This window comes from Pseudomonas sp. (assembly GCF_035497915.1).
GTDB lineage: Bacteria > Pseudomonadota > Gammaproteobacteria > Pseudomonadales > Pseudomonadaceae > Serpens.
Genome location: NZ_DATJCS010000009.1, coordinates 1 through 55,851, shown reverse-complemented (window position 1 = coordinate 55,851; position 55,851 = coordinate 1). Strand labels below are relative to the sequence as shown.

56 protein-coding genes (1 of these 56 only partly in view) are annotated in these 55,851 nt (G+C 65.3%); 15 read left to right on the top strand and 41 right to left on the bottom strand.

Features of this window, described 5'->3' with window-relative positions; translation table 11 throughout:
* Positions 1–973, top strand: the 3' portion of a protein-coding gene (locus VL129_RS02840; protein ID WP_325409853.1) for a DUF2955 domain-containing protein. 62 nt of this gene lie to the left of the window's left edge; only the last 973 of its 1,035 coding nucleotides appear in the window; its start codon lies beyond the left edge, outside the window; it ends in the stop codon at positions 971–973.
* Between the two features lie 72 nt (positions 974–1,045).
* Here the strand turns inward: VL129_RS02840 and VL129_RS02835 are convergent, their stop codons facing one another.
* The 25 genes from VL129_RS02835 to rpmH form a co-directional block, all read right to left on the bottom strand.
* Complete coding sequence (locus VL129_RS02835) at positions 1,046–1,636, bottom strand: PqiC family protein (protein ID WP_325409873.1); 591 nt, start codon at positions 1,634–1,636, stop codon at positions 1,046–1,048.
* A gap of 16 nt (positions 1,637–1,652) precedes the next feature.
* A complete protein-coding gene (locus VL129_RS02830; RefSeq protein WP_325409851.1) occupies positions 1,653–3,263 on the bottom strand; it encodes a PqiB family protein in 1,611 nt (536 codons plus the stop codon).
* Positions 3,263–3,889 (bottom strand): paraquat-inducible protein A, encoded by a 627-nt coding sequence (locus VL129_RS02825; protein ID WP_325409849.1) that lies wholly within the window; start codon positions 3,887–3,889, stop codon positions 3,263–3,265. The genes VL129_RS02830 and VL129_RS02825 overlap by 1 nt, the downstream gene beginning before the upstream one ends.
* Positions 3,886–4,482: a paraquat-inducible protein A gene (locus VL129_RS02820; RefSeq protein ID WP_325409847.1), complete on the bottom strand. Its 597-nt coding sequence runs from the start codon at positions 4,480–4,482 to the stop codon at positions 3,886–3,888. The genes VL129_RS02825 and VL129_RS02820 overlap by 4 nt, the downstream gene beginning before the upstream one ends.
* Before the next feature lie 276 nt (positions 4,483–4,758).
* Positions 4,759–6,594 carry a glutamine--fructose-6-phosphate transaminase (isomerizing) gene (gene glmS, locus VL129_RS02815; protein ID WP_325409845.1) on the bottom strand — a complete coding sequence of 612 codons (1,836 nt, stop codon included), beginning with the start codon at positions 6,592–6,594 and terminating at the stop codon, positions 4,759–4,761.
* 12 nt (positions 6,595–6,606) lie between these two features.
* Complete coding sequence (locus VL129_RS02810) at positions 6,607–7,392, bottom strand: DeoR/GlpR family DNA-binding transcription regulator (RefSeq protein WP_325409843.1); 786 nt, start codon at positions 7,390–7,392, stop codon at positions 6,607–6,609.
* Positions 7,393–7,583: 191 nt separating this feature from the next.
* Positions 7,584–8,954 (bottom strand): bifunctional UDP-N-acetylglucosamine diphosphorylase/glucosamine-1-phosphate N-acetyltransferase GlmU, encoded by a 1,371-nt coding sequence (gene glmU, locus VL129_RS02805; protein WP_325409841.1) that lies wholly within the window; start codon positions 8,952–8,954, stop codon positions 7,584–7,586.
* A 136-nt stretch (positions 8,955–9,090) separates the two neighbouring features.
* Complete coding sequence (locus VL129_RS02800; RefSeq protein ID WP_325409839.1) at positions 9,091–9,519, bottom strand: F0F1 ATP synthase subunit epsilon; 429 nt, start codon at positions 9,517–9,519, stop codon at positions 9,091–9,093.
* 74 nt (positions 9,520–9,593) lie between these two features.
* Entirely contained in the window at positions 9,594–10,970 is a 1,377-nt protein-coding gene (gene atpD, locus VL129_RS02795; protein WP_325409837.1) for a F0F1 ATP synthase subunit beta, read from the bottom strand.
* 30 nt (positions 10,971–11,000) lie between these two features.
* A complete protein-coding gene (gene atpG / locus VL129_RS02790) occupies positions 11,001–11,867 on the bottom strand; it encodes a F0F1 ATP synthase subunit gamma (protein WP_325409835.1) in 867 nt (288 codons plus the stop codon).
* Between the two features lie 50 nt (positions 11,868–11,917).
* The gene (gene atpA, locus VL129_RS02785) at positions 11,918–13,462 is read right to left on the bottom strand and encodes a F0F1 ATP synthase subunit alpha (protein ID WP_325409833.1); all 1,545 of its coding nucleotides are present in this window, start codon (positions 13,460–13,462) and stop codon (positions 11,918–11,920) included.
* Positions 13,463–13,477: 15 nt separating this feature from the next.
* Positions 13,478–14,014, bottom strand: coding sequence for a F0F1 ATP synthase subunit delta (locus VL129_RS02780; RefSeq protein WP_325409830.1), 537 nt, complete (start codon positions 14,012–14,014; stop codon positions 13,478–13,480).
* A gap of 12 nt (positions 14,015–14,026) precedes the next feature.
* Positions 14,027–14,497, bottom strand: a complete 471-nt coding sequence (locus VL129_RS02775; RefSeq protein WP_325409828.1) for a F0F1 ATP synthase subunit B — start codon at positions 14,495–14,497, stop codon at positions 14,027–14,029.
* A gap of 87 nt (positions 14,498–14,584) precedes the next feature.
* Positions 14,585–14,824 carry a F0F1 ATP synthase subunit C gene (gene atpE, locus VL129_RS02770; protein ID WP_027588919.1) on the bottom strand — a complete coding sequence of 80 codons (240 nt, stop codon included), beginning with the start codon at positions 14,822–14,824 and terminating at the stop codon, positions 14,585–14,587.
* A 51-nt stretch (positions 14,825–14,875) separates the two neighbouring features.
* Entirely contained in the window at positions 14,876–15,730 is an 855-nt protein-coding gene (atpB, locus tag VL129_RS02765) for a F0F1 ATP synthase subunit A (protein ID WP_325409825.1), read from the bottom strand.
* A 16-nt stretch (positions 15,731–15,746) separates the two neighbouring features.
* Complete coding sequence (locus VL129_RS02760; RefSeq protein ID WP_414705118.1) at positions 15,747–16,145, bottom strand: F0F1 ATP synthase subunit I; 399 nt, start codon at positions 16,143–16,145, stop codon at positions 15,747–15,749.
* 121 nt (positions 16,146–16,266) lie between these two features.
* Positions 16,267–17,139 (bottom strand): ParB/RepB/Spo0J family partition protein, encoded by an 873-nt coding sequence (locus VL129_RS02755; RefSeq protein WP_325409821.1) that lies wholly within the window; start codon positions 17,137–17,139, stop codon positions 16,267–16,269.
* A gap of 14 nt (positions 17,140–17,153) precedes the next feature.
* The gene (locus VL129_RS02750; RefSeq protein ID WP_325409819.1) at positions 17,154–17,930 is read right to left on the bottom strand and encodes a ParA family protein; all 777 of its coding nucleotides are present in this window, start codon (positions 17,928–17,930) and stop codon (positions 17,154–17,156) included.
* A 19-nt stretch (positions 17,931–17,949) separates the two neighbouring features.
* Complete coding sequence (gene rsmG, locus VL129_RS02745) at positions 17,950–18,597, bottom strand: 16S rRNA (guanine(527)-N(7))-methyltransferase RsmG (RefSeq protein ID WP_325409817.1); 648 nt, start codon at positions 18,595–18,597, stop codon at positions 17,950–17,952.
* Positions 18,597–20,489 carry a tRNA uridine-5-carboxymethylaminomethyl(34) synthesis enzyme MnmG gene (gene mnmG / locus VL129_RS02740; protein WP_325409815.1) on the bottom strand — a complete coding sequence of 631 codons (1,893 nt, stop codon included), beginning with the start codon at positions 20,487–20,489 and terminating at the stop codon, positions 18,597–18,599. Before mnmG ends, rsmG begins: the two co-directional genes overlap by 1 nt.
* Before the next feature lie 385 nt (positions 20,490–20,874).
* Positions 20,875–22,239 carry a tRNA uridine-5-carboxymethylaminomethyl(34) synthesis GTPase MnmE gene (gene mnmE, locus VL129_RS02735; RefSeq protein WP_325409813.1) on the bottom strand — a complete coding sequence of 455 codons (1,365 nt, stop codon included), beginning with the start codon at positions 22,237–22,239 and terminating at the stop codon, positions 20,875–20,877.
* Between the two features lie 70 nt (positions 22,240–22,309).
* The gene (gene yidC / locus VL129_RS02730) at positions 22,310–23,971 is read right to left on the bottom strand and encodes a membrane protein insertase YidC (RefSeq protein WP_325409811.1); all 1,662 of its coding nucleotides are present in this window, start codon (positions 23,969–23,971) and stop codon (positions 22,310–22,312) included.
* Between the two features lie 2 nt (positions 23,972–23,973).
* Positions 23,974–24,219, bottom strand: coding sequence for a membrane protein insertion efficiency factor YidD (yidD, locus tag VL129_RS02725; protein WP_325409809.1), 246 nt, complete (start codon positions 24,217–24,219; stop codon positions 23,974–23,976).
* Entirely contained in the window at positions 24,212–24,604 is a 393-nt protein-coding gene (gene rnpA / locus VL129_RS02720) for a ribonuclease P protein component (protein WP_325409807.1), read from the bottom strand. Before rnpA ends, yidD begins: the two co-directional genes overlap by 8 nt.
* A gap of 17 nt (positions 24,605–24,621) precedes the next feature.
* Positions 24,622–24,756 (bottom strand): 50S ribosomal protein L34, encoded by a 135-nt coding sequence (gene rpmH / locus VL129_RS02715; protein ID WP_021702523.1) that lies wholly within the window; start codon positions 24,754–24,756, stop codon positions 24,622–24,624.
* Positions 24,757–25,273: 517 nt separating this feature from the next.
* Here rpmH and dnaA point away from each other — a divergent pair.
* The 4 genes from dnaA to gyrB are packed head-to-tail and all read left to right on the top strand — an operon-like array spanning position 25,274 to position 31,388.
* Complete coding sequence (dnaA, locus tag VL129_RS02710) at positions 25,274–26,713, top strand: chromosomal replication initiator protein DnaA (protein ID WP_325409804.1); 1,440 nt, start codon at positions 25,274–25,276, stop codon at positions 26,711–26,713.
* A gap of 26 nt (positions 26,714–26,739) precedes the next feature.
* Positions 26,740–27,843 (top strand): DNA polymerase III subunit beta, encoded by a 1,104-nt coding sequence (dnaN, locus tag VL129_RS02705; RefSeq protein WP_325409802.1) that lies wholly within the window; start codon positions 26,740–26,742, stop codon positions 27,841–27,843.
* A gap of 21 nt (positions 27,844–27,864) precedes the next feature.
* Positions 27,865–28,968 carry a DNA replication/repair protein RecF gene (recF, locus tag VL129_RS02700; protein WP_325409800.1) on the top strand — a complete coding sequence of 368 codons (1,104 nt, stop codon included), beginning with the start codon at positions 27,865–27,867 and terminating at the stop codon, positions 28,966–28,968.
* Positions 28,965–31,388: a DNA topoisomerase (ATP-hydrolyzing) subunit B gene (gyrB, locus tag VL129_RS02695; protein WP_325409798.1), complete on the top strand. Its 2,424-nt coding sequence runs from the start codon at positions 28,965–28,967 to the stop codon at positions 31,386–31,388. Before recF ends, gyrB begins: the two co-directional genes overlap by 4 nt.
* Before the next feature lie 45 nt (positions 31,389–31,433).
* Here gyrB and VL129_RS02690 read toward each other — a convergent pair whose 3' ends face one another.
* The 7 genes from VL129_RS02690 to glyQ form a co-directional block, all read right to left on the bottom strand.
* Positions 31,434–31,892 carry a YqaA family protein gene (locus tag VL129_RS02690; RefSeq protein WP_325409796.1) on the bottom strand — a complete coding sequence of 153 codons (459 nt, stop codon included), beginning with the start codon at positions 31,890–31,892 and terminating at the stop codon, positions 31,434–31,436.
* A 442-nt stretch (positions 31,893–32,334) separates the two neighbouring features.
* On the bottom strand, positions 32,335–32,949 hold the full coding sequence (gstA, locus tag VL129_RS02685) for a glutathione transferase GstA (RefSeq protein ID WP_325409794.1): 615 nt from the start codon (positions 32,947–32,949) through the stop codon (positions 32,335–32,337).
* A gap of 68 nt (positions 32,950–33,017) precedes the next feature.
* Positions 33,018–34,382: a GGDEF domain-containing protein gene (locus VL129_RS02680; RefSeq protein ID WP_325409792.1), complete on the bottom strand. Its 1,365-nt coding sequence runs from the start codon at positions 34,380–34,382 to the stop codon at positions 33,018–33,020.
* A 60-nt stretch (positions 34,383–34,442) separates the two neighbouring features.
* On the bottom strand, positions 34,443–35,207 hold the full coding sequence (locus tag VL129_RS02675) for a lysophospholipid acyltransferase family protein (RefSeq protein WP_325409790.1): 765 nt from the start codon (positions 35,205–35,207) through the stop codon (positions 34,443–34,445).
* On the bottom strand, positions 35,204–35,746 hold the full coding sequence (gene gmhB, locus VL129_RS02670) for a D-glycero-beta-D-manno-heptose 1,7-bisphosphate 7-phosphatase (protein ID WP_325409788.1): 543 nt from the start codon (positions 35,744–35,746) through the stop codon (positions 35,204–35,206). Before gmhB ends, VL129_RS02675 begins: the two co-directional genes overlap by 4 nt.
* 50 nt (positions 35,747–35,796) lie before the next feature.
* The gene (gene glyS, locus VL129_RS02665) at positions 35,797–37,851 is read right to left on the bottom strand and encodes a glycine--tRNA ligase subunit beta (RefSeq protein ID WP_325409786.1); all 2,055 of its coding nucleotides are present in this window, start codon (positions 37,849–37,851) and stop codon (positions 35,797–35,799) included.
* On the bottom strand, positions 37,851–38,798 hold the full coding sequence (gene glyQ / locus VL129_RS02660) for a glycine--tRNA ligase subunit alpha (RefSeq protein WP_325409785.1): 948 nt from the start codon (positions 38,796–38,798) through the stop codon (positions 37,851–37,853). Before glyQ ends, glyS begins: the two co-directional genes overlap by 1 nt.
* 113 nt (positions 38,799–38,911) lie before the next feature.
* Here glyQ and VL129_RS02655 point away from each other — a divergent pair, with 113 nt between their 5' ends.
* The 4 genes from VL129_RS02655 (at position 38,912) to VL129_RS02640 (ending at position 41,526) form a co-directional block, all read left to right on the top strand.
* Positions 38,912–39,472: a DNA-3-methyladenine glycosylase I gene (locus tag VL129_RS02655; RefSeq protein ID WP_325409783.1), complete on the top strand. Its 561-nt coding sequence runs from the start codon at positions 38,912–38,914 to the stop codon at positions 39,470–39,472.
* 139 nt (positions 39,473–39,611) lie between these two features.
* Complete coding sequence (locus VL129_RS02650; RefSeq protein WP_325409781.1) at positions 39,612–40,499, top strand: lysophospholipid acyltransferase; 888 nt, start codon at positions 39,612–39,614, stop codon at positions 40,497–40,499.
* Entirely contained in the window at positions 40,490–40,771 is a 282-nt protein-coding gene (locus VL129_RS02645; RefSeq protein ID WP_325409779.1) for a PilZ domain-containing protein, read from the top strand. Before VL129_RS02650 ends, VL129_RS02645 begins: the two co-directional genes overlap by 10 nt.
* A gap of 101 nt (positions 40,772–40,872) precedes the next feature.
* Entirely contained in the window at positions 40,873–41,526 is a 654-nt protein-coding gene (locus tag VL129_RS02640; protein ID WP_325409778.1) for a 7-cyano-7-deazaguanine/7-aminomethyl-7-deazaguanine transporter, read from the top strand.
* 73 nt (positions 41,527–41,599) lie between these two features.
* Here VL129_RS02640 and VL129_RS02635 read toward each other — a convergent pair whose 3' ends face one another.
* The 5 genes from VL129_RS02635 to def are packed head-to-tail and all read right to left on the bottom strand — an operon-like array spanning position 41,600 to position 46,166.
* Entirely contained in the window at positions 41,600–41,917 is a 318-nt protein-coding gene (locus tag VL129_RS02635; RefSeq protein WP_325409776.1) for a tetratricopeptide repeat protein, read from the bottom strand.
* 30 nt (positions 41,918–41,947) lie between these two features.
* Positions 41,948–43,321: a Trk system potassium transporter TrkA gene (gene trkA / locus VL129_RS02630; RefSeq protein WP_325409774.1), complete on the bottom strand. Its 1,374-nt coding sequence runs from the start codon at positions 43,319–43,321 to the stop codon at positions 41,948–41,950.
* A gap of 45 nt (positions 43,322–43,366) precedes the next feature.
* Complete coding sequence (gene rsmB, locus VL129_RS02625) at positions 43,367–44,680, bottom strand: 16S rRNA (cytosine(967)-C(5))-methyltransferase RsmB (protein WP_325409772.1); 1,314 nt, start codon at positions 44,678–44,680, stop codon at positions 43,367–43,369.
* Entirely contained in the window at positions 44,677–45,609 is a 933-nt protein-coding gene (gene fmt, locus VL129_RS02620; protein WP_325409770.1) for a methionyl-tRNA formyltransferase, read from the bottom strand. The genes rsmB and fmt overlap by 4 nt, the downstream gene beginning before the upstream one ends.
* Before the next feature lie 50 nt (positions 45,610–45,659).
* Positions 45,660–46,166, bottom strand: coding sequence for a peptide deformylase (def, locus tag VL129_RS02615; protein WP_325409768.1), 507 nt, complete (start codon positions 46,164–46,166; stop codon positions 45,660–45,662).
* Positions 46,167–46,316: 150 nt separating this feature from the next.
* Between def and VL129_RS02610 the strand changes: the two genes are divergently transcribed.
* The 3 genes from VL129_RS02610 (at position 46,317) to tsaC (ending at position 49,343) form a co-directional block, all read left to right on the top strand.
* A complete protein-coding gene (locus VL129_RS02610) occupies positions 46,317–47,342 on the top strand; it encodes a LysM peptidoglycan-binding domain-containing protein (RefSeq protein ID WP_325409767.1) in 1,026 nt (341 codons plus the stop codon).
* A 260-nt stretch (positions 47,343–47,602) separates the two neighbouring features.
* Positions 47,603–48,703: a DNA-processing protein DprA gene (dprA, locus tag VL129_RS02605; RefSeq protein WP_325409765.1), complete on the top strand. Its 1,101-nt coding sequence runs from the start codon at positions 47,603–47,605 to the stop codon at positions 48,701–48,703.
* Positions 48,704–48,785: 82 nt separating this feature from the next.
* Positions 48,786–49,343 carry an L-threonylcarbamoyladenylate synthase type 1 TsaC gene (gene tsaC / locus VL129_RS02600; RefSeq protein ID WP_325409763.1) on the top strand — a complete coding sequence of 186 codons (558 nt, stop codon included), beginning with the start codon at positions 48,786–48,788 and terminating at the stop codon, positions 49,341–49,343.
* 178 nt (positions 49,344–49,521) lie between these two features.
* On the opposite strand, the gene VL129_RS02595 is transcribed toward tsaC, so the two are convergent.
* Positions 49,522–50,499: an NADPH:quinone reductase gene (locus tag VL129_RS02595; RefSeq protein ID WP_325409761.1), complete on the bottom strand. Its 978-nt coding sequence runs from the start codon at positions 50,497–50,499 to the stop codon at positions 49,522–49,524.
* Between the two features lie 119 nt (positions 50,500–50,618).
* Between VL129_RS02595 and hemF the strand changes: the two genes are divergently transcribed.
* Positions 50,619–51,530: an oxygen-dependent coproporphyrinogen oxidase gene (hemF, locus tag VL129_RS02590; protein ID WP_325409759.1), complete on the top strand. Its 912-nt coding sequence runs from the start codon at positions 50,619–50,621 to the stop codon at positions 51,528–51,530.
* Between the two features lie 21 nt (positions 51,531–51,551).
* Complete coding sequence (gene aroE, locus VL129_RS02585; protein ID WP_325409757.1) at positions 51,552–52,367, top strand: shikimate dehydrogenase; 816 nt, start codon at positions 51,552–51,554, stop codon at positions 52,365–52,367.
* On the opposite strand, the gene VL129_RS02580 is transcribed toward aroE, so the two are convergent.
* From VL129_RS02580 to VL129_RS02570, 3 genes are all read right to left on the bottom strand, one after another.
* Entirely contained in the window at positions 52,340–52,681 is a 342-nt protein-coding gene (locus VL129_RS02580; RefSeq protein WP_325409755.1) for a DUF883 domain-containing protein, read from the bottom strand. The genes aroE and VL129_RS02580 overlap by 28 nt on opposite strands.
* A gap of 75 nt (positions 52,682–52,756) precedes the next feature.
* A complete protein-coding gene (locus tag VL129_RS02575; RefSeq protein WP_475491195.1) occupies positions 52,757–52,888 on the bottom strand; it encodes an RcnB family protein in 132 nt (43 codons plus the stop codon).
* Positions 52,885–53,229 (bottom strand): hypothetical protein, encoded by a 345-nt coding sequence (locus tag VL129_RS02570; protein ID WP_325409877.1) that lies wholly within the window; start codon positions 53,227–53,229, stop codon positions 52,885–52,887. Before VL129_RS02570 ends, VL129_RS02575 begins: the two co-directional genes overlap by 4 nt.
* A gap of 254 nt (positions 53,230–53,483) precedes the next feature.
* Here VL129_RS02570 and VL129_RS02565 point away from each other — a divergent pair.
* Positions 53,484–55,851, top strand: a 2,368-nt coding sequence (locus tag VL129_RS02565; RefSeq protein WP_325409752.1) for an autotransporter family protein, incomplete at its 3' end; no start/stop codon positions are given.

Here is a 55,851-nt window from a genome sequence, read left to right as displayed (position 1 = left end):
GGCGGCCAGCTTCGGTCTCGGCCTGCCGCTGCCGTTCATTGCCCCGCTGCTGGCCACGTTCCTGCTCGCCCGACTCAAGCAGCCACTGCCGCTCAAGGCGTGCCTGGGACTGATCGTGCTGGTGGTGCTTACCACCAGCGGCGGGCTGCTGCTGATTCCGCTCCTGCAGCACACCCCGCTAGCCGCCCTGCTGCTGGTGGCCGTGGCGCTGTTCCTGGCCTTTCGTCGTGGTTTGCGGGGCAGCGGCAGCACGCTGGTCACTACCTTTCTGGTGATCGGGCTGACGATGATTTCCGCGCTGGGCAGCGTCGAGTTCGACCTGGCGCTCGCGGTGATCGGCGCGCTGGTCCAGGGGCTGCTGCTCGCCGTGCTGGCGCTGTGGATCGGCCATGTGCTGTTTCCCGAACCGCCCGGCGTAACGCCCGCGCCGGCGGTGACGCCGCTGTCCGAGGATGCCGACTGGATCGCCTTGCAGGCCACGCTGGTGGTGATGCCGACCTACCTACTGGCGCTGATCGACCCGTCCGCTTACCTGGCGATCATTCTCAAGGCGGTCAGCCTTGGCCAGCAGAGCGGTGGGACCCCGGTGCGCACGGCCGTCCGGGAACTGCTCGGCTCGACCCTGCTCGGCGGCCTGCTGGCCATGCTGTTCTGGTGGGCGCTGGGCCTGTTCGTGCACCTGTGGATGTTTTTCCTGTGGATGCTGCTGGTCGGTCTGCTGCTGGCGCGCAAGCTCTACGGCCTGCGGCCGAGCCGGCAAAGCCCGGGATTCTGGCTGAACACCCAGGCGACCATGCTCATCCTGCTCGGCCTGTCGGTGCAGGACAGCGCCAATGGGCAGGATGTCTACCATGCCTTCGCGGTGCGCATGAGCCTTTTCATCGCCATCAGCCTGTACGCCAGCCTGATGGTGCTTCTGCTCGACCCGCTGCGCCTGCGGCGGCGTGGGCGCCGATCCGTCGGCTCGATGTGATCTCTGGGTAGGTTGTTCATCCGGGGCATTCCCGGTGCGCCCCCCCAACCCTTCCAGGCGGTGGTCCCGAACTTATCCACCGCCGCCCGCGCAGCTGCGCAACCGGCCGCGACTCGCCTCGACGACCAACGCCGCCAGGGTGATCAGATTGGTCTGGTGCGCATTCACCAACGTCTCCAGGGCGTCGCCGGCCGGGGTTTTCAGGACCGTATGGCAATGGGTCTCGGCGCCCGAACCCAGCGGCTTGAGCCGCCATTTCACGTCCAGCAGGGCGTACTCCCCGAGCACCGAATCGAAGCGTTGCACGTCGACCCATAGCGAAGCCTTGGGTTGGGTCGGCGGCGAACCTGGCGGTGGATTCAGCTGGTACTGCAATGCGCTGTGGATTTCGTCGACCAGTGGAGCGCCCCACCACTCGGTTTCGAGGACCCACAGGCCACTGCGTCCCTGGCGAATGACGATTTGCGTACGGTCCACCTGAGCCGGCACCGCCACCGGCTCGAGGCGGATATCCATGCCCGGTGTCTGAGCAGCGGCCGGCGCCCCGTAAGAGGGAACCAGGGTGTGAAAGTTGACCGGCTCACTCGCGCAGGCGGCGAGGATCAGCGCCAGACCGATCGCCAGGGCCGGCGCCAGGCGACTCGACAGGTATTCGGGCAGCATCGACATGGGCTCCCCCTCAGGGTTCGGAGGCTTTCGGGCGGCCCCGGATCAGCGATTCGGGATGCCGGCCCAGATAGTCGGTCAGCTCGCGCAGCGAACGGGACATGCGCCGCAGCTCATTGAGGGCCTGGTTGAGTTGCTGTCGCTGCGGGGAATCGTCGGCAAGCGTGCGATTGGCCGACTCCAGCGTTTTTTGTAGCTCTTCAAGGGTCGTCTGCAGACCCGGCAGGGTCTGCCGATTGAAGAAGCGGAGCCCCTGGCGCAGCTCGTTCAGGTTGCCATCCAGATTGGTGACGATGCGTTCGAACGGCAGCTGACTGAGCTTGTCGACCAGTTGCTGCAGTTGCTCCTGAACCCTTTCCAGGTTGCCGGGCATGGTGGGAATGCGGATCGGCCGCTCCGACAGATCGAATTCTACGGGCGGCTCGTGCGGATAGAAGTCCAGGGACACGTACAGCTGACCGGTCAGCAGGCTGCCGCTGCGCGCCTGGGCGCGCAGGCCATGCTCCACGAAATTGCCGATCAGCCGCGCGGTGGCCGTTTCGTCGTCGGGTGAGTGCTTCAGCGCCTTGAGCATCTTGGCATGGGCCGGCCCGAGACGATCCGGATAGATCACCGCATCGACCATGACCGGGAACGTCCGCTTCTCTTCATCGAAGTCCAGTTGCACCGCAATGACCTTGCCGAACTCGACCCCCATGAACTCAACCGGTGCGCCCACCGCCAGCCCGCGCATCGCCTGATCGAAGCGCAGGCGAATGAACTTCTCTTCACCGGTGGGTGGCGCCAGCGCGCTCTGCTCGTCGGCAAACAGCTGGAAGCGCTGTCCTTGTGCCGCGGGCTGGCCGACCGGGGCAAACGCCGGGGAACGGAAGGCCAGCCCACCGGCCAGCATCGATGCCAGCGACGCGGTATCGACCCGGATGCCCTTGGCGTCCAGGGTCACATCGATGCCGCTGGCATTCCAGAAGCGGGTACTCGCGGTGACATACGCATCGTGTGGGGCACGAATGAAAATCTCGATGGTGACGCTTCTGCCATCGGCATCCAGCGCGTAGGAAATCACCTGGCCCACCGGAATCCTGCGGTAATAGATGGGGGAGCCAATGTCCAGCGAGCCAAGGTCCGGCGCCGAGAGGAGAAAGCGCTTGCCCTCCTCCCCGTAGGTGATGGGCGGTGGAGATTCGAGCCCGATGAAATGTTCGGCGCGCCGCGTCGACTGACCGGCGTCGGCGCCGATGAAGCTGCCCGACACCAGGGTATCCAGCCCGGTGACGCCGCTGGCGCCGATGCGCGGACGCACCACCCAGAACTGGGAATCCTCGCTGGCGAACGACTCCGCCTCCTTGGACAGGCGCACGGTGGCCTTCACGCTTTTCTTGTCCTCGGCCAGCTTGATCGCGGTCACCTGACCGATGGCCAGATTGCGGTACCTGACCTCCGTCTTGTTGGCCACCAGTCCTTCCCCGGTCCTGAAGGTAATGGTGAGGGTCGGACCTTCCTGCATCCAGTTGCGCACCACCAGCGAGGCGCCCAGCAGCAGGGCCACGATCGGCACGATCCACACCAGCGACACGTTCCAGCGCCGGGTCTTGATGGGGGCCGGTTGCGGCGGCGTCTGCTGCATCAGCCGTCTCCCCGGGACGTCGCGCCGTCCCAGATCAGGCGGGGATCGAAACTCATGGCCGAGAGCATGGTGAAAACCACCACCAGGCCGAAGAACAGGATGCCCGGGCGGGGCTCGATGGTGCCCAGCTCCTGCATCTGCACCAGCGCGGCGACCAGCGCCACGACCAGCACATCCAGCATCGACCAGTAGCCGATCAGCTCGATGAAGCGATAGAGCTGGGCGCGCTGGCGCAGCGCCCAGTCGCTGTGCCGCTGGGTGGTGATCAGCAGCAGGGACAGGCCCAGGAACTTGATGCAGGGGACGCCGATGCTGGCGATGAAGATGATCAGCGCGATATCCCAGGCGCCGCCTTTCCAGAATTCCACGACGCCGCCGATGATGGTGCTGCCGCCACCGCTGCCAAACATGCTGGTATGCATGACCGGCACCACATTGGCGGGTATGTAGAACACCAGGGCCGCCAGCAGGTAGGCCCAGGTGCGGGCAATGGCATCGCTCTTGCGCCAGTGCAGCGGTGCGCCACAGCGGCTGCAACGCTGCGGACTCTCCTGCATGTCGCAGGCCAGGCCGCAACCATGGCACAGGCACAGGTTCAGGGTGGTGGCCAGCGGAGGCTCGTTCATAGCCTGTCCCAGAGATCGCGCACATCGCGCCCAGCGATGTAAATCAACACCACGCTCAGGGCGGCCAGGGCAATCAGCCCTACACCCGGTATCACATCGAGCATTCCGGCCAGTTTGATCACCGCCACCAGCGCGCCGAGCAGGCACACCTCGAGCATGTTCCACGGCCGCAGACTTTCCAGCCCGCGCATGCACAGCGCGAACGCCGGTGAGCGCCGGTGGCCCATGGCGAACACCAACACCCAGATCAGCAGCAACACCTGCAGGATGGGCGCGATGATGATGGTCAGGGCGGCTACCAGCGCCATGAAGGTGATGGAGCCCTCGCTGAGGATCCGAACCGAGTCCCACAGCGTCGCGGAGTTGCTCACGCCCTGCAGCCTGATGCTCATCACCGGGTAGAAGTGGGCGTAAACCATCAGGATGGCGGCCGTCACGCTCAAGGCCAGACGCTGCTGTACGGAAAGTCCGACATGGCGCTGGAGGACGCCCCCGCAACGCACGCAGACCGAGCGCTGGTGACGCGCCAGCGGCGACTTGCGATAGACCGCGTCGCAGTATTCGCAAACGATCAGCTCGCTGGTCTTCGTCATGGCGCATGCAACCTGGCCAAGCTCATCCACCGAATGCGACCCCCGCTGAGCCTCCTTACGGGCGGTCACGCCTTTGTGGGTCGGCCACACCGCACCCACGGTCCCGGCAGGCGTGGCGAAGCACGTTCACCTGTAGAACAGGGGACACCCGGATAAGTTCAGACCGATACGGGGATGACGAGGCGAGCCCGCGGTGGCGGCGCGGGTCACGCCAGTACGACAAACACGGCGCCGCAGAGGATGCCGCGCGGGGTTTCCAACCAGAAGTGCTGCGTATTACTCCACCGTCACCGACTTGGCCAGGTTGCGCGGCTGGTCGACGTCGGTGCCGCGCAGCACGGCGACGTAGTAGGACAACAGCTGCAGCGGCAGGGTGTAGTAGATCGGCGCCAGCACCTCGTGCACGTGCGGCATGGTGATGACCTGCACGCCGTCCTCCTTGTCCATGCCGGCCTGTTCGTCGGCGAAGACGATCAGTTGGCCGCCGCGCGCGCGCACTTCCTGCAGGTTGGACTTGAGCTTCTCCAGCAGCTCGTCGCTGGGCGCCACGGTGACCACCGGCATGTCGCTGTCCACCAGGGCCAGCGGACCGTGCTTGAGCTCGCCGGCCGGGTAGGCCTCGGCGTGGATGTAGGAGATTTCCTTGAGCTTGAGCGCCCCTTCCATGGCCACCGGGTACTGGACCCCGCGGCCGAGGAATAGGGTGTGATGCTTCTCGGCGAACAGCTCGGCGACCTTTTCCACAGCCTTTTCCATGCCCAGCACCTCACCCAGGCGGCTGGGCAGGCGGCGCAGCTCGCCGACCAGCTCGGCTTCCAGTCCGGGGGCCAGGCGCTGCTGGCTGCGGCCCAGGGCCAGGGTGAGCAGTAGCAGGCCGACCAACTGGGTGGTGAAGGCCTTGGTAGAGGCCACGCCGATTTCCGGGCCGGCGTTGGTCAGCAGGCACAGGTCGGACTCGCGCACCAGCGAGCTGGTGGCCACGTTGCAGATGGTCAGGCTGGCCAGGTAGCCGGCGCTCTTGGCGTTGCGCAGCGCGGCCAGGGTGTCGGCGGTTTCTCCGGACTGGGAGATGGTCACGAACAGGCTGTCCGGCTGCACCGCCACCTTGCGGTAACGGAACTCGCTGGCCACTTCCACCTGGCAGGGAATGCCGGTCAGGCCTTCCAGCCAGTAGCGAGCCACCATGCCGGCGTGGAAGCTGGTGCCGCAGGCGATGATCTGCACGTTGCGCACCTTGGCGAACAGCTCGGCGGCCTGCGGGCCGAACGCCTGCACCAGCACCTGATCGTCAGCCAGACGGCCTTCCAGGGTGCGTTGCACCACCTTGGGCTGCTCGTGGATTTCCTTGAGCATGAAGTGGCGGTATTCGCCCTTGTCGGCGGCTTCGGCGCCGTCCTGCAACTGCAGGGTCTCGCGCTGCACCTCGCGGCCTTCCACGTCCCAGATGCGCACGCTGTCGCGGCGGATCTCGGCGATGTCGCCCTCCTCCAGGTACAGGAAACGGTCGGTCACCTGGCGCAGGGCCAACTGGTCGGAGGCCAGGAAGTTTTCGCCCAGGCCGAGACCGATCACCAGCGGGCTGCCGCTGCGCGCGGCAAGGATGCGGTCCGGCTGGCTGGCGGCGACCACCGCCAGGCCGTAGGCGCCGTGCAGTTCCTGCACGGCCGCCTTGAGCGCTGCGGCCAGGTCGCCCATCTCGTGCAGCTTGTAGTGCAGCAGGTGGACGATGACCTCGGTGTCGGTATCCGAAGTAAACAGGTAGCCCAGGCCCTTGAGCTGCTCGCGCAGGGCCTGGTGATTCTCGATGATGCCGTTGTGTACCACGGCAATTTCGTTGCTGGAGAAATGCGGGTGGGCGTTGCGTTCGCACGGTGCGCCATGGGTGGCCCAGCGGGTGTGGGCGATGCCGAGGCGGCCGCTCAGGGGCTCCTGCTGCTGGGCCTGTTCCAGCTCGGCGACCTTGCCGGAGCGGCGCAGGCGCATCAGCTGGCCATCGCTGTCGATGACCGCGATGCCGGCGCTGTCATAGCCTCGGTATTCCAGGCGCTTGAGGCCTTCGAGCAGGATCGGCGTGATGTTGCGTTCGGCGACGGCGCCTACGATGCCACACATGGTTGTTTCTCCTTAGGGGTGCTCGGCCATGGCGGTACAGATGAGCCTCACGCCATGGGCCTCGATGCGTTTGCGCGCGTCGTCTTCGAGGCGCGTATCGGTGATCAGGGTATGGATCTGCGCCCAGGGCAGCTCCAGGTTGGGAATGCGCCGGCCGATCTTGTCGCTCTCCACCAGCACGATGACTTCACGGGCCACCTCGGCCATCACCCGCGACAGGCCGAGCAGTTCGTTGAACGTGGTGGTGCCGCGCTCCAGGTCGATGCCGTCGGCACCGATGAACAACTGGTCGAAATCGTAGGAACGCAGCACCTGCTCGGCCACCTGGCCCTGGAAGGATTCCGAATGGGGGTCCCAGGTGCCGCCGGTCATCAACAGCGCCGGCTCATGCTCCAGCTCGCGCAGCGCGTTGGCCACGTTCAGCGAGTTGGTCATCACCACCAGACCGGGCTTGCGCCCCAGTTGGGGAATCATCGCGGCGGTGGTGCTGCCGCTGTCGATGATCACCCGCGCATGCTCGCGAATCAGCCCCACGGCGGCACGCGCGATGGCCTGCTTCCAGGGCGAAGCGCTCTGCGTCGGCTCGTCGGCGATCAGCTCTTGCGGCATCGGCACGGCGCCACCGTAGCGACGCAGCAACAGCCCGTTCTTTTCCAGCGCCGCCAGGTCCTTGCGGATGGTGACTTCGGAAGTGGCAAAACGCTTGGCCAAGGCATCGACACTCACCTCGCCCTGCTCGGCGAGCAAGGCCAGGAGGGCGTGTCGACGCTGCAGCGTATTGCGTTTGGGAAGCGGCATGTTTCGATCCGAAACTTTCAGGGCGCGAATCAAAACATAGCAGCGGTTCGGCTGCAAGGAGAAAGCGGAGGGAACACGGACCTGCAGGAGCGGCTTCGCCCGCGAGCTTTTGAGCGTGAACATACCCAAAAGCCGAACAGCATCGCGGCTGAAGCCGCTCCTACAAAAGCCCATTAAAGGCCGGCGTTCCGTCAGGCCTGCGGCTTGTTCTTAACCGGACGCTTCCATCCCTCGATGTTGCGCTGCTTGCCGCGCCCGACCGCCAGGCTGTCGGCCGGCACGTCCTGGGTGATGGTCGAGCCGGCGCCGGTGGTCGAGCCGGCGCCCAGGTTGAGCGGCGCCACCAGCGAGCTGTTCGAACCGATGAACACGTCCTCGCCCATCACCGTGCGGTGCTTGTTGGCGCCGTCGTAGTTGCAGGTGATGGTGCCGGCGCCGATGTTGGTACGCGCGCCGATCTCGGCGTCGCCCAGGTAGCTGAGGTGACCGGCCTTGGCGCCTTCGCCGAGCACCGCGTTCTTCAGCTCGACGAAGTTGCCGACGTGGGCCTTCTTGCCCAGCACCGCGCCGGGACGCAGGCGGGCGAACGGGCCGCAATCGGCGCCCTCGCCCAGCTCCGCGCCTTCCAGGTGCGAGTTGGCCTTGACGATGGCGCCGGCGCGCAGCACGGAATCCCTGATCACGCAGTTCGGACCGATCTGCACGTTGTCCTCGATCACCACCTGGCCTTCGAGAATCACGTTGACGTCGATCAGCACGTCGCGGCCCACGGTGGCCTCGCCGCGCAGGTCGAAACGCGCCGGATCGATCAGCGTCACGCCCTGGGCCATCAGGCGGCGCGCGGCGCGGCTCTGGTAATGGCGTTCCAGCTGGGCGAGCTGGATGCGGTCGTTGGCGCCCAGCACTTCCATCTCGTCGGCGGCCTGCACGGTGGCGATGCGCAGGCCGTCGGCCACCGCCATGGCGATCACGTCGGTCAGGTAGTACTCGCCCTGCGCGTTGCTGTTGGACAGCCGGCCCAGCCAATCGCCCAGGCAGCGGCCGGGTACGGCGAGGATGCCGGTGTTGCCTTCACGAATGGCGCGCTGCGCCTCGCTGGCGTCCTTGTGCTCGACGATCGCCTGCACCTCGCCGGCGGCATCGCGCAGGATGCGCCCGTAGCCGGTGGGGTCGGCCAGCTGCACGGTGAGCAGCCCCAACTGGCGGGGGGTCACCTGCTCCAGCAGACGCTGCAGGGTCGCCGGCTCGATCAGCGGCACATCGCCGTAGAGGATCAGCACGCGCTCGGCGCTCAGGTGCGGCTGTGCCTGGGCCACGGCATGGCCGGTGCCCAGCTGCTGCTCCTGCACCACGAAGGCGAGATCATCGGCCGCCAGGCGCTCGCGCACCTTTTCCGCGCCATGGCCGATCACCACCTGGATGCTTTGCGGCGAGAGCTGGCGGGCGGTGTCGATGACATGGCCGAGCATGGGCTTGCCGGCCACCGGGTGAAGAACCTTGGCCAGGGCCGAGCGCATGCGGGTGCCCTGGCCGGCGGCGAGAATGACGATATCGAGAGACATGGATGCATCCTGAACGAGGCGCCGGCGCTCGGCCGCGCGCGATGGGCTTCATGCGGGGCCGGGCGGCCCTGCCAAAAATGAAAAAAGGGTAGCCGAAGCTACCCTTTTTCGTCTTGCGGAAATGCGGTGCGCCGAATCAGCCGCGACCGTACTTCTTGCGCAGTGCCTCGATGGTCCGCAGCTGCGCAGCAGCTTCGGCCAGACGGGCGGCTGCCGAGCCGTAATCGAACTCGGCACCCTGCTCGTTGAGGGCCTTCTCGGCGGCCTTGACGGCCTCCTGGGCGGCGGCCTCGTCGAGGTCCTTGGCGCGGGTAGCCGTGTCGGCGAGAACCTTCACCATGTTCGGCTGCACTTCGATGAAGCCGCCGGAGATGTAGAAGATTTCTTCCTCGCCGCCCTGCTTGATCACGCGCACCGGGCCCGGCTTGAGGTCGCTGAGCAGGGGCGCGTGGTTGGGCAGGATCCCCAGGTCACCGAGGTGACCATGGGCGATGACCATTTCCACCAACCCGGAGAACAGCTGCTCTTCCGCACTGACGATGTCGCAATGGACTGTCATAGCCATACAAATGCCTCAGTAGTCAGGTCAGGCGGGGTCGCCCCCGCCCTGGTACAGCGCCCGTCGCCGGGCGCGACCCATTACAGTTTCTTGGCTTTCTCGATGGCTTCGTCGATGGTGCCAACCATGTAGAACGCCTGCTCCGGCAGGTGATCGTAGTCACCGTTCAGGATGCCGGCGAAACCACGGATGGTTTCCTTCAGCGACACGTACTTGCCCGGGGCACCGGTGAACACTTCGGCCACGTGGAACGGCTGGGACAGGAAGCGCTGGATCTTACGCGCGCGGGCCACCAGCTGCTTGTCCTGTTCGGACAGTTCGTCCATACCCAGGATGGCGATGATGTCCTTCAGTTCCTTGTAGCGCTGCAGCACGTACTGCACACCGCGGGCGGTGTCGTAGTGCTCCTGGCCAACGACCAGCGGATCCAGCGAACGGCTGGTGGAGTCCAGCGGGTCCACGGCCGGGTAGATACCCAGGGAGGCGATGTCACGGGACAGTACGACGGTGGCGTCGAGGTGGGCGAAGGTGGTCGCCGGGCTCGGGTCGGTCAGGTCGTCCGCGGGAACGTAAACGGCCTGCACGGAGGTGATCGAGCCTACCTTGGTGGAGGTGATGCGCTCTTGCAGAACGCCCATTTCCTCGGCCAGGGTCGGCTGGTAACCCACTGCGGACGGCATACGACCCAGCAGCGCGGACACTTCGGTACCGGCCAGGGTGTAACGGTAGATGTTGTCGACGAACAGCAGAACGTCACGGCCTTCGTCACGGAACTTCTCGGCCATGGTCAGACCGGTCAGGGCGACGCGCAGACGGTTGCCCGGCGGCTCGTTCATCTGGCCGTACACCATCGCCACCTTGTCGAGGACGTTGGAGTCCTTCATTTCGTGGTAGAAGTCGTTCCCTTCACGGGTACGCTCGCCCACGCCGGCGAACACGGACAGACCGCTGTGCGCCTTGGCGATGTTGTTGATCAGTTCCATCATGTTCACGGTCTTGCCGACACCGGCGCCACCGAACAGACCGACCTTGCCGCCCTTGGCAAACGGGCAAACCAGGTCGATAACCTTGATGCCGGTTTCCAGCAGGTCGTTGCCGCCCGCCTGATCGGCGTAGCTCGGCGCGGCGCGGTGGATGCCCCACAGCTCGTCGCTGGCGATCGGACCGGCTTCGTCGATGGGCTCGCCCAGGACGTTCATGATGCGACCCAGGGTACCCGCGCCCACCGGAACGGCGATGGCGGCGCCGGTGTTGTTCACATCCAGGCCACGCTTGAGGCCTTCGGTGGAACCCATGGCGATGGTACGGACGATGCCGTCGCCCAGCTGCTGCTGGACTTCCAGGGTGGTTTGCGCGCCAACGACCTTCAGCGCGTCATAGACGTTCGGCACCTGATCGCGCGGAAATTCCACGTCGATGACGGCGCCGATGATTTGAACGATACGTCCACTACTCATGTTTGGTTCCTCTGAATATTTGAACCGTTCTTAAACCGCGGCAGCGCCGCCGACGATTTCCGAAATCTCTTGAGTGATCGCAGCCTGACGGGCCTTGTTGTAGACCAGTTGCAGATCGCTGATGAGCTCACCGGCGTTGTCGGTGGCGCTCTTCATGGCGATCATCCGGGCAGCCTGTTCGGCGGCACCGTTCTCGACCACACCCTGATAGACCTGGGACTCGATGAAACGAACCAGCAGGGCATCCAGCAGCTGCTGGGCATCCGGTTCGTAGAGGTAGTCCCACAGACCCTTGCGCGGGGTCTCGCCGGCGTCCAGCGATGCCAGGGGCAGCAGCTGGTCGATGTTCGGCTTCTGGGTCATGGTGTTGATGAACTTGTTCGACACCAGGTAGAGGCGATCGATGCGACCGGCGTGGAAGGCATCCAGCATGACCTTGACGTTGCCGATCAGGTCATTGATCGACGGGGCTTCGCCCAGGTTGCCGATTGCCGCGACCACGTTGCCACCGAAGCTGCGGAAGAAGCTCGCGCCCTTGTTGCCGATCACGCACAGGTCGGCCTCGACCTTCTGGTCGTGCCATTCCTTCATGTGCTTGATCAGGGCCTTGAACAGGTTGATGTTCAGGCCGCCGCACAGACCACGGTCGGTGGAGACGACGATGTAGCCGACTCGCTTGACCGGGCGCTCCACCATGAACGGGTGACGGTATTCCGGGTTGGCGTCGGCCAGGTGGCCGATCACTTCGCGGATCCGCTCAGCATAGGGGCGGCTGGCAGCCATGCGCTGTTGTGCCTTGCGCATCTTGCTGACCGCCACCTTTTCCATGGCGCTGGTGATCTTCTGCGTGCTTTTGATGCTCGCAATCTTGCTGCGAATCTCTTTTGCGCCTGCCATTTCACACCTTTCGGGTTAGCAGGCGGGAGCCTTGCGGCTCCCGCTGCGGCTTACCAGGACTGGGTGGCTTTGAACGCTTCGATACCAGACTTGATGCCGGCGTCGATGTCGTCGTTAAAGTCGCCCTTCTCGTTGATCTTCGCCAGCAGGTCGGCCTTCTCGCGCTGGAAGTACGCGATCAGGGCCTGCTCGAAGGCGCCCACTTTGGACACTTCAACGTCGACCAGGAAGCCACGCTCGGCGGCATACAGCGAAACGGCCATCTCGGCGATGGACATCGGCGCGTACTGCTTCTGCTTCATCAGCTCGGTAACGCGCTGACCATGCTCCAGCTGCTTGCGGGTCGCTTCGTCCAGGTCGGAAGCGAACTGCGCGAACGCAGCCAGTTCACGGTACTGGGCCAGCGCGGTACGGATACCACCGGACAGCTTCTTGATGATCTTGGTCTGAGCGGCGCCACCCACGCGGGATACCGAGATACCGGCGTTGACGGCCGGACGGATGCCTGCGTTGAACATGGACGATTCCAGGAAGATCTGACCGTCGGTGATGGAAATCACGTTGGTCGGAACGAACGCGGAAACGTCACCGGCCTGGGTTTCGATGATCGGCAGCGCGGTCAGCGAACCGGTCTTGCCCTTCACTTCGCCCTTGGTGAACTGTTCCACGTATTCCTCGGAAACGCGGGAAGCGCGCTCCAGCAGACGGCTGTGGAGATAGAACACGTCGCCCGGGTAGGCTTCACGGCCCGGCGGACGGCGCAGCAGCAGGGAGATCTGGCGGTAGGCCACGGCCTGCTTGGACAGGTCGTCATACACGATCAGGGCGTCTTCGCCGCGGTCGCGGAAGTACTCGCCCATGGTGCAGCCGGAGTACGGAGCCAGGTACTGCAGGGCAGCGGACTCGGACGCCGAAGCGGCAACGATGATGGTGTTGGCCAGGGCGCCGTGCTCTTCCAGCTTGCGAACCACGTTGGCAATGGTCGACTGCTTCTGGCCGATGGCCACGTAGACGCACTTGATGCCGCTGTTGCGCTGGTTGATGATCGCGTCGATCGCCATGGCGGTCTTACCGATCTGACGGTCACCGATGATCAGCTCGCGCTGGCCACGGCCGACCGGGATCATGGCGTCGACGGACTTGTAACCGGTCTGCACCGGCTGGTCCACGGACTTACGCCAGATCACGCCCGGAGCAACCTTCTCGACGGCGTCGGTCAGTTTGGCGTTGATCGGGCCCTTGCCATCGATCGGGTTGCCCAGGGCATCGACCACGCGACCCAGCAGTTCCGGACCCACCGGGACTTCCAGGATGCGGCCGGTGCACTTGGCGCTCATGCCTTCTTTCAGGCTCAGGTAGCTGCCCAGCACCACGGCGCCCACGGAGTCCTGCTCCAGGTTCAGCGCCATGCCGAAGACACCACCGGGGAATTCGATCATTTCGCCGTACATGACGTCGGCGAGACCGAAGATGCGCACGATACCGTCGGAAACGCTGACGACGGTGCCCTCGTTGCGGGCTTGAGCGGCGACATCGGATTTCTCGATGCGCTGCTTGATGATTTCACTAATCTCGGAAGGATTCAGTTGCTGCATGCCATGACCCTCAAATCAGGATTTCAACGATTCGGCCAACTGGCTCAGTTTGCCGCGGACCGAACCGTCGACAACCACGTCGCCGGCGCGAATCACGACGCCGCCGATCAGCGCAGGATTCACCGCCTGCTGGAGGTTGACGGTGCGATCTAGTCGCTTGGACAGGGCGGCAGCCAAGGATTGGAGTTGCTCGTTGCTGAGCTCGTACGCGGTTTCCACCTGCGCATCGAGCGTTTTTTCGGCCTCGGCCTTGAGCTCCTCGAAGAGCTCGCGCACAGTCGGCAGCACCGCGAGGCGATCGTTCTCGCCCAGGGTCAGCACGAAATTGCGGAACGCTTCGTCGATATCGCTACCGAACAGACGAACCAGAGCCTCGACCTTGCTTTCGCGGGTCAGGCGCGGGTCGTTCAGCAACGCGGCGACTTCGGGAACTTCGACGGCGACGGCTGCCAGGTTCAGCATGGCCGACCAGGCTTCCGCACGACCGGCCGCGCTGGCGACCTCGAAAGCGGCTTTGGCGTAAGGCCGAGCAAGCGTCTGGGTATTGATCATCGCTCGCCTCGCTTAGAGTTGGGAGGCCAGTTTTTCGACCAGATCGTTGTGTACCTTGGCGTCCACCTGGGACTCCAGAATCTTCTCCGCACCAGCCACGGCCAGAGCCGCTACCTGGTTGCGCAGTTGATCCTTGGCGCGGTTCACTTCCTGTTCGATTTCGGCGCGGGCACCGGCGATCAGGCGTTCGCCTTCGGCGCGAGCCTGTTCTTTGGCTTGCTCGATGATCGAGTTGGCGTGCTTGTTCGCCTGCTCGAGGATCTGGGCAGCCTGTTCCTTGGTCTCGCGGAGGGTGTTGGACACCTTCTCCTGAGCCAGTTTCAGGTCTTGCTGCGCACGGCCGGCGGCATCGAGACCTTCGGCGATTTTCTTCTGGCGGGCACTCATGGCGGCCGTTACCGGCGGCCAGACGAACTTCATGCAGAACCAGACGAAAATAGCGAAGGCGAGCGTTTGACCGAGCAGCGTCAGATTGATGTTCACTGGTCTACCTCATGCTATTTCGTTGTTTCACAGTGATTGCAGCCAGGCGGCGGGCGATGCGCTCCGCCACCCGGAGGAAATCATTGATTAGCCAGCGACGCTGGGGGCAACAACGAAGATGAGGTACATGGCGATACCAACACCGATCATCGGAACGGCGTCGAGCAGACCGGCCATCAGGAAGGTCTTGGTTTGCAGCTGGGGAGCCAGCTCGGGTTGACGAGCGGTGGATTCCAGCAGCTTGCCACCCAGGATGGAGAAGCCGATGCCGGTGCCCAGAGCACCCAGACCGATCATGATAGAGGCGGCGATGATGACGAGTTCCATGTAAAGCTCCTGAAGCTAAGGGGTTAGGGATTGCAAAGGATCGAGCGTTGCTCAGTGGTGTTCTTCATGGGCAGCACTGAGGTACACCACGGTCAGCACCATGAAGATGAACGCTTGCAGCGGGATCACCAGGATATGGAAGATCGCCCACGGCACGTTCAGGGTCCACTGCACGTAGAACGGCAGCAGTGCGATGAGGATGAAGACCACCTCACCCGCATACATGTTGCCGAACAAACGCAGAGCCAGACTCAGCGGCTTGGTCAGCAGACCGAGGATTTCGAGGAACAGGTTGAAGGGGATCAGCGACCAGTGCTTGAACGGGGTGAAGCCCAGTTCCTTGGCGAAGCCACCGACGCCCTTGACCTTGACGCTGTAGAACAGGATCAGGATGAACACGCCCAGGGACAGGCCGAAGGTGCCGTTCGGGTCGGCGGTCGGCACGATCTTGAAGGCCGGCAGGCCCAGCAGGGTGGCGATGCCCGGGATGTAGTCGACCGGGATCCACTTCAGGCTGTTCATCAGCAGCACCCAGACGAAAATGGTCAGGGCCAGCGGCGCGATGAGGGGATTGCGACCGTGGAAGGTGTCCTTGACGATGCCTTCGATGAATTCGACGCTGAGTTCCACCAGGTTCTGCAGCTTGCCCGGCACACCCTCGGTGGCGTTCTTGGCAACCATGCGGAACAGGAAGATGAAGATGAAGCCCATCAGCAGCGACCAGCCCAGGGTATCCAGGTGGACAGCCATGAAGCCCATGGCCTTGGCTTCCGCCCCGGTCTGGGCGATGGTCCAGGTGGCCTGATCGAGGACGCTGCCATCGGCGCGAACGTAGCCTTCCGGCAACTTACCCAAGGTCAGGTTCTGCAGGTGGTGCTGGATATACTCAGCCGGGGTACTTGCCATAGTCGCCTCAAATTGCTCAATGCTTCGGATTGTTTTTCAGCAGCAGCAATGCGCTTGCCCCCGTGCCCAGCACCAGCAGGTAGCCGGTGAACAGAGCGAGCGGCTGCAATGGCTTTACCGCCACGAACACCAGCGCGAACAGCGCCGCTGTCAGAATCAGCTTGCCCATTTCTCCCGCCCAGAACGACTGGACGATGGCTCGGGCCGATCGCGCGCCAAAATAACGAAAGGCCTTGAACGCGAAATACACATTGGCCAACAGGGCGATCAGCCCCCCCAGCAGCACGGAGTACCCGGTGAGCCAGTCGAACAGGACCGTGCCGCACAGGGCCGCAACCAGCATCACCAAGGTCTGCGCCCGCAACACCCGGAAAACCGGCAGGCGATACAGCGGAGTCTTGTTGCGGTAGTTCACCGGTCGTCCCATTGGCTCGGCGGACCCGCCGCCGAAAAATGCGGGGCGAGTATAGGGTGGTCCCCTCCGGCACTCAACCGCCTTATGGTGGATTTCCGACTATCGCCGAATGTGAAGTGTTTCAGCGGATATGCGCCAGGACGCCCTGCAACTCGTCCAGCGAACTGTAGCGGATGATCAGCTGGCCCTTGCCTTTCTCACCATGGCGGATCTGCACCGGCGAGCCCAGGCGCTCGGCCAGGCGCTGCTCCAGGCGCTCGATGTCCGGATCGGTGCGCTCCTCGCGGGCCGGCCGTTCCTTTTCGCTCAGCCACTGGCGCACCAGGGCCTCGGTCTGGCGCACGGTCAGGCCGCGTGCGACAACGTGCCGCGCGCCTTCCACCTGACGTTCCGCCGGCAGACCCAACAGCGCGCGGGCGTGGCCCATTTCCAGATCGCCGTGGGCGAGCAGGGTCTTGATCTCTTCCGGCAGGGCGATCAGGCGCAACAGGTTGCTGATGGTCACCCGCGACTTGCCGACCGCGTCGGCGACCTGCTGCTGGGTGAGCTGGAATTCCTGCTGCAGACGTTGCAGCGCCACGGCTTCCTCGATGGGGTTGAGGTCCTCGCGCTGGATGTTCTCGATCAGCGCCATGGCGATGGCCGCCTCGTCCGGCACCTCGCGCACCATGGCCGGAATCTTCTCCAGGCCGGCCTGCTGGCTGGCCCGCCAGCGGCGTTCGCCGGCGATGATCTCGTAGCGGTTGTCGCCGATCGGGCGCACCACGATCGGCTGCATGACTCCCTGGGCCTGGATCGACTGGGCCAGCTCCTCCAGGGCTTCGGGATCCATGTCGCGACGCGGCTGGTACTTGCCGCGCTGGATCAGATCCAGCGGCAGGTACTGCAGCTCGCGCTGTTCAGCCTGGGCGGCCTCTTCCTGCATGGCGGTCACGCTGGCTCCGCCGAGCAGGGCATCGAGTCCACGTCCGAGACCTTTTTTCTTGATCGCCATGCGGGTTCCTTGAGTCAGGCGGGGATGGCGGCCTGGCGGCGCGCCAGTTCGCCGGCCAGCGCCAGATAGGCCAGCGCCCCGCGGGATTGCTTGTCGTAGGCCAGCGCCGGCATGCCGTAGCTGGGTGCCTCGGCCAGCCGCACGTTGCGTGGAATGATGGTGTCGTAGAGGCGCTCGCCGAAGTGCGCCTTGAGCTGCTCGGAGACCTCGTTGGCCAGGCCGATGCGCGGGTCGTACATGGTGCGCAGCAGCCCCTCGATCTTCAGCCCGGGATTGAGTGCCTGGGCGATGCGCTGGATGGAGTTGACCAGGTCGGTCAGGCCTTCCAGGGCGTAGTACTCGCACTGCATGGGAATGATCACCCCGTCGGCGGCGGCCAGGGCGTTGATGGTCAGCATGGACAGCGTCGGCGGGCAGTCGATCAGGATGTAATCGTAGCGCTCGCGCACCGGAGCCAGCGCGTTGCGCAGACGCAGCTCCTTGGTCGGCACCTTGAGCAGCTCCACCTCGGCGGCGGTGAGGTCGCGGTTGGCCGGCAGCAGTGGATAGCCGCCATGTTCGCTGTGCTGCAGCGCCTCCTCGACGCCGCAATGGCCCAGCAGCACATCGTAGACGGACAGCTCGACGGCGGACTTGTCCACACCGCTGCCGCTGGTGGCGTTGCCCTGTGGATCCAGGTCAATCAGCAGCACCTTGCGCTTGGTGGCCACCAGCGAGGCGGCAAGGTTGATGCAGGTGGTGGTCTTGGCGACCCCGCCCTTCTGGTTGGCGATGGCAAATACCTTGCCCATGGCTGTCACATTCCCCTGTTTAGACCGTGCGGCGCAGTATCAGCAGATGCCGCTGGCCTTGGCAACCAGGGACTTTCAGCACCTGGCAACTTTCCAGGTGGAAGTCTTCCGGCAGGGCCTGCAGCTCGTCATCCGGCTGCACGCCCTTCATGGCCAGCCAGCGAGTTTCAGCATCGCCCAGGTGGCGGGTCCAGTCGGCGAAATCCTGCAGCGAGCTGAAAGCCCGCGAACAGATGCCCTGGAACGGCTGTTCCGGGGTGAAGGCCTCGACGCGACTGTGGACAACATCCAGGTTCGACAGTTGCAGCTCCAGCTTCACCTGGGTGAGGAAACGGGTCTTCTTGCCGTTGGAATCCAGCAGGGTGAAACGGCGCTCCGGAAACAGGATGGCCAGCGGCACGCCGGGCATGCCGCCGCCGGAGCCGACGTCCAGCCAGCGCTCGCCCAGCGGCGCGACGCTGGGCACGATGCTCAGGCTGTCGAGCAGATGACGCGAGACCATCTCGTCGGGGTTGCGCACGGCCGTGAGGTTGTACGCCTTGTTCCACTTGATCAGCAGCGCCAGGTAGGCCAGCAGCTGTTCGTGCTGGCGGGCATCCAGCGCCACGCCCAGTTCGGCTGCCCCCGCGCGCAGTTCCTCGGCATGGCGTTCGGTCACGAGGCTCATCAGGCGCTTTGCTCCAGGCCGCGGGCGGCGCCGCGCTTCTTCAGGTGAATGAGCAGCAGGGAAATCGCCGCCGGGGTGACACCGGGAATCCGCCCGGCCTGGCCGAGGGTTTCCGGACGGGACTGGGTCAGTTTCTGCTGAATTTCCCGGGACAGCCCGGAAATCGCCGTGTAGTCGATATCCGCCGGCAGGCGGACGTCTTCGCTGGCGCGCAGCCGGGTGATCTCCTCCTGCTGCCGTTCGATATAGCCGGCGTACTTGGTGCGGATTTCCACCTGTTCGGCGACCTGCGGGTCCACCGGGGTGGCGCCGCTGACCGCCAGCAGGCCGGCGTAGTCCACTTCCGGGCGGGCCAGCAGGTTGAGCAGGTTGTACTCGTGGGTCAACGGGGTGCCGAAACGCTGCACGATGGCCTCGCCCTCGGGCGTGCCGGGGCGCACCCAGGTGCTCTTCAGACGCTGTTCTTCGCGGGCGATGCCTTCGCGCTTGGCTTCGAAGGCCGCCCAGCGCGTGTCGTCGACCAGACCCAGCGCACGACCCTGCTCGGTCAGGCGCAGGTCGGCGTTGTCCTCGCGCAGGATCAGCCGGTATTCGGCGCGCGAGGTGAACATGCGGTACGGCTCCTGGGTGCCCAGGGTGATCAGGTCGTCGACCAGTACGCCCAGGTAGGCCTCGTCGCGGCGCGGGCTCCAGGCCTCACGGCCCTGGGCGCGCAGCGCGGCGTTGGCGCCGGCCAGCAGGCCCTGGGCGCCGGCCTCCTCGTAGCCGGTGGTGCCATTGATCTGCCCGGCGAAGAACAGCCCGCCGATCACCTTGGTTTCCAGCGAGGACTTCAGGTCGCGCGGATCCAGGTAGTCGTACTCGATGGCATAACCGGGGCGCACGATGTGGGTGTTTTCCAGGCCACGGATGGAGCGCACGATCTCCAGCTGCACGTCGAAGGGCAGCGAGGTGGAGATCCCGTTCGGGTAGTACTCGTTTGTGGATAACCCTTCGGGCTCGAGGAAGACCTGGTGGCTGTCCTTGTCGGCGAAGCGGTGGATCTTGTCCTCGATGGACGGGCAGTAGCGCGGGCCGATGCCTTCGATGATCCCGGAGTACATCGGCGAGCGATCCAGGTTGCCGGCGATGATCTGGTGGGTGCGCGCGTTGGTGTGGGTGATCCAGCAGCTGACCTGACGCGGATGCTGCTCGACCCTGCCCAGGTAGGACATCACCGGCGTGGGCGTGTCACCCGCCTGCTCGGTCATCACCGAGAAGTCGATGCTGCGGCCATCCAGACGCGGCGGCGTGCCGGTCTTCAGGCGACCGATGCGCAGCGGCAGCTCGCGCAGGCGACGCGCCAGGGCGATCGACGGCGGGTCACCGGCACGGCCGCCGGAATAGTTCTGCAGACCGATGTGGATAAGTCCGCCGAGGAAGGTGCCGGTGGTCAGCACCACGTTTTCCGCCAGGAAACGCAGGCCCATCTGGGTGACGACGCCCTTGACCTGGTCCTGCTCGACGATCAGGTCGTCGGCGGACTGCTGGAATATCCACAGGTTGGGCTGGTTTTCCAGAATGCTGCGGATCGCCGCCTTGTACAGGGCACGGTCAGCCTGGGCGCGGGTGGCGCGCACCGCCGGACCCTTGCGGGCATTCAGCACACGGAACTGGATGCCGGCGACATCGGTGGCCTGGGCCATGACACCACCCAGGGCGTCGATTTCCTTGACCAGATGGCTCTTACCGATACCGCCAATCGCCGGGTTGCAGCTCATGTGGCCGAGGGTTTCCACGTTGTGGCTGAGCAGCAGGGTCTTCACGCCCATGCGCGCGGCGGCCAGGGCGGCCTCGGTACCGGCATGGCCACCGCCGATCACGATGACGTCGAAACGGGAAGGGAAGTCCACCACGCACCTCGCGGTTATGAGCTGGGAATTCAGGGAAGCCGGCAAGTATAGGCGCTGGACGAGCCTGAAAGAAGTCTGGCCGTCGCCTGGCCCGGCCACCTGGCTTATAGATAAGAGAGAAATGAATGTATTGAAGAGCTTTCTCTTAAAGCTATGTTTAGAAGCGGGCTTTTCTGTGGATAACCGACTCCGCGCCGTCTGCACAAGGGCCTGGGGGAAATGACAACCCTGTGGCGAAGCCGGGTGCAAGCTCGGCATAAGCGGTCGGCAAGCTGGGGAGAACTGGGCCAGCTATCCACAGGGGGCGTTATGCGCGACAAATCCCCAGGCTTATCGACCGGGTTCAGGGGCACTTGTGCACAGGGTTTGCCGCCCGCCTTGTTCCTCACTTACCGATGCAGAAGCTGGAGAAGATCCGTCCGAGCAGATCGTCGGAACTGAACGCCCCGGTGATCTCGCCAAGCGCCTGCTGGGCCTGGCGCAGGTCCTCGGCGAGCAGCTCGCCGGCGCCGGCCAGGGTCAGTTGCGCATGGCCGTGATCCAGGTGGGCGGCGGCCTGGTGCAAGGCCTCCAGGTGCCGGCGGCGCGCGCTGAAGCCGCTCTCGGCGGTCTGCTGATAGCCCATGCAGGTCTTCAGGTGTTCGCGCAGCAGCTCCAGGCCGGCGCCATTGCGCGCCGACAGGCTCAGGGTGACGTGGCCATCGGCCCCCTGCTGGATGCCGGCCGGTTCGCCACTCAGGTCGATCTTGTTGCGAATCAGCGTGACCCGCTCGGGTGCCGGGCGCTTGTCCAGGAACTCCGGCCACAGGGCGAAGGGATCGTCGGCCTCTGAGGCGCTGGAGTCCACCAGCAGCAGGATGCGATCGGCGCCCTCGATGGCCTGCAGCGCGCGTTCCACGCCAATGCGCTCGACCTGGTCGTCGGTGTCGCGCAGCCCGGCGGTATCCACCACGTGCAGCGGCATGCCGTCGATGTGGATATGTTCGCGCAGCAGGTCGCGGGTGGTGCCGGCGATGTCGGTGACGATCGCCGCCTCGCGGCCGGCCAGCGCGTTGAGCAGGCTGGACTTGCCGGCGTTCGGGCGCCCGGCGATCACCACCGTCATACCGTCGCGCAGCAGTGCGCCCTGCCCGGCCGTGCGCTGCACCTCGGCCAGGTACGCGCGGATCGCTTCCAGCTGGCGCAGCACGTGGCCATCGGCGAGGAAATCGATCTCCTCCTCGGGAAAGTCGATGGCGGCCTCCACATAGATGCGCAGCTGGATCAGCTGCTCGCTCAGCTCGTGCACGCGCCGCGAGAATTCACCTTGCAGCGAGCGCAGGGCATTGCGCGCCGCCTGGGCGGAGCTGGCCTCGATCAGGTCGGCGATGGCTTCGGCCTGCGCCAGGTCCAGTTTGTCGTTGAGGAAGGCGCGCTCGCTGAACTCGCCCGGTCGCGCCTGCCGCGCGCCCAGGGACAGGCAGCGGTCCAGCAGCAAATCGAGCACCACCGGCCCGCCATGCCCCTGCAGTTCCAGCACATCCTCGCCGGTGAACGAATGCGGGCCGGGGAAGAACAGCAGGATGCCCTCGTCCAGCACCTGGCCCTCGGCGTCGCGCCAGGGACCGTAATGGGCGTGGCGCGGGCGCGGCGCGCGGCCGCTCAGCGCCTCGGCGATCGGCAGGGCCAGCGGCCCGGAAACCCGCACGATGCCGACGCCCCCACGACCCTGGGCGGTGGCGACGGCGGCGATGGTGTCACGGCTGTGCATGGAACGTTTCTCCACAAAGCAAAACGCCCCGAGAACGGGGCGTTTGCAGGGTTTGGCGGATGGCGCCGGCTTACTTGGCCGCAGCCTCGATCTGCCGGGTAATGTACCACTGCTGGGCGATGGACAGGACGTTGTTGACCACCCAGTACAGCACCAGACCGGCGGGGAACCACAGGAAGAAGAAGGTGAAGATGATCGGCAGCAGCTTCATCACGCGCGCCTGCATGGGATCCGGCGGCGTCGGGTTGAGCTGCTGCTGGATGAACATGGTCACACCCATGATGATCGGCAGGATGAAGTACGGATCGGTGATCGACAGGTCGGTGATCCACAGCATCCACGGCGCCTGGCGCATCTCCACGCTTTCCAGCAGCACCCAGTACAGGGCCAGGAATACCGGCATCTGTACCAGGATCGGCAGGCAGCCGCCCAGCGGGTTGATCTTTTCCTTCTTGTACAGCTCCATCATCGCCTGGGACATCTTCTGGCGATCCTCACCGTGCTGCTCCTTGAGGGCCTGCAGCTTGGGCGACACGGCGCGCATGCGGGCCATGGACTTGTAGCTGGCGGCAGAGAGCGGGAAGAAGATCAGCTTGATGATCAGGGTCAGCACCACGATCGACCAGCCCCAATTGCCGAGCACGTCGTGGATCAGTTCCAGCAGCCAGAAGATCGGCTGGGCCAGGAACCACAGGATGCCGTAGTCGACGGTCAGGTCCAGGTCGGGCGCCAGCGCCTTGAGGTCTTCCTGGATCTTCGGACCGGCGTAGAGGGTCATCGCGGTGGCGCCCTGGCCGCCGGCCGGCACGCTCAGTGTGTCGCTGGTGAAGCCGATGATGTAGTTGCCCTGGCTGTCCTTGCGGCCTTCCACGTTGTTGGTGCTGTTGGCGGCGGGAATCCAGGCGGTGACGAAGTAGTGCTGCAGCCAGGCGACCCAGCCGCCCGGTACGGTTTGCTTCAGGCGCTTGTCGTCCAGATCGCCCATGGAAACTTTCTTGTAGTTCTCCTCGGGGGTCCAGATCGCCGCACCCAGGTAGGTGGCCGAGGTGGCGGTGGTCGACGACGGATCGGCGCTGCCATCACGCTTGAGCTGCGCGTAGGGGGTGCCGTGCCAGGTCTGGTCGCTCTGGTTGTCGATCAGGTACTCGACCTTGAGGTCGTAGGCGCCGCGCTTGAGGGTGAAGCGCTTGATGTAGCTGATGCCCTGATCGGCGTAGCGCAGATCGACGACCAGTTGCTCCTGACCGTCGGCCAGCTGGTACTGGCGCGCTTCGCTGCTCCAGCGGGCACGACCGGCGCTGCTGTCCGGCGCGATGTTGCCGACCAGGCCGCTCTGTGCCACGTAGGTGCTGCCGCTGCGGTTGTCGAACAGCTGGAACGGCACCTCGGGATTCTTCTGATGGCGCGGGTATTTCGGCAGGCTCAACTGCACGATATCGCCGCCGACCGGGTTGATGGCCAGCTCCAGCACGTCGGTGCTGACGCGGATCAGCTGATCGCTGCTGGCGGCATCGGCCACCTGGCTGGCTTGCGGCTGGGCCTGCTCGGCCACGGGCACGTCGTCGTGGAGCGCGCTGGCTTGCGTATCCGGCAGATCGCTGACGGTGTTGCTGGCAACGTTATTCTGTGCCGGCGGCAGGGCCGCCTGGCCGTAGTCCTCATTCCACTGCAGAACCAGCAGATAGGAGACGACTGCCAGGGCGACGAGCAATATCGAACGTTTGATATCCATGGTTACTCGGCCATCGAAGGGGGTCGGGGAGTTGAAGCGGGTGGAACCGGATCGTAACCGCCCGGGTTCCAGGGGTGGCAGCGGGAAAGTCGGCGCAGGCTCAGCCAGCCGCCGCGCAGAACGCCATGCTGTTCGATGGCTTCCAGCGCGTAGCAGGAACAGGTCGGATAGAAACGACAGTGACTGGCCATCATGGGACTGATGGCATAGCGGTAGAACTTGATCGGCGCGACGGCCAGTTTACGCATCCGCGAGCTGTGGGGCATGGGAATCGTCCTGGGGGCGTGGCAGCCGGGCAAGACGCTTCCAGAGCTTGATGAACTGGCCGGCAAGCTCCGGGTTGTCCAGGTCGCCGAGACCCTTGCGGGCCACGACCACGACATCCCAACCAGCCAGATCGTCTTGCGACTGGCGGAATGTTTCGCGGATCTGGCGCTTCAGACGGTTACGCTCGACCGAGAGCCTGACGCTCTTCTTGCCGATCACCAGCCCGAGGCGGGGGTGATCCAGACCGTTTGCGCGGGCGAGGAGCAGCACGTTCCTGCCCGCGACCTTGCCGCTGGGTGAGTCGAAGACCGCTTTGAACTGTCGGGGTTTGAGCAGGCGCTTTTCCCGACCGAAACTTCGGCTCACCACGAGTGCCGCAGTGGTCAGACGGTCAGACGCTTGCGGCCCTTGGCGCGACGACGCGACAGGACGGCACGGCCGTTCTTGGTGGCCATGCGGGCGCGGAAACCGTGGACGCGAGCGCGCTTCAGGGTGCTGGGTTGGAAAGTGCGTTTCATGATGAATTACCTGGTGGTCACTACGGGCCGGGAGTGGCCCCCGTTTAAAGAGACCGGCAATTCTAGAGAAAGCGCGGGGTCAGGTCAATTTCCAGCCAGCCTCGGCTCGACGAAAGAATAGAGAAGATCATTTTTTGAAAAGAGATGATTCTTGTGATTATGCATTGGCCTCGCGTCTTTCTGTGGATAAGACCACGTACTCCAGGCAGTGCAAGGGGTCGCAGGCGGTACAAGTCGGCGGAAAACACGTGCCTTTGCGGTGTGCGAGCTGGGAGCAAGCGGTGGATGGAACGCCGTTTTACCCACACGCCGGTTTTCCAGGGGCTTGTTCCCTGCCTTTCCCACAGACTTCTGCCTGGTCTTATCAACAAGTTCACCCACACGCCGCGCGGACAGGCGCAGACACCGCGCTGTTCGGCGGTTCTGCCGCTTTGTTGTGGATAACGCCCCCCCTGCTCGCTACAATGCCGGCTTGTTTGGCGACCATGTTTTACGCCTTCGAGGCTTGGGGGTATCCGTGTCTGTGGAACTTTGGCAGCAGTGTGTCGAGCTGCTTCGCGATGAGCTGCCTGCCCAGCAATTCAACACCTGGATTCGCCCGCTGCAGGTCGAAGGTGACCCGGAGGAGCTGCGGGTCTACGCCCCCAACCGCTTCGTTCTCGACTGGGTCAACGAAAAGTACCTGGGCCGGCTAATCGAGCTGCTTGGCGAGCGTGGCAATGGCCTGGCGCCGGCCGTTTCGCTGCTGATCGGTGCCCGGCGTACGGCGCGCCCGGTGAATGCCGCGCCGCGTCCGGCAGTCGCTGCTCCCGCTCCTGCGCCCACTAGGGTCGATGCAGGTCCAGCGGCACCCGTCGCCGAGCCCGCAGTAGTCGCTGCGCCGACTCCCAGCCGCCCGGTAGAGCGCAACGTCCAGGTCGAGGGGGCGCTCAAGCACACCAGTTACCTGAACCGCACCTTCACCTTCGAGAATTTCGTCGAGGGCAAGTCCAACCAGCTCGCCCGTGCCGCTGCCTGGCAGGTGGCCGACAATCCCAAGCATGGTTACAACCCGCTGTTCCTGTATGGCGGCGTCGGTCTGGGCAAGACCCACCTGATGCACGCGGTGGGCAATCACCTGCTGAAGAAGAACCCCAACGCCAAGGTGGTGTACCTGCACTCCGAGCGCTTCGTGGCCGACATGGTCAAGGCGCTGCAGCTCAACGCCATCAACGAGTTCAAGCGTTTCTACCGCTCGGTGGATGCGCTGCTGATCGACGATATCCAGTTCTTCGCCAAGAAGGAGCGCTCCCAGGAGGAGTTCTTCCACACCTTCAACGCGCTGCTGGAAGGCGGGCAGCAGGTCATCCTCACCAGCGACCGTTATCCCAAGGAGATCGAGGGTCTCGAGGAGCGCCTGAAGTCGCGTTTCGGCTGGGGCCTGACGGTGGCGGTCGAGCCGCCGGAGCTGGAGACCCGCGTGGCGATCCTGATGAAGAAGGCCGAGCAGACACGTATCGAGCTGCCGCATGACGCGGCGTTCTTCATCGCCCAGCGCATCCGCTCCAACGTGCGCGAGCTGGAAGGCGCGCTCAAGCGCGTGATCGCCCATTCGCACTTCACCAACAGCCCGATCAGCATCGAGCTGATTCGCGAATCGCTGAAGGATCTGCTCGCCCTGCAGGACAAGCTGGTGAGCATCGACAACATCCAGCGCATCGTCGCCGAGTACTACAAGATCAAGCTCACCGAGCTGCTGTCCAAGCGCCGCTCGCGCTCCATCGCCCGCCCGCGCCAGGTGGCCATGGCGCTGTCCAAGGAATTGACCAACCACAGCCTGCCGGAGATTGGCAACGCGTTCGGTGGCCGGGACCACACCACAGTGCTGCATGCCTGCCGTAAAATTGCCGAACTCAAGGAGTCCGACGCGGATATCCGCGAGGACTACAAGAACCTGCTGCGCACGCTGACCACCTGATACCACCTGTTCGCAAGGAACCCACCATGCATTTCACCATTCAACGCGAAGCCCTGTTGAAACCCCTGCAGCTGGTGGCCGGCGTCGTTGAACGCCGTCAGACGCTGCCCGTGCTGTCCAACGTCCTGCTGGTGGTCGAGGGTCAGCAGCTGTCGCTCAGCGGTACCGATCTGGAGGTCGAGCTGGTCGGCCGTGTCAGCCTGGAGGAGCCTGCCGAGTCGGGTGAAATCACCGTGCCGGCGCGCAAGCTGATGGACATCTGCAAGAGCCTGTCCAGCGATGCGTTGATCGACGTGCGCGTCGATGACCAGAAGCTGCTCATCAAGTCTGGGCGCAGCCGCTTCACCCTCTCCACCCTGCCCGCCAACGACTTCCCCAGTGTCGAGGAAGGCCCGGGCTCGCTCGGCTTCAGCGTCGCGCAGAGCAAGCTGCGCCGGTTGATCGAGCGGACCGGTTTCGCCATGGCCCAGCAGGATGTGCGCTACTACCTGAACGGCATGCTGCTGGAGGTCAATGCCGGCGTGCTGCGCGCCGTGGCCACCGACGGACATCGTCTGGCGATGTGCGCGCTCAGCGCGGACATCCCGCACGCCGATCGCCACCAGGTGATCGTGCCGCGCAAGGGCATCCTCGAGCTGGCACGTCTGCTCACCGAACAGGACGGCGAGGTGGCCGTCACCCTCGGCCAGCACCATATCCGCGCCACCACCGGGGAATTCACCTTCACCTCCAAGCTGGTCGACGGCAAATTCCCGGACTACGAGCGTGTGCTGCCTCGCGGCGGCGACAAGGTAGTGATCGGTGACCGCCAGCAGCTGCGCGAAGCCTTCAGCCGAACGGCGATCCTCTCCAACGAGAAATACCGGGGCATTCGCCTGCAGCTGGCGAGCGGCCTGCTCAAGCTTCAGGCCAACAACCCGGAGCAGGAAGAGGCCGAAGAGGAAGTGGCAGTGGACTACCAGGGTGCCGCGCTGGAGATCGGTTTCAACGTCAGCTACCTGCTCGATGTGCTCGGCGTGATGGGTGCCGAACAGGTGCGCCTGGTGCTGTCCGATGCCAATAGCAGCGCGCTGTTGCAGGAAGCCGACAACGACGACTCTTCCTACGTCGTCATGCCGATGCGCCTGTAACACGCGCCTCGCCTTTTCGAAGTGTCCCTGCTTCGTCTGACTGTCACCGGCGTGCGTAACCTGCAGCCGGTGACCCTGCAGCCCTCTCCCCGCATCAACCTCCTTCACGGTGCCAACGGCAGCGGCAAGACCAGCCTGCTGGAGGCCATTCATCTGCTGGGCATGGCCCGCTCGTTCCGCAGCCAGCGTCTGCAACCGGTGATCCAGGCCGAGGACAGCGGGCTGACCGTGTTCGGTGAAATCCAGCTGCCCGAAGGTGGTAGCAGCAGCCTCGGCATTGGCCGCGAGCGCAGCGGCGAGCTGCAGATCCGCATCGACGGACAGAACGCGCGCAGCGCCGCCCAGCTGGCCGAGGCGCTGCCGTTGCAGCTGATCAACCCGGACAGTTTTCGCTTACTCGAAGGCGCACCCAAGGTGCGTCGGCAGTTCCTCGACTGGGGAGTGTTCCACGTGGAACCCCGTTTTCTGAGCGCCTGGCAGCGCCTGCAAAAGGCGCTCAGGCAGCGGAATTCGTGGCTTCGACATGGTAGACTGGACGCCGTTGCGCAGGCTGCCTGGGACCGCGAGCTGTGCCTGGCCAGTCGGGAAATCGACAGCTATCGACGCGCCTATCTGCAGGCTCTCAAGCCGGTTTTTGAAGCCACGCTGGCCCAGTTACTGGAGCTGTCCGGATTGACGCTCAGCTATTACCGGGGCTGGGACAAGGACCGGGAGTTGGAAGAGGTGCTCGGCAGCAGCCTGCAGCGAGACATGTCGCTCGGCCATACCCAGGCGGGTCCACAGCGGGCTGATTTGCGCTTGCGCCTGGAGGGCCATAACGCGGCAGACATTTTGTCCCGCGGCCAGCAGAAACTGGTGGTGTGCGCGTTGCGCATCGCCCAGGGCCATCTGCTTAACCAGGCCAAGCAGGGGCGTTGCATCTACCTGGTGGACGACCTGCCCTCGGAGCTGGATGAACGTCACCGCAAGGCGCTGTGCCGGCTGCTGGAAGAACTGCAATGCCAGGTGTTCATTACCTGCGTCGAATCCCACGTATTGACGGATGGCTGGCGGAAGGAAACGCCAGTAGCCATGTTCCACGTGGAACATGGTCGAATCACCCAAGACCATCGGAGTGAAGCATGAGCGAACAAAACACCTACGATTCCTCCAGTATCAAGGTACTGAAGGGCCTGGATGCCGTGCGCAAACGCCCCGGTATGTACATCGGCGATACCGATGACGGTACCGGCCTGCACCACATGGTGTTCGAGGTGGTGGACAACTCCATCGACGAAGCGCTGGCCGGCCACTGCTCAGAAATCACCATCACCATTCACACCGATGAATCGATCACCGTCCGCGACAACGGCCGGGGCATTCCGGTGGACATCCACAAGGAAGAAGGCGTCTCCGCCGCCGAAGTCATCATGACCGTGCTACACGCCGGCGGTAAGTTCGATGACAACAGTTACAAGGTCTCCGGCGGCCTGCATGGCGTGGGCGTCTCGGTGGTCAACGCGCTCTCCGAGGAGCTGGTAATGACCATCCGCCGCGCTGGCAAGGTCTGGGAGCAGACCTACGTGCACGGCGTGCCGCAAGCGCCGCTGGCCCCGGTGGGCGAAACCGAGGGCACTGGCACGCAGATCCACTTCAAGCCGTCTGCGTTGACCTTCCGCAACATCCACTTCAGCTGGGACATCCTGGCCAAGCGCCTGCGCGAGCTGTCGTTCCTCAACTCCGGCGTCGGCATCGTGCTGCGCGATGAGCGCAGCGGCAAGGAGGAGCTGTTCAAGTACGAAGGCGGCCTGAGGGCGTTCGTCGAATACCTGAACACCAACAAGACCCCGGTCAACAGCGTGTTCCACTTCAATGTGCAGCGCGAAGAAGACGGCGTGGGTGTGGAAGTCGCCCTGCAGTGGAACGACGGCTTCAACGAAAACATCCTGTGCTTCACCAACAACATTCCGCAGCGCGATGGCGGCACCCACCTGGCGGGCTTCCGCTCGGCGCTGACCCGGAACCTGAACAACTACATCGAGGCCGAGGGTCTGGCCAAGAAATTCAAGATCTCCACCACTGGCGACGATGCCCGCGAAGGCCTGACCGCAATCATCTCGGTGAAGGTGCCGGATCCCAAGTTCAGTTCGCAGACCAAGGACAAGCTGGTGTCCTCGGAAGTGAAGACGGCGGTGGAGCAGGAAATGGGCAAGTTCTTCGCCGATTTCCTGCTGGAAAACCCCAACGACGCCAAGTCGGTGGTCGGCAAGATGCTCGACGCCGCGCGCGCCCGAGAAGCGGCGCGCAAGGCGCGGGAGATGACCCGGCGCAAGGGCGCCCTGGACATCGCCGGCCTGCCAGGAAAACTGGCCGACTGCCAGGAAAAGGACCCGGCGCTGTCCGAACTCTACCTGGTGGAGGGTGACTCCGCCGGCGGCTCCGCCAAGCAGGGCCGCAACCGCCGTACCCAGGCGATCCTGCCGCTCAAGGGCAAGATCCTCAACGTGGAAAAGGCGCGCTTCGACAAGATGCTCTCCTCCCAGGAGGTGGGCACGCTGATCACCGCGCTGGGCTGCGGTATCGGGCGCGACGAGTACAACATCGACAAGCTGCGCTACCACAACATCATCATCATGACCGACGCCGACGTCGACGGCGCCCACATCCGCACCCTGCTGCTGACCTTCTTCTTCCGTCAGTTGCCGGAGCTGATCGAACGCGGCTACGTGTATATCGCCCAGCCGCCGCTGTACAAGGTCAAGAAGGGCAAGCAGGAGCAGTACATCAAGGACGACGAGGCCATGGAGGAATACATGACCCAGACAGCCCTTGAAGAGGCCAGCCTGCACGTCAACGAGAACGCGCCGGGCATTTCCGGCCTGGCCCTCGAGGCGCTGGTCAACGATTACCGCGCCGTGATGAAGACCCTCAAGCGTCTGTCGCGCCTGTACCCGCAGGAGCTCACCGAGCATTTCATGTACCTGCCGGCCATCGGCCTGGAACAGTTCGCCAGCGAAAGCGCCATGCAGGGCTGGCTGGACGGCCTGCGCGAGCGTCTGAAGGCCGAGGAACGTTCCGGTCAGGCCACCTACCAGCTGCAACTGCGTGAGGACCGTGAGCGCGGTTTCTGGCTGCCGGAGATCGAGATCAAGTCCCACGGCCTCTCCCACTACATCACCTTCAACCGCGACTTCTTCGCCAGCAACGACTACAAGAGCGTCGTGGCGCTGGGCGAAAAGCTGGGCAACCTGCTCGAGGAAGGCGCTTATGTAAAGCGTGGCGAGCGGCGCAAGGCGGTCAGCACCTTCAAGGAAGGCATGGACTGGCTGATGGCGGAAACCAGCAAGCGCTACAGTGTGCAGCGCTACAAGGGCCTGGGCGAAATGAACCCGGATCAGTTGTGGGAAACCACCATGGACCCGACCGCCCGGCGCATGCTCAAGGTGACTATCGAGGACGCCATCGCCGCCGACCAGATCTTCAACACCCTGATGGGCGACGCCGTGGAGCCGCGCCGCGACTTCATCGAAGCCAACGCCCTGGCGGTGTCGAACCTGGACGTCTGACGCTCAGCCCGTTGAGAATAAAAAACCCGGCCTGCGCCGGGTTTTTTATGCGGCTGGAAAAACCTGGCCCGTCCAGCCCAGCGTCAGTCCGGTCAGCACCAGGTAGCGACCGGCCTTGGCCAGGGTGACCAATAGCAGGAAGCTCCACCAGGGCTCGCGCATCACCCCGGCGATCACCGTCAGCGGGTCACCGATGATCGGCACCCAGCTCAGCAACAGGCTCCAGCGGCCGAAGCGGTGGTAGCGCTCGCGCGCCTTTGCCAGCTGCTGCGGCGTGACCGGGAACCAGCGCCGGGCATGCCAGCGCTCAAGGTAGCGGCCCAGCAGGGCGTTCAGGCAGGAACCCAGCACGTTGCCGGCGGTGGCGACCAGCAGCAGGCCGGCGACGGGCTGCTGCTCGCTGAGCAGCAGCGCCACCAGCAGGGCTTCGGATTGCAGGGGCAGCAGGGTTGCCGCGCCGAAGGCGGCGAGGAACAGCCCTGCGTAGGCGCCGGTTTCTATCATGGAGTGAGTCTCGGTGTCGGCCGGTGAGCATACGTGAGCCACCCCGCGCCGTGCATTCCCCAGCCGCCCCTAGCAGTGGGAATCCACGGAAAATCATTGACTTAGGTCTTATTGCCGGCCGCCGTCCGGATGGGTCTAATGACCCCCACAACAACAATGACAAGCACCGCTCGATAACAACAACAGTCAACGCCTCTGACAGAACAACGACAAGACAGCAGGGATGTAGCAAACAGATTCTTTTGACGTGGCTGTCGCTGGCCGACATCCGCAGGTCAAAAAAATACGTTCGCTCTTGGCTCCGCATGGGGGCCGTCAGCAGCAACCGCCCATGGCCATAACAACAACAAGGTCGGGGCAGGCACCGAAAGACGCTAGAACCTTCAAGGGGAGCCCAGGCTCCCCTTTTTTCTGCGTTGCATAACCCTCTTGAGAGCTGCCTTTACTTGAGCAGGCCTTCGGCCTTCAGTGCGCCCTGCACTGCCGGGCGTTCGGCGATGCGCTGCTGGAACGCTTGCAGTACCGGATAGGGCGCCAGATCGATGGCCAGGTACTGACACCAGCCCAGCACCACGAACAGGTAGGCATCGGCCACGCCAAAGCGCTCGCCGACCAGGTATTCGCGATCCTGCAGGGCCTCGGCGGTGAAGCGCAGGCGCTGGGCAAGGGCCGCACGGGCGGCCTGCTTGACCTCGTCCGGGCCGTCGGGGCGGAACAGTGCGCCGAAGTTCTTGTGCAGTTCGGTGGCGATGTAGTTCAGCCACTCCTGGGCACGGGCGCGCGCCAGGCTGCCGGCCGGGGCCAGCAGGCCGGCTTCGGGTTTCTGGTCGGCCAGGTACTGCACGATGGCCGGGCCCTCGGTGAGCAGCTCGCCATCGGCGAGACGCAGGGCGGGCACGTAACCCTTGGCGCTGATCTGGCTGAAATCCTCGCCGGAGGCGGTACGGTGGGGCTGGGAACGCAGGTCGACGCGTTCCAGTTGATGGTCCAGACCCAGCTCGCGCAGAACGATGTGCGGCGACAGGGAGCAGGCGCCCGGAGCGTAGTAGAGCTTCATGACGGAATCCTATGCAGGTAAGAGACACAGCGCGCCGCGCCCGGATTGGCGTCCGGACGCGACGTGCCTCAGCTTGCCAGCAGAATGCTGCGATTGCGACCGTCGCGCTTGGCCTGGTACAGCGCCTGATCGGCGCGGCGCAGCAGGCGCTGGTAGTCCGGGTGGCCATCATGCACCGCCACACCGATGCTGACGGTGAGCTGCAGCGTCTGGCCGCCGATGCGGAACGGCTCGGAGGCGATGCGCTGACGCAGGCCCTCGGCCACCTGCAGGGCGCGACCGGCCTCGATGTCCACCAGTACCAGCAGGAACTCCTCGCCACCATGGCGGAAGGCGTAGTCGCCGCCGCGCGTGTTGCTGGTCAGCAGGCTGGCGATCTGCTGCAGCGCCAGGTCGCCGGCCTCGTGGCCGTAGGTGTCGTTGATCTGCTTGAAGTGGTCGACATCGATCAGCAGCACCGCGAAGCCGTGACCGCTCTGCCGGCTGTAGAGCACTTCCTTGCTCATCACCACCGGCAGGAACTTGCGGTTGAGCAGATGGGTCAGCGCATCGCGGCCGGCCTCCAGATCGTTGGCCTGTTCGAACAGGCTGTCGAGCAGGAAACGGATCGACTTGGTCTGCTCGCGGGTCTGGCGCAGCAGGTCGATCGGCAACTCCTGGCGCTCGCCAGCCTCCCGGGCGCGCAGCGCCTCAAGCTGGCTGTCGATGCCGCGGATGTAGGCGAGGATCGAAGTGCTTTCCGGCGAGCCCTGGAAGGCGTGCGAGGCCTTGTGGCGGAACCACAGGCCGAACTCGGAATCGCCGAGTCGCGGCAGGTAGCTGGCCTGTTGCCCGGTGGCCAGGGCGAACATCAGCTGGTTCTCCCAGTCCAGCAGCGCGCCGCGCTGGCGTTCCTTCTCGGCACCGAGGTTCTGCGACACCGAGAACAGCCGGTAGGCCTCCTCGGCGCGGGAATTGCGGTCGTGGGACGCCGAATAGGCCTGGCTCATGATCTCCATGGTCAGGTCGATCAGCTGGCAGGCCAGGCGGGTGGCGGCGTGCTGAAGCTGCGCGTCCAGCTCGCTCTCCAGCAGCAGGCGGGACAGGTGGCTCTTCAGCTGACGAGCCCCGCGCAGCACCAGCGACACCGGCACCTCGATGCGCGCATGCACCTTGCCGACATGCTGCTGCATCTCGATGCACTCGAGCACCTGCTCCGCCCGCTGGGCGGCGAACACCGAGACGACCCAGCGCTGCAGGGAACTGCTCAGCTGGGTACGTACCTGCTCGTGGCTGAGATAGGGCGACGAGTCGGGATTTTCCAGCATGTGGTCGTAAAAATTGCGGGCGAGGTCGACGCGGTGCGACTCGGCCAGCGCCTGCAGAACAGGGAGGACATCGGAATACTGGCGGATCAGTGCCTGCCATTCCTGAGTGAGCAATTCTTCATTCATGGGCGTACACGGATCACAGCGAGGCCGGCGGTGCGCCGGCCGGGACTACGGAAAACGCACTCAGCTGACCAGCGAGGGGGTGCTGGCAGCCGGACTGCGGTCGATTTCAGCCATGCGCTCGTTGATCCAGCGTTCGGCACGCTGATTCAGCTCGCTGATGGCGCGCGGGCCCTCGCCCTCGGCCAGCATGGGCGGACCGATGAACACCTGGATGGTGCCCGGGTGCTTGGCCCAGCCCTGCTTGGGCCAGAAATGACCGGCGTTGTGGGCGATGGGCAGCACCGGCAGGCCGGCGTTGACCGCCAGCGCCGAGCCGCCGCGAGAGAACTTGCCGGCTTCACCGACCGGCACGCGGGTGCCCTCCGGGAACACCAGCACCCAGTTGCCGCGCATCAGGTGCTCATGTCCCTGCTTGGCCAATTGCTTGAGGGCCAGCTTGGGATTGTCGCGGTCGATGGCGATCGGGCGCATCAGCGCCAGCGCCCAGCCGAAGAACGGCACCAGCAGCAGCTCGCGCTTGAGCACCTGGCTCAGCGGTGCGAACAGGCCGGAGAGGTAGAAGGTCTCCCAGGTGCTCTGGTGCTTGGCGAGGATCACGCAGGGCCGCTGCGGGATGTTCTCCAGGCCGTGCACCTCGTAGCGGATGCCCACCAGGCTGCGCGCCAGCCAGACCGCCAGGCGGCACCAGCTCTGCACGATGACCCGGTAGCGCTGGCGAAACGGCAGCAGCGGCGCGACCACCAGGCTGGCGGTGCCCCACAGGAAGGCGGTGGCGGACAGCAGCAGGTAGAACACCACGGTTTTCAGGCGTTGCGTTGCACTCATGGACGGGTTTCCAGCAGATGGTCGGCCACGGCGGCCAGGTCGGCGAAGACCCGGGTGCCGGGAGGAAGCGGCTTCTCCAGGGTGCGCAGGCCCTTGCCGGTTTTCACCAGCAACGGGTCGGCACCGAGCGCCAGACCGGCTTCCAGATCACGGCGACTGTCGCCCACCGTCGGCACGCCCTGCAGGTCAGCCAGGTGAAAGTGTTCGGCGATGCGCCGGAACAGCCCGGGCAGCGGCTTGCGGCACTCGCAGGCGTCATCCGGTCCATGCGGGCAATGTTCGATCAGGGCGATTTCACCGCCCTGCTCCGCCACCAGCCGGCGCAGGCGCTGGTGCATCGCGTCCAGGGTCTGTGCGCTGAAATAGCCGCGCGACAGCCCGGACTGGTTGGTGGCCACCGCCACCGTCCAGCCGGCCCGGCTCAGCCGCGCAATGGCTTCGATCGAGCCGGGAATCGGAATCCACTCGTCCAGGCTCTTCACGTAGTCGTCGGAGTCCTGATTGATGACCCCGTCGCGGTCGAGAATGATCAACTTCATACGGCAGTCTCGAAGAGGGCTTCAGGTCCAGCCTGAAGCCCTGGCGTCACTTAACCGAGCAGCGAGATGTCCGCCACGCCCAGGAACAGGCCGCGCAGCTGCGCGAGCAGGGCATAGCGGTTGGCGCGCACGCTGGCGTCCTCGGCGTTGACCAGCACCTGATCGAAGAACGCATCCACCGGCTCGCGCAGCGCGGCCAGGCGTTCCAGCGCCTCGCGGTAGCAGCGCGCGGCCGCCAGCGGTTGCACGTCCTGCAGGGCATGCTGAATGGCGGCGTTCAGCGAGAACTCGCTGGCGTGGTCGAAGTAGCGGGCCTCGATGGCGGCTGGCAGCTGGCCTTCCTGCTTGCTCAGCAGGTTGGAAACGCGCTTGTTGGCCGCAGCCAGCGAGCCGGCTTCCGGCAGCGCACGGAACGCCTGCACGGCCTGCACGCGCTGGTCGAAGTCCAGCGCCGAACGCGGCTGCACCGCGCGCACCGACAGGTAGGTGGACACGTCGATGCCTTCGTCCTCGTAGCGGGCGCGCAGGCGATCGAAGACGAATTCCAGCACTTGCTCGGCCAGGCCGGCGGCCTTGACCTTGTCGGCGTACTGGGCGACGGCGAATTCCACGGCCTCGACCAGATCCAGGTCCAGCCCCTTCTCGATCAGGATGCGCAGCACGCCCAGGGCGGCGCGCCGCAGGGCGTAGGGATCCTTGGAACCGGTGGGCAGCATGCCGATGCCGAAGATGCCGACCAGGGTATCCAGCTTGTCGGCCACCGCCACGGCGGCGCCGGTCAGCGTCTGCGGCAGCTCGGCGCCGGCACCGCGCGGCATGTACTGCTCGTTCAGCGCCATGGCCACGTCTTCGGCTTCGCCGTCGTGCTTGGCGTAGTAGTAGCCGGCGATGCCCTGCATTTCGGGGAATTCGCCGACCATCTCGGTGGCCAGGTCGCACTTGGAAAGCAGGCCGGCGCGACGCGCCTTCTCGGCGTCGCCGCCGATGCGCTCGGCGATGAAGCCGGCCAGCGCGGAGACGCGCTCGGCCTTGTTCAGCACGCTGCCCAGCTGAGCCTGGAAGATCACGTTGGCCAGGCGCTGGTTGAAGGTTTCCAGCTTCTGCTTCTTGTCCTGCTTGAAGAAGAACTCGGCGTCGGTCAGGCGCGGGCGCACCACCTTCTCGTTGCCGGAGACGATCTGCGCCGGGTCCTTCGACTCGATGTTGGCCACGGTGATGAAGCGCGGCAGCAGCTTGCCGTGGGCGTCCAGGAGGCAGAAGTACTTCTGGTTGTCCTGCATGGTGGAAATCAGCGCTTCCTGCGGCACGGCGAGGAAACGTTCCTCGAAGGAGCAGACCAGCGGCACCGGCCATTCGACCAGCGCGGTCACTTCATCGAGCAGCGCCGGCGGCACGATGGCGCTGCCGTTCTCGGCCTTGGCCAGCTCGCTGACGCGCGCCTCGATCTTGGCGCGGCGCTCGGCGAAATCGGCCAGCACGTAGGCGCTGCGCAGGTCCTCGACATAGCTGTCCGGGCGGCTGATGCGCACGTCGTGGTTGGCGTGGAACCGGTGCCCGCGCGAGGTACGTCCGGCCTTCTGGGCGAGGATCTCGCACTCGATCACGCTGTCGCCGAGCAGCATCACCAGCCAGCGGGTCGGGCGCACGAACTCTTCCTTGCGGTCCGCCCAGCGCATGCGCTTGGGAATCGGCAGGGCGTTCAGCGACGCTTCGACGATGCCCGGCAGCAGCGCGCTGGCCGGCTGGCCGGCGATGCGCTGGGAGAAGCGCAGCTTGGCGCCGCTGCGGTCGATTACCGACAGCTCCACGCCGCACTTGCGGGCGAAGCCCAGCGCGGCCTGGGTCGGGTTGCCGTCCTTGTCGAAGGCAGCCTGCACCGGCGGGCCGTCGAGGTTCACTTCACGGTCGGGCTGCTGCACCGCCAGCTGGCTCACCTGCACGGCCAGACGGCGCGGCGCGGCGTAGTAGCAGGCGGCGGCATAGGCCAGGCCGGCGTCCTTCAGGCCCTTCTCGATGCCGGCCAGGAAGGCTTCGGCCAGGCTCTTGAGCGCCTTGGGGGGCAGCTCTTCGGTGCCCAGTTCGACCAGAAAATCTTGAGCGCTCATTATTCGGCCTCCTTCAGCTTGGCCAGGACTTCGTCACGCAGTGCGGGGGTGGCCATCGGGAAGCCGAGGCGCGCGCGGGCCAGCAGGTAGCTCTGGGCGATGTTCCGCGCCAGGGTGCGCACGCGCAGGATGTACTGCTGGCGCGCAGTCACCGAGATGGCGCGGCGCGCATCCAGCAGGTTGAAGCTGTGCGAGGCCTTGATGACCATCTCGTAGGCGGGCAGCGGCAGTTGCTGCTCCATCAGCCGGTTGGCTTCGGACTCGTAGTGGTCGAACAGCTCGAACAGCTTGTCGACATTGGCGTGCTCGAAGTTGTAGGTGGACTGTTCCACCTCGTTCTGGTGGAACACGTCGCCGTAGGTGACCTTGCCGAACGGGCCGTCGGAGTAGACCAGGTCGTATACCGAATCGACGCCCTGCAGGTACATGGCCAGGCGTTCCAGGCCGTAGGTGATCTCGCCGGTCACCGGATAGCACTCGACGCCGCCGACCTGCTGGAAGTAGGTGAACTGGGTGACTTCCATGCCGTTGAGCCAGACTTCCCAGCCCAGGCCCCAGGCGCCGAGGGTCGGCGATTCCCAGTTGTCCTCGACGAAGCGGATGTCATGCACCAGGGTGTCCACGCCGATGCGGCGCAGCGATTCCAGGTAGAGCTCCTGGATGTTCGCCGGGTTCGGCTTGAGCACTACCTGGAACTGGTAATAGTGCTGCAGACGGTTGGGGTTCTCGCCGTAGCGGCCATCGGTGGGCCGGCGGGACGGCTGCACATAGGCGGCGTTCCAGGTTTCCGGACCGATGGCGCGCAGGAAGGTGGCGGTGTGGAAGGTGCCGGCGCCCATTTCCATGTCGTAGGGCTGCAGGATCACGCAGCCCTGTTCGGCCCAGAATTGCTGCAGGGCCAGGATCAGGTCTTGGAAGGTGCGCACGGCGGGCGTAGTCTGGCTCACGGAATTTCACCTGTGCTGATGCGGGAGAAAGCGCCACGGCGAAAGGCGCTTCGGCGACGTTCAAAGCCGCGAAGTATATCCGATAGACTGGCCCACGACGCTAGGAAACACCGATGCCACGCTGCGCCTGGTGCACTGACGATCCGATCTACATCCGCTACCACGACGAGGAATGGGGCGTGCCGCAGCGCGACCCGGCGGTGCTGTTCGAGTTGCTGGTGCTGGAAGGCTTTCAGGCGGGACTGTCCTGGCTGATCGTGCTGCGCCGGCGTGACTATCTGCGTCAGGTTCTGCACGGATTCGACCCGCAACGGCTGGCCGCGCTGAGCGATGCCGACATCGGGAGCCTGTTGCAGGATCCCGGGTTGATCCGCAATCGCCTAAAGCTGCGCGCCGCGCGGCAGAATGCCCAGGCCTGGCTGCGTCTGGACTCTCCCGCCGAGTGGCTGTGGTCGTTCGTTGGTGGCCAGCCGCACATCCATCACCCCGTGCATACCGGCGAAGTGCCGGTGTTCACGCCCGAGGCCGAGGCAATGAGCAAGGCGCTGAAGAAGGCCGGCTTCAGCTTCGTCGGGCCGACCATCTGCTATGCGCTGATGCAATCGGCCGGCATGGTGATGGATCACACCCTGGACTGTCCGCGTCACGCCGAACTCAGCCGCCCGCCGCGCTAGTCGGCGCGCCAGGGATCGCGCTTGCGCCGCCCGCCCCGTTGCCTGATTCTTGCCGCCCGCCTGATAGCGGCTGGCCATGTTCTTGCAATGACCGTTTAACAGTGTCGAAATGCCGTCTTTTTTTCATGAGGAAGCGCGTGTGGAAAGAATCAAGGGAGCCCTGGCTGTCGGTTTCCTGAGACTGCTGGCCCTGCTGCCCTGGCGCGCAGTGCAGGCGCTGGGCTCGGCCGTGGGTGTGCTGATGTATCGCCTGCCGAACCGTTCCCGCGAGGTGGCGCGCATCAACCTCGCCCACTGCTTCCCCGAACTGGACGCGGCGGCCCGCGAACAGTTGCTGCGCGACGCCCTCAAAGGCACCGGCAAGACCTTTACCGAAAGCGCCTGCGCCTGGATCTGGCATCCGCGGCGCACCCTGCAGTTGGTACGCGAAGTCGAAGGGCTGGACGTGCTGGAGCACGCCCTGGCCTCCGGCAAGGGCGTGGTCGGCATCACCAGCCACCTGGGCAACTGGGAAGTGCTCAACCACTTCTACAGTTCGCACTGCAAACCGGTGGTCTTCTACCGACCTCCCAAGATCCAGGCACTGGATGACCTTCTGCAAAAGCAGCGCACGCAGATGGGCAACCGCGCGGCGCCCTCCACCAAGGAAGGTATCCTCAGCGTTCTCAAGGAAGTCCGCGCCGGTGGACAGGTGGGCATTCCGGCCGACCCGGAGCCGAGCCGCAGCAGCGGCCTGTTCGTGCCCTTCCTGGGCGCCCAGGCGCTGACCAGCAAGTTCGTGCACGGCATGATCAGCGGCTATAAGGCCGAGGCGGTGTTCCTGCATGCGCTGCGCCTGCCGGACGGCTCGGGCTTCAGGGTCATTTTTGAAGCAGCCCCGGAGGCGATGTACAGCAAAGATGCGCAAACCGCCGTGGCGGCGCAGAGCGAGGTCATCGGCCGCTATGTCCGCGCGTACCCGGACCAGTACATGTGGACCATGAAGCGCTTCAAGCAGCGCCCCGAGGGTGAAGCCAAGTGGTACTGACCGAGGCTGGCGGCAATCGCCGCCGTCATTCGCGCACGCCGCTGCAGTGGCAGATTCGCGTCTGGCACGAGAGCTTCGGCGAAAGGGATGCCAGCACCCGCGACTTCTCCACGGTGGGCATCTACATCGAGCTGCGCGAGCTGGGGCGGTTGCCTGTGGGCTCGCGCCTCAAGGCGCAGATCCAGGGCCTGCCGACCCCGGCGCCGGTGTTGGAGATGGAGATCCAGCGCACCGACGAGCACGGTGCCGGGCTGCTCTACATTCTCGAATGACGCGCGGCTCCCGCCGCGCCGGAAAAATCGCTAGAATGCCGCCCGCGCCTCCACGGGCACTCATGGGTTCCCTCACCCCAGCTCAAAAAAAGGATCATCCGATGCCGTTGCCTACCCTGGCCGTCCAGCGCGCGCTGGCCGTGCTGATCGTGTTTCACATCCTCATCATCATCGTCAGCAACTACCTGGTGCAGTTGCCGGTCAGCCTGTTCGGCTGGCACACCACCTGGGGCGCGTTCAGTTTCCCGTTCATCTTCCTGGCCACCGACCTGACCGTGCGCCTGCTCGGCAAGCAGGCCGCGCGCCGGGTAATTGCCCGCGTCATGCTGCCGGCGCTGCTGGCCTCCTACGGAGTCTCGGTGCTGTTCCAGGAAGGCGCCTACCGGGGCGTGGATGCCCTGCTGGAATTCAAAGATTTCGTGCTGCGCATCTCGCTGGCCAGTTTTGCCGCCTATGTGGTCGGTCAATGGCTGGACATCCAGGTGTTCGACCGCCTGCGGCGCCTGCGTCAGTGGTGGGTGGCGCCCGCCGCCTCGACCACGCTGGGCACGCTGATGGATACCTTCGTGTTCTTCTCGGTGGCCTTCTGGAACAGCAGCAACGCGTTCATGGCCGCCAACTGGGTGGAAATCGCCACGGTGGACTACGTGATCAAGCTGGCCATCAGCCTGGCGCTGTTCGTACCGCTGTATGGCATGCTGCTCAACACCCTGATGCGGCTGCTGCCGGGGCGCCCGGCCACAGCTCAGGTGTAGGGCGATCGGCGCTGTTCCGGCCGCCGTGGCCAACGTGTTGCGTTGACCACCCTACCAGCCCCTCGACTCGCTCTTACTGGCGCGCTGGCTTGTCCAGCTTGGCCAGGAACACGGTCATTTCCTTCTCGGCCTGCTTGTCGCCGTGACCCTGCGCCGCCTGCAGGCCCTGTTGCCAGGCCTGGCGTGCGCCGTCGAGGTCGCCACTGGCCTGCAGCGCCCTGCCCAGCAGCTTCCAGGCGGCGGAATACTTGGGATCCTGCGCCACGCAGCGGCGCAGATGCTCGGCGGCCCTGGCCGGATCGCCGGCATCCAGATAGCCCTTGCCGAGCCCGAAGCGCAGCAGCGGGTTGTCGATTCCCTTGGCGAGCATGTTTTCCAGCGATGCGAGCATGACGGCGGTCTCCCTGCGGACCCGCCCACCTTAAAAGAATGCCAGCCCCACTTGGAAGAGCCGTTCCACATCGCGGATATGGCGTTTGTCCATCAGGAACAGGATCACGTGGTCGCCGGACTCGATCACCGTGTCGTCGTGGGCGATCAGTACTTCCTCGTCGCGGATCACCGCGCCGATGGTGGTGTCCGGCGGCAGGGCGATTTCGCCGATGCGCCGGCCCACCACCTTGCTGGACTTGGCGTCGCCGTGGGCGATGGCCTCGATGGCCTCGGCGGCGCCGCGACGCAGCGAGTGCACGCTGACCACGTCGCCCCGGCGCACGTGGGTGAGCAGGGTGCCGATGGTGGCCAGCTGCGGGCTGATGGCGATGTCGATCTCGCCGCCCTGCACCAGATCGACATACGCGGTGTTGTTGATCAGCGTGATGACCTTGCGCGCGCCGAGGCGCTTGGCCAGCAGCGAGGACATGATGTTGGCCTCGTCGTCGTTGGTCAGTGCCAGGAACATGTCCGCGTCGTTGATGTTCTCTTCCAGCAGCAGGTCGCGGTCCGAGGCGCTGCCCTGCAGCACGATGGTGCTGTCCAGCACTTCGGAGAGGTGGCGGCAGCGCGCCGGACTCTTCTCGATGATCTTCACCTGGTAGCGGCTCTCGATGGCCTCGGCCAGGCGTTCGCCGATGTTGCCGCCGCCGGCGATCACCACGCGCCGATAGCTGTCCTCCAGGCGCCGCAGCTCGCTCATCACCGCGCGGATGTTGCCGCGCGCGGCGATGAAGAACACCTCGTCGTCGGCCTCGATCACTGTGTCGCCCTGCGGCACGATGGCCCGGTTGCGCCGGTAGATGGCCGCCACACGGGTGTCCACGCCGGGCATGTGGGCGCGCAGCTCCTTGAGCTGCTGACCGACCAGCGGCCCGCCGTAGTAGGCCCGGCTGGCCACCAGTTGCGCCTTGCCGTCGGCGAAGTCGATCACCTGCAGGGCGCCGGGGTATTCGATCAGGCGTTTGATGTAGTTGGTCACCACCTGTTCCGGGCTGATCAGCACGTCGACCGGAATGGCCTCATTGTCGAACAGGCCCGCGCGGGTCAGGTAGGCCGGCTCGCGCACCCGGGCGATCTTGGTCGGGGTGTGGAACAGGGTGTAGGCCACCTGGCAGGCGACCATGTTGGTCTCGTCGCTGTTGGTTACCGCCACCAGCATGTCGGCGTCGTCGGCGCCGGCCTGGCGCAGCACGGTGGGAAACGAGCCGCGGCCCTGGATGGTGCGGATGTCCAGGCGATCGCCCAGTTCGCGCAGGCGGTCGCCATCGGTATCGACCACGGTGATGTCGTTGGCCTCGCTGGCCAGGTGCTCGGCCAGCGTGCCGCCCACCTGCCCCGCGCCGAGAATGATGATCTTCACCGTTGTGCTCCGTTTGCGGGTGGATTGGGCCTGGCCGTCAGAGAATCAGCCGCGTGGGCCAGCGGCGATCTTCATCAGCTTGGCGTAGTAGAAACCATCGTGGCCGTCCGGCTGCGGCAGCAACTGGCGGCCATGCGCCGGCTTGAGGCCGAAGTCGCCGGGAATGCCCAGTTCGCGCGCGCCTGGGGTACGGGCCAGGAAGGCGCCGATGTTAGCGCTGTTTTCCTCCGGCAGCACCGAACAGGTGGCGTAGAGCAGGATGCCGCCCACCTCCAGGGTCGGCCACAGGGCGTCCAGCAGTTCGCCCTGCAGAGTGGCCAGGGCACTGATGTCCTCGGCCTGGCGGGTGAGCTTGATGTCCGGATGGCGGCGGATCACCCCGGTGGCTGAACAGGGTGCGTCGAGCAGGATGCGCTGGAACGGCTTGCCGTCCCACCAGGCGGCGGTGTCGCGAGCGTCAGCGGCGACCAGCGTGGCTTGCAGGCGCAGGCGTTCAAGGTTCTCGCGCACGCGGGTCAGGCGCAGCGGTTCGGCGTCCAGGGCGATCACTTCGCCCAGGCCCGGCTCGCGTTCCAGCAGATGACAGGTCTTGCCGCCCGGCGCGGCGCAGGCGTCCAGCACGCGCTGACCGGGGGCCAGTTCCAGCAGGCCGGCGGCCAGTTGTGCGGCTTCGTCCTGTACGCTGAGCCGTCCTTCGGCGAAGCCCGGCAGGCCGGTGACGTCGCAGGGCTGCAGCAGACGGATGCCGTCGGGGCTGAACGCGCAGGGCTCCGCTTCCAGTCCGGCGGCGCGCAGTTCATCCAGATAGGCGTCGCGGCTGCCGTGGCGGCGGTTGACGCGCAGGATCAGCGGCGGATGCAGGTTGTTGGCTGCGCAGATGGCTTCCCAGTGTTCCGGCCAGTCGGCCTTCAGGCGCTTCTGCAGCCAGCGCGGATGGGCGGTGCGGCTGACCGGGTCGCGTTCCAGCTCGGCGAACAGCGCCTCGCCTTCGCGCTGCGCACGGCGCAGCACGGCATTCAGCAGGCCTTTGGCCCAGGGCTTCTTCAGCTTGTCCGAACAGCCGACCGTTTCGCCGATGGCCGCATGCGCCGGAACGCGGGTGTAGAACAATTGATAGAGGCCGACCAGCAACAGGGCTTCGACATCACGGTCGGCGGCCTTGAACGGTTTCTCCAGCAGCTTCTCGACCAGCAGCGCCAGACGCGGTTGCCAGCGGGCAGTGCCGAAGGCCAGCTCCTGCACCAGCCCCCGATCACGGACTTCGACGCGCTCGAGCAGCGGCGGCAGGCTGCTGCCCAGCGAGGCGCGGCCCTGCAGCACCGCCGCCAGGGCCTGGGCGGCCGCTAGCCGCGGATTCATGCGCCGAACACCAGGCCGGCGGCGAACTGCTCGCGGCGGCTGTTGTACAGATCGCTGAAGGCAAGCGGCTTGCCGCCCGGCAACTGCAGGCGGGTGAGTAGCAGCGCGCCCTGGCCGCAGGCCACGCGCACGCCGTCCTTGCCGGCGTCGAGAATCGTGCCCGGCGCGCCAGTGCCGTCGGCCAGTTGCGCGGCATGCACCTTCACCGCTTCGCCAGACAGGCTGCTGTGGCAGATCGGCCACGGGTGCAGCGCGCGGATCTGCCGCTCCAGTTCGACGGCCGGGCGGCTCCAGTCCAGGCGCGCCTCGTCCTTGCTGAGCTTGTGGGCGTAGCAGGCCAGCGCATCGTCCTGCGCTTCGCCGCTGAGCGTGCCAGCCTCCAGCCCATTGACGGCCTCGACGATGGCGCGCGCGCCCAGTTCGGCCAGACGATCATGCAGCGTGCCGCCGGTATCCTGGGCTCCGATCGGCGTGCTGACCTTGAGCAGCATCGGTCCGGTGTCCAGGCCCGCTTCCATCTGCATCACGGTCACGCCGGATTCGGCATCGCCGGCCTCCACCGCGCGCTGGATCGGCGCCGCGCCGCGCCAGCGCGGCAGCAGCGAGGCATGACTGTTGATGCAGCCCAGACGCGGAATATCCAGCACCACCTGCGGCAGGATCAGCCCGTAGGCGACCACCACCATCAGGTCGGGTTGCAGTGCGGCCAGTTCCGCCTGGGCGGCCGGATCACGCAGAGTCTGCGGCTGAAAGACCGGGATGCCGTGCTCGACCGCCAGTTGCTTCACCGGGCTGGGCATCAGCTTCTGGCCACGCCCGGCCGGGCGGTCGGGCTGGGTGTAGACGGCTACCACCTGGCGGCCTGCCTCAAGCAGGGCCTGCAGGTGCTGGGCGGCGAATTCGGGGGTGCCGGCGAAGACGATACGCATGGGAGCTCACTGACGAAAAAGGCTTGCCGAAGCAAGCCTTTGGGTTCGGATCACGCCTGCTGGCGATGTTGTTTTTCCAGCTTCTTCTTGATGCGGTCGCGCTTGAGCTGCGACAGGTAGTCGACGAAGAGCTTGCCGTTGAGGTGGTCGCATTCGTGCTGGATGCACACGGCCAGCAGGCCTTCGGCGATCAGCTCGTAGGGCTGGCCGTCGCGGTCCAGCGCCTTGATCTTCACCTTCTGCGGGCGGTCGACGTTCTCATAGAAACCGGGCACCGACAGACAGCCTTCCTGGTACTGCTCCATCTCGTCGGTGAGTGCTTCGAACTCGGGGTTGATGAACACGCGGGGTTCGGACTGGTCCTCGGACAGGTCCATCACCACCACGCGCAGGTGCACGTTTACCTGGGTCGCTGCCAGGCCGATGCCGGGGGCGGCATACATGGTCTCGAACATGTCGTCGACCAGCTGACGAATGCTGTCATCGACCACGTCCACCGGCTTGGCGAGGGTGCGCAGCCGCGGATCGGGGAATTCGAGGATGTTGAGAATGGCCATAAGCGTTTGTGAAACAGGTATGCAATTGGAAAAAGGCCCGCTGCTAAGATCCGGCAGCGGTGCAAAAGTGCCTGCAGCCCACGGTTTTCAAGGCTTCGAGACGGGGCCGGGCAGTTTCGCGCGGAGCCACATGATAAAGGGATTCAGCTCATGAGGAAAACACTACTCGCCCTGCTGCTGCTGACCGGCGGCGCCCTGGCCCAAGCCCAGGTCGAGCTGCGAGACGGCCACCCGGAGCGCTACACGGTGGTCAAGGGCGACACCCTGTGGGATATCTCCGCGCGGTTTCTCAACCTGCCGTGGAAATGGCCGCAGATCTGGCACGTCAACCCGCAGGTGGAAAATCCGCACCTGATCTACCCGGGCGACGTGCTCAGCCTGGTCTACGTGGACGGCCAGCCGCGCCTGACCCTGGAGCGCGGCGCCTCGCGCGGCACCGTCAAGCTCTCGCCCCAGATGCGCAGCACCCCAATGGTCGAGGCCATCGCGCCGATTCCGCTGGAGGCGATCAACAGCTTCCTGCTCGCCAACCGCATCGTCGACAGCGCCGATGAATTCGAACGTGCGCCCTATATCGTGGCCGGCAACGCCGAGCGAGTGATCAGCGGCAAGGACGACCGTGTCTATGCGCGCGGCCACTTCCCCAACGCCGAGCCGGTATATGGCATCTACCGCCAGGGCCGCACCTATGTCGACCCGGTCACCCGCGAGGTGCTGGGCATCAACGCCGACGACATCGGCACCGGCCAGCGTATCGGCGAGGAAGGCGACATCACCACCCTGCGCCTGAGCCGTTCCACCCAGGAAATCCGCATCGCCGACCGCCTGTTCTCCACCGAGGAACGGGCGCTGACCTCCTCCTTCATGCCCAGCGAGCCGCTGCAGACCGTCGACGGCCTGATTCTCGACGTGCCGCGCGGCGTGACGCAGATCGGCCTGTACGACGTAGTGACCCTCAACAAGGGGCGCCGCGACGGTGTGAGTGAAGGCAACGTGCTGGCCATCTACAAGACCGGCGAGACGGTGCGTGACCGCCTCACCGGCGAGCAGGTGAAGATTCCCGACGAGCGCGCCGGTCTGCTGATGGTGTTCCGCAGCTACGAGAAGCTCAGCTACGGGCTGATCCTGCAGGCCACCCGGCAGATGGCGGTGCTCGACAAGGTTCGCAATCCCTGATCCGGTTCGCAGGGATTTACCCCGACCGCTCTCGCCTCTGGCGGAGCGGTTTTTTTTCGGCCACGACGACGAGGACATCGCCCTACCCTGTGGGGCCGGCTTCACGCCGGCCGACGGGGCTGCGGTTGTGCATCGGGGGCCGACCTCTGGCCGGGATGATCCCGCCGGGTAGGTCTGGCCGCCGGATAGGCCCGCCCCCACAATTTCCGCTCCCGTCTATCCTGCCCTGATCCATCCATCTGCCGATCAGGGACGATCGCATGAGCCACCCACCCTCGCCTGCCGAACTGGAAGCGCGCCTGCGCCTGCATGCCTTGCCGGAGCTGGGGCCGCGCCGCTACCGGCGCCTGCTGCAAGCCTTCGACAGCGCCAGCGCCGCCCTCAGCGCCCCGGCTTCCGCCTGGCGCGCGCTGGGCTTGCCCGCCGTATGCGCCGAGGCGCGGCGCAGCCCGCCAGTGCGCCAGTGCGCCCATGCCACCCTGGCCTGGCTCGAGCAGCCCGACCAGCACCTGCTGTGCTGGGACCATCCCAAGTATCCGGCCCTGCTCGCCGAGCTGGACGACGCGCCGCCGCTGCTGTTCATCGCCGGTGATCCGGCCCTGCTGGAGCGCCCGCAACTGGCCATCGTCGGCAGCCGGCGCGCCTCGCGGCCGGGACTGGAATGCGCGGCGCGCTTTTCGCGCGAGCTGGCCGGTGGCGGTTTCGTGGTCACCAGCGGGCTGGCGCTGGGCATCGACGGTGCCGCCCATGAGGCGGCGTTGCGGGTCGGCGGGCGCACCATCGGCGTGCTCGGCTCCGGTCTGCGGCACCTTTATCCGACCCGGCACCGGGGGCTCGCCGAGCGCATGCGCGCCGAGGGCAGCGCGCTGGTCTCCGAACTGCCGCTGGATGCGCCGCCCCTGCCGGCCAACTTTCCGCGCCGCAACCGCATCATCAGCGGGCTGTCGCTGGGCGTGCTGGTGATCGAGGCCAGCCCCTCCAGCGGTTCGCTGATCACCGCCAGGCTGGCCGCCGAGCAGGGTCGCGAGGTGTTCGCCGTGCCGGGTTCGATTCAGCATCCGGGCGCGCGCGGCTGCCATCAGTTGATCCGCGATGGCGCCAGTCTGGTGGAAGGCGTCGAGGATATCCTCCAGCAACTGCGCGGCTGGCAACGCGTCATACCGCCGAAACCCGCCGCGCCGCAGCCGGACCAGGCGGAGCACCCCTTGCTCGCCCTGCTGTGGGCCGCCCCGCACAGCAGCGAAGCCCTGGCGGTGGCCAGCGGCTGGCCGATGGCGCGGGTGCTGGCCGAACTCACCGAGCTGGAAATCAATGGCCGGGTGGCCTGCCAGGCGGGCATCTGGAGTGGCCTGGGCGAGTGAGCGGCGCGGCGTCGAGCCGCCCGCAACGCCCGTGACGCTTGCGGTACACTGCGCGCCCGGTTTTTTCGGTAGAGCGAGTGGCATGAACAGCAGTTGGCGCATCCGCCAGGTGGCGGGCGTGGTGAAGGGTGGCGGGGTGATCGCCTATCCGACCGAAGCGGTCTGGGGCCTGGGCTGCGATCCCTGGAACGAGGCGGCGGTGCGCCGTCTGCTGGCGCTCAAGTCGCGGCCCATGCACAAGGGGCTGATTCTGGTGGCGGCCCGCGCCACCCAGTTCGATTTCCTGCTCAACGACCTGCCCGGCGAATGGCTGCTGCGCCTGGCCGAGTCCTGGCCAGGCCCCAACACCTGGCTGGTGCCGCATCAGAACCGCCTGCCCGCCTGGATCACCGGGCAGCACGCCAGCGTGGCGCTGCGCGTCAGCGACCATCCGCTGGTGCGCAGGTTGTGTGCTGAAACGGGACCGCTGGTGTCCACCTCGGCGAATCCGGCCGGGCGGCCTTCGGCGCGCAGCCGCCTGCGCGTCGAGCAGTACTTCCACGGCCAGCTGGATGGCCTGCTGGGTGGCCCACTCGGCGGTCGGCGCAACCCCAGCCTGATCCGCGATCTGGCCACCGGCAAGGTAATCCGCCCGTCCTGATCGGCACGCACCCCGCCGTGCACGTTCCGTAGGGCGGTCAGCGCTGTTCTGGCCGCCGAGCGCGCCGTGCCGGCGCGTTGGTGGACCAGGCAAACGCTGTCCATCCTACGGTTGCACGAACCCTGTAGGAGCGGCTTCAGCCGCGATGGATGCCTACGGTTTCCCCCTTCGGCAATACCTACGGCACCAGAACCGTCGAGCCCACCGTCTCCCCCGCCGCCAGCGCGGTCTGCGCCTGGGCGGCATCCGCAAGCGCGTAGCGCTGGCTGATCTCCACCTGGATCCGGCCGCTGGTGATCATGCCGAACAGCTCGTCGGCCATCGCCTGCAAACGGTCTGGGGTGTTGGCGTAGCCGGCCAGGGTCGGGCGGGTGACGTACAGCGAGCCCTTCTGCGCCAGTACGCCCAGGTTGACCCCGGTCACCGCGCCGGAGGCGTTGCCGAAGCTGACCAGCAGGCCGCGCGACGCCACGCAGTCCAGGGAAATCTCCCAGGTGGATTGGCCCACCGAGTCGTAGACCACCGGACACTTGGCGCCGCCGGTCAGTTCCAGCACGCGCTGGCGGATGTCCTCGCGGCTGCGGTCGATGGTCGCCCAGGCGCCCAGCGCCTCGGCCCGTGTGGCCTTCTCCGCCGAACCGACCACGCCGATCAGCCTGGCGCCGATGGCCTTGGCCCACTGGCAGGCCAGCGAACCCACGCCGCCGGCGGCGGCATGGAACAGGCAGAACTCGCCCGGCTGCAGTTCATGGGTCTGGCGCAGCAGGTACTGCACGGTCAGGCCCTTGAGCATCACCGCGGCGGCCTGCTCGAAGGAGATGGTCTCCGGCAGCCTGACCAGCTTGTCGGCCGGCAGCACATGCAGCTCGCTGTAGGCGCCTAGCGGGCCGGTGGCGTAGGCGACCCGGTCGCCGACCTTGAGGCCGGTCACCGCGCTGCCCAGCGCTTCCACCTCCCCGGCGCCCTCGGTGCCCAGGCTGGACGGCAGTGCCGGCGGCACGTACAGGCCGCTGCGGAAATAGGTGTCGATGAAGTTCAGGCCGATGGCGCGATTGCGCACCCGCACTTCGTGGGGACCCGGCTCGGCGGGCGTGTAGTCGCGGTATTCGAGCACCTCGGGGCCGCCGTGGGCGCTGAACTGGATACGCTTGGCCATGCTGGATCTCCGCTGTCGGTTGAGGGGCTGCTATCCAACCCTCGCACGCCCTCCGGCGTCAACCGCACGGATGGTATGCTTTCGCGCCTGTTTTCCTACTACGCCAAGGTGCTGGGTTCATGAGTGTCCCGCTCGATGCCGTCAAAGCCTACCTGCTCGATCTGCAGGATCGTATCTGTGCCGCCCTGGAGGCCGAAGACGGCCGCGCGCGCTTCGTCGAGGACGCCTGGCAGCGCCCGGCCGGCGGCGGTGGGCGCACGCGGGTGATCGGTGACGGCGCGCTGATCGAAAAGGGCGGCGTGAACTTCTCCCACGTGTTCGGCGATAACCTGCCGCCCTCGGCCAGCGCTCACCGTCCCGAGCTGGCCGGACGCGGCTTCCAGGCCATGGGCGTGTCGCTGGTCATCCACCCGGACAACCCCCACGTGCCCACCTCGCACGCCAACGTGCGGCTGTTCTGCGCCGAGAAGGCAGGCGCCGAGCCGGTGTGGTGGTTCGGCGGTGGCTTCGACCTGACGCCCTACTACGCCCACGAGGAAGACTGTGTGCACTGGCACCGCGTGGCCCACGATGCCTGCGCGCCGTTCGGCGCGGACGTCTACCCGCGCTTCAAGGCATGGTGCGACCGCTACTTCTTCCTCAAGCACCGCAACGAGCCGCGCGGCATCGGCGGGCTGTTCTTCGACGACCTGAACGACTGGGACTTCGACACCAGCTTCGCCTTCCTGCGCGCCATCGGCGACGCCTACCTGCAGGCCTACCTGCCGATCGTGCAGCGCCGCAAGGCCACGCCGTTCACCGAGGCCCAGAAGGCCTTCCAGGAATACCGGCGTGGCCGCTATATGGAATTCAACCTGGTGTTCGACCGCGGCACCCTGTTCGGCCTGCAGTCGGGCGGGCGTACCGAGTCGATCCTCATGTCGCTGCCGCCCAAGGTGCGCTGGGGCTACGACTGGCACCCCGAGCCGGGCAGCGAGGAAGCGCGGTTGACCGAACACTTCCTCACCGGCCGTGACTGGCTGGCGTCGTAACCCTTTTCTCCGGAGCTTCAGATGGACCGCTACGGCGTCTTCGGCAATCCCATTGCCCACAGCAAATCCCCGCTGATTCACCGGATGTTCGCCGAGCAGACCGGTCAGGCGCTGACCTACGAGGCGCTGCTGGCGCCGCTGGACGACTTCAGGGGATTTGCCCGCGCGTTCTTCCGCGACGGCCTGGGCGGCAACGTCACCGTGCCGTTCAAGGAAGAGGCGTTTCGCCTGGCCGACACGCTGACCGCGCGCGCGCAGCGCGCCGGCGCGGTGAATACCCTGAAGAAGCTGGAGGATGGCCGCCTGCTCGGTGACAACACCGACGGTGCCGGCCTGGTGCGCGACCTGACCCATAACGCCGGTGTCGAGCTGCGCGGCACGCGCATCCTGATCCTGGGTGCCGGCGGCGCGGTGCGCGGCATCCTCGAACCCTTCCTGGCCGAGCAGCCGGCCGAACTGCTGATCGCCAACCGCACCCCAGGCAAGGCCGAAGCCCTCGCCGAGGCGTTCGCCGACCTCGGCCCGCTGCGCGCCTGCGGCTTCGATTATGCGGGCGAGCCGTTCGACCTGATCGTCAACGGCACCTCGGCCAGCCTGGCCGGCGATGTGCCGCCGATTGACCCGCAGCTGATCCGCCCCGGCCATACCCTGTGCTACGACATGATGTACGGCGCCCAACCCACCGCCTTCAACCAGTGGGCCGCCGCACACGGCGCCCTCACCCGCGACGGCCTGGGCATGCTGGTCGAGCAGGCGGCGGAAGCCTTCTTCCTCTGGCGCGACGTGCGCCCTTTGGCCGAGCCGGTGCTTCAGGCGTTACGTCGCCAGTTGTCGTGATGCGACCGGCGCTGGCAATAGAAGTAACAGCCAACCGCCGCGCCAATCCCCAGCAGCAGCGCCACGCTGGTCATCGGATGATGACGGGCACAGTCCTGCGCCGCGCGCCCGGCCGCGCGGGTGCTGTCCAGCAGATCCCGGGCGTGCCAGTCGCGATCCTGCCACAGTGCTTCGGCCCGGCTGCGCAAGCCGGACAAGCCGTGCTGGCCGCGCAGGTGTTCGCGGCTCAGTTCCTCCAGGGCGCGCCGCAGGCGCGTCAGCTCCGCTTCGACGTCGGTCTGGGTCGATGATGAGTGGTTGCCGAACCAGGACATGATGGATCCTCCCGTGAGTGTCAGCTCAACAGACCTGACACCGTTCGGGAGGTGCGGCTGGCGGGATGGCCGGCGTCAGCGCAGCACGTCGTGCAGGATCTCGTGAACGATGCCGGTGGTCAGCGCCACCAGCACCAGATCGCCGCCGGCGCGCCGCCATTCATAACCCTGGTAATGCGGCACGTAACGGTGCTGATGAGTGTTCAGGCGCCGCCCCCAGCTGGGCCGTAGCCGATGTGATGGCGGTTGGCGTGGATCTGCACGCGCACCGACCGGAAATCCGTGGGCGGACGGGACGCCTGATGCGCCGGGCGCACATGCCAAACCGGTGGCTGGTGCGCACGGGCGCCGGGGTGGGCCTGCTGGCGCGGCGGCGGTCCGGACTGCATGGCCGGATGCCGGCTGGTGTGAGGGGCCTGGTGCTGCGGCGGCGCGGCATGACGCGGTGGCGGCTGGTGCGACTGCTCGTAGCCCGGCGCCGCCAGCGCCAGGGAGCTGCCCAGGGCCAGCATGGCGCCGAGGCCGATGGCCAGACGGATAGGTTTCATGGACGCCACCTCAATGGATCGCCCGGGATGGGCAGGCGAGGCCATCCTAGCGTCGGGAAACCTGGCGGAGCGGATGTCAGCAGGAATTTACCTAGTTCTTACCTGGCCGAGGAAGCCGCCTGCTGCATCCTCGCGTTTCTAGGCCATGCGAAGCAGCGCACATTTGAGCTGCGTCCAAACAAGGTAGACTCCCAGCTTTTGATATCGAAGTGATATCACAGCCCTTGTGCAATTAATAAGGACTAGGAGTGTCTATGAATCCCCTGTTTCGTAAAACGTTGCTGGCTGTCGCCGTGGCCGGCGCCGCTCTGTCCACGCAGGCACAGACGATCAAGCTGGACAACAATGGCTTGGTCTTTGAAAGCGGATATGCAGAGCTGTGGACCCTGAACGGCTCCTACAGCGGCAACCTCGCCCTGACCGACAGTGATCCGATTTCTGCCGTTTACGGCTTGGATACCTCGTTCGGCGGACTGGGCGTTAATGCCAATATTGACGTCAGGGGCAATGGCGCAGGCGCCTTCAGTTTGTGGGACAGCGTTATCGCTACAAACTTGAGTTTTGATGGCACGCTCAATGCGCAAGGCGATATTTATAATGAGGGTGAGGATCGATGGGGTCCTTTCGGGATAGCGTTGATTGGCGAAAAAACCCTGGAAAATATAAATTTTACGCTGCAGGAAAAATACAGCTCTATTGTTCATGCCAACATAATTAATAGGGCTTCGATAGCGGTAAATGGCCCCGCAGCTGCCGGGATATTGATTTCGGGGACTTTGGTTGGCGGATCCTTGGTCAACGAAGGCAGAATCACCGTAACCGGGAATGGGGATGAGCGAACATATGGGGATGGATCGTCTTATTACACCGAAACCCTTGGGGTGGTTGGCATTGGTATCGACTCCACCGCTTTTGAAAAGACTACAAGCAGGGGCACCGAGTATAAGAATTTCGATAACAAGGGATTCGTTCAGGCGGAAAGCGAAAATGCCAAAGGCCTCGATTTCAGGGACGTAAGGCTGGGTTTCATTATAAATGGCGGCACTATCACGGCCAGCGGGAGATCCATTGACGGCGTCAGCGTTGTTAATTCAGAAATCTCAAGCTTCGATGAAATTTCAACTACAGCGATCTACCTTGAAGACAGTCATTTTAGGCAGATTATAAATAACGGCAATATTGTGGCGGCCGGCGCGGGTAGCGTGGGTTTGGCTCTGAGTGAAAGGACTACCGTCTTTGCCGTCGATGATGCTCATATTGTGAATAATGGCCGAATCGAGGGCGGCGAAACGGCCATTTCCATTGATGCGGCAGGGATTGGATTTACCAACAGCACCCAGGGGCTGGTGATTTCCAACCAGGGCGACATTATTTCCCAATCGGGACGCGCGGCGATCAAGGCTGACTACTCCGGCTATATGGGCACGACTCCGACTCCGATAAATCTGCTATGGAAGCAAGGAACCATCAGCGGCGATCTGCTTGGCCTGGCCAAAATTGATGTGCTGGGCGATGTCACTTTCAATCGGCAGCAAGGCAACGAGTCGGCGCTCATTCAAATGGCGCAGGGTGGTCAGTTGTCTGTGGGAAGCGCCACCCAGGCGGGGCATCTGCGGTTGGGTCAACCGCATACCAGGATCGAAGGAAACCTGGATGTCCACGCTGGCTCCATCCTCAGCATGAATCTGTCCACCGCAACCTCGCAAAGCGAGCCGCTGCTGCTCGTGACAGGTACTGCCGAATTCTCCGACGGTTCACAGATCAAACTGGCGGCCAAGGGTAGCGATTTCACTGCCGAGGGCAGCCAATACACCCTTGTCGAAGCAGGCAGCCTCGTCGATAACGGCCTGAAGGTGGCAAGCAGCTCCATTCTCCTTACTGTCGACACCTACAAGTCCGAGGGTAATCAGATCATTGCCACCGTGACGGGCAAGGGTGAGGCAGAGATTCTGGATGCAATCGGCAACGAAGCCGACAAGGGCGCAGTCAACGCTGCCAAGGCCGCCTCGGCGTTCAATCATGTGCTGGCATCCTTGCCGGCGGGCGACCCGGTTCGTTTGGCCCTCACTGGCGGCAGTGAAGCTGAACAGGCGCGGAATACCCGTCAACTGGCCCCGGAAATCAGCGGCGGCGCCAGCCAGGCCGCCACTTTCGGTCAGGCGATGATCCGCAACGTGGCGGCCGGCCGTACCGGCGGCGCGCGCGGCCTGTCTTCCGGCGGTGCGTTCGCGCAAACCGGCGTCTGGGTGCAGGCGCTGAACAGCGACGCCACCCAGGATCTGCGTGATGGCGTGGCCGGTTTTGACGCCAGCACCACCGGTATCGCCGTCGGCCTGGATGGCAAGCTGAACGAGCAACTGACCCTGGGTCTGGCCTACAGCTTCCTGGACACCGATGTGGATGCCGAAGGTGGCAACAAGACCGAGGTGCAGGGGCATAACTTCACCCTGTACAGCGGCTTCGTCCAGAACGGCTTCTTCATGGATGGCAGCCTGACCTATGGCCAGAACGCCAACGAAGGCGAGCGTCTCATCGCCACCACCCTGGCCAAGGCCGACTACGACAGCTCGCTGCTCGGCGTGAACCTGACCGCGGGCTACACCTACCCGCTGCAGGGCACCG

Excerpts from the sequence above, each read along its gene's own strand:
- VL129_RS02690 (WP_325409796.1), bottom strand. The coding sequence starts at position 31,892 with ATGATAGAAACCGGCGCCTACGCAGGGCTGTTCCTCGCCGCCTTCGGC.
- glyS (WP_325409786.1), bottom strand. The coding sequence starts at position 37,851 with ATGAGCGCTCAAGATTTTCTGGTCGAACTGGGCACCGAAGAGCTGCCC.
- VL129_RS02570 (WP_325409877.1), bottom strand. The coding sequence starts at position 53,229 with ATGAAACCTATCCGTCTGGCCATCGGCCTCGGCGCCATGCTGGCCCTG.
- VL129_RS02595 (WP_325409761.1), bottom strand. The coding sequence starts at position 50,499 with ATGGCCAAGCGTATCCAGTTCAGCGCCCACGGCGGCCCCGAGGTGCTC.
- atpG (WP_325409835.1), bottom strand. The coding sequence starts at position 11,867 with ATGGCAGGCGCAAAAGAGATTCGCAGCAAGATTGCGAGCATCAAAAGC.
- VL129_RS02655 (WP_325409783.1), top strand. The coding sequence starts at position 38,912 with ATGCCACGCTGCGCCTGGTGCACTGACGATCCGATCTACATCCGCTAC.
- dnaN (WP_325409802.1), top strand. The coding sequence starts at position 26,740 with ATGCATTTCACCATTCAACGCGAAGCCCTGTTGAAACCCCTGCAGCTG.
- VL129_RS02580 (WP_325409755.1), bottom strand. The coding sequence starts at position 52,681 with ATGTCCTGGTTCGGCAACCACTCATCATCGACCCAGACCGACGTCGAA.
- mnmE (WP_325409813.1), bottom strand. The coding sequence starts at position 22,239 with ATGCACAGCCGTGACACCATCGCCGCCGTCGCCACCGCCCAGGGTCGT.
- atpE (WP_027588919.1), bottom strand. The coding sequence starts at position 14,824 with ATGGAACTCGTCATCATCGCCGCCTCTATCATGATCGGTCTGGGTGCT.
- fmt (WP_325409770.1), bottom strand. The coding sequence starts at position 45,609 with ATGCGTATCGTCTTCGCCGGCACCCCCGAATTCGCCGCCCAGCACCTG.
- VL129_RS02640 (WP_325409778.1), top strand. The coding sequence starts at position 40,873 with ATGCCGTTGCCTACCCTGGCCGTCCAGCGCGCGCTGGCCGTGCTGATC.
- yidC (WP_325409811.1), bottom strand. The coding sequence starts at position 23,971 with ATGGATATCAAACGTTCGATATTGCTCGTCGCCCTGGCAGTCGTCTCC.
- glmU (WP_325409841.1), bottom strand. The coding sequence starts at position 8,954 with ATGTCTCTCGATATCGTCATTCTCGCCGCCGGCCAGGGCACCCGCATG.
- atpD (WP_325409837.1), bottom strand. The coding sequence starts at position 10,970 with ATGAGTAGTGGACGTATCGTTCAAATCATCGGCGCCGTCATCGACGTG.
- hemF (WP_325409759.1), top strand. The coding sequence starts at position 50,619 with ATGAGTGTCCCGCTCGATGCCGTCAAAGCCTACCTGCTCGATCTGCAG.
- glmS (WP_325409845.1), bottom strand. The coding sequence starts at position 6,594 with ATGTGTGGCATCGTAGGCGCCGTCGCCGAACGCAACATCACGCCGATC.
- def (WP_325409768.1), bottom strand. The coding sequence starts at position 46,166 with ATGGCCATTCTCAACATCCTCGAATTCCCCGATCCGCGGCTGCGCACC.
- aroE (WP_325409757.1), top strand. The coding sequence starts at position 51,552 with ATGGACCGCTACGGCGTCTTCGGCAATCCCATTGCCCACAGCAAATCC.
- gyrB (WP_325409798.1), top strand. The coding sequence starts at position 28,965 with ATGAGCGAACAAAACACCTACGATTCCTCCAGTATCAAGGTACTGAAG.
- tsaC (WP_325409763.1), top strand. The coding sequence starts at position 48,786 with ATGAACAGCAGTTGGCGCATCCGCCAGGTGGCGGGCGTGGTGAAGGGT.
- VL129_RS02810 (WP_325409843.1), bottom strand. The coding sequence starts at position 7,392 with ATGCCGCTTCCCAAACGCAATACGCTGCAGCGTCGACACGCCCTCCTG.
- VL129_RS02610 (WP_325409767.1), top strand. The coding sequence starts at position 46,317 with ATGAGGAAAACACTACTCGCCCTGCTGCTGCTGACCGGCGGCGCCCTG.
- rpmH (WP_021702523.1), bottom strand. The coding sequence starts at position 24,756 with ATGAAACGCACTTTCCAACCCAGCACCCTGAAGCGCGCTCGCGTCCAC.
- VL129_RS02835 (WP_325409873.1), bottom strand. The coding sequence starts at position 1,636 with ATGCTGCCCGAATACCTGTCGAGTCGCCTGGCGCCGGCCCTGGCGATC.
- gmhB (WP_325409788.1), bottom strand. The coding sequence starts at position 35,746 with ATGAAGTTGATCATTCTCGACCGCGACGGGGTCATCAATCAGGACTCC.
- rsmG (WP_325409817.1), bottom strand. The coding sequence starts at position 18,597 with ATGAGCCTCGTGACCGAACGCCATGCCGAGGAACTGCGCGCGGGGGCA.
- VL129_RS02675 (WP_325409790.1), bottom strand. The coding sequence starts at position 35,207 with ATGAGTGCAACGCAACGCCTGAAAACCGTGGTGTTCTACCTGCTGCTG.
- rsmB (WP_325409772.1), bottom strand. The coding sequence starts at position 44,680 with ATGAATCCGCGGCTAGCGGCCGCCCAGGCCCTGGCGGCGGTGCTGCAG.
- VL129_RS02820 (WP_325409847.1), bottom strand. The coding sequence starts at position 4,482 with ATGACGAAGACCAGCGAGCTGATCGTTTGCGAATACTGCGACGCGGTC.
- atpB (WP_325409825.1), bottom strand. The coding sequence starts at position 15,730 with ATGGCAAGTACCCCGGCTGAGTATATCCAGCACCACCTGCAGAACCTG.
- gstA (WP_325409794.1), bottom strand. The coding sequence starts at position 32,949 with ATGAAGCTCTACTACGCTCCGGGCGCCTGCTCCCTGTCGCCGCACATC.
- VL129_RS02635 (WP_325409776.1), bottom strand. The coding sequence starts at position 41,917 with ATGCTCGCATCGCTGGAAAACATGCTCGCCAAGGGAATCGACAACCCG.
- dprA (WP_325409765.1), top strand. The coding sequence starts at position 47,603 with ATGAGCCACCCACCCTCGCCTGCCGAACTGGAAGCGCGCCTGCGCCTG.
- yidD (WP_325409809.1), bottom strand. The coding sequence starts at position 24,219 with ATGCGTAAACTGGCCGTCGCGCCGATCAAGTTCTACCGCTATGCCATC.
- VL129_RS02680 (WP_325409792.1), bottom strand. The coding sequence starts at position 34,382 with ATGAATGAAGAATTGCTCACTCAGGAATGGCAGGCACTGATCCGCCAG.
- VL129_RS02825 (WP_325409849.1), bottom strand. The coding sequence starts at position 3,889 with ATGAACGAGCCTCCGCTGGCCACCACCCTGAACCTGTGCCTGTGCCAT.
- atpA (WP_325409833.1), bottom strand. The coding sequence starts at position 13,462 with ATGCAGCAACTGAATCCTTCCGAGATTAGTGAAATCATCAAGCAGCGC.
- VL129_RS02755 (WP_325409821.1), bottom strand. The coding sequence starts at position 17,139 with ATGGCGATCAAGAAAAAAGGTCTCGGACGTGGACTCGATGCCCTGCTC.
- VL129_RS02750 (WP_325409819.1), bottom strand. The coding sequence starts at position 17,930 with ATGGGCAAGGTATTTGCCATCGCCAACCAGAAGGGCGGGGTCGCCAAG.
- VL129_RS02780 (WP_325409830.1), bottom strand. The coding sequence starts at position 14,014 with ATGATCAATACCCAGACGCTTGCTCGGCCTTACGCCAAAGCCGCTTTC.
- VL129_RS02830 (WP_325409851.1), bottom strand. The coding sequence starts at position 3,263 with ATGCAGCAGACGCCGCCGCAACCGGCCCCCATCAAGACCCGGCGCTGG.
- VL129_RS02800 (WP_325409839.1), bottom strand. The coding sequence starts at position 9,519 with ATGGCTATGACAGTCCATTGCGACATCGTCAGTGCGGAAGAGCAGCTG.